This is a genomic window from Caballeronia sp. PC1 (assembly GCF_021353155.1).
Classification (GTDB): Bacteria; Pseudomonadota; Gammaproteobacteria; order Burkholderiales; family Burkholderiaceae; genus Caballeronia; species Caballeronia cordobensis.
Genome location: NZ_JAJUBH010000003.1, coordinates 1543709 through 1601098, shown reverse-complemented (window position 1 = coordinate 1601098; position 57390 = coordinate 1543709). Strand labels below are relative to the sequence as shown.

Here is a 57390-nt window from a genome sequence, read left to right as displayed (position 1 = left end):
ACCGACGAAATACACGCGCGCGCCGAACGTTTCCGTCATGAAGTCCGCGAGTTGCACGCCGTTCTGATTGGGCGACGCGCCGCTGTAGATGATGTTGTCCGAATACTCGAAGCCCTCGTACATCTGCGCATAGATCAGCAGACGGTTGTGCTTTTCGACGACGGGCAGCATCGCCTTGCGGCTCGTCGATGTGTAGCCGCCAAAAATCGTGTTGACGCCGTCCTTCACGATCAGCCGCTCGGCGAGTTCGCGGAACGCAGCCGGATCGGACTCTGGATCGTAGTGAATCGCGACGAGTTCGCGCCCGCCGATGCCGCCGCGCGCATTGATCTCCTCGACGGCGAGGCGCGCACCGCGCCATTGCGACTGCTCGAGTAGAGCGGTCGAGCCGCTCGTCGAACACAGCAGACCCACTCGGATGGGATCGGATAAAGCCATTTCGTGACACGCTCTCGAATGCGCGCGGAACGGCCGCCCCGCGCGTGATGCCAACTGCTCTGGATTCGTCTGACCGACGCGTTATTTGAGGTAGTGCTTGGCGACCATCGCGCCAACCGTGTATTTTGGATCGACAAAATTGCCCAGTCGAACCTTGCCGACCTGACTCAGCATCATGTACGCGTCCCACTTGTCGAAGCCGTATTCCGCGGCCATCCACAACACCAGCTCACGGTACGCGATGCGCGTCGCGTCTTCCAGCGGGCGCGCGCTGCCGATGCTCATCAGCGCATCTTCGTTTTCGAGCCGGGGCCAGTCGATCTGCCACTTCTTGATGAGATCGACGCGCACGGTCGTCGTGCTCTGATATTCGACGGCCGTGCCGCAGACTTCGCCGTCGCCCTGGCACGCGTGCGCATCGCCGATGAAGAGCCGCCCGCCCGGCGAGCGCACCGGCAAGTACGTGATGCTGCCCGGCCCCATGTCGGGCACGTCCATGTTGCCGCCGTGATTGTCGGGCGTGAGCGAATTGATGGAATCGATCTCGGGCGAAAGACTCAGCGTGCCGATATGCGGCTTGTAGGGCAGCGTGTTGCGTTTGCTCCAGTACACGTTCTCTTCGTCGATCTTGATCTTGCGCACCACTTCCGGCAGCGGCTCGTTCAAAAGCGCGGTGTAGTCCGTGCCCGTCAGTCCGCCGAAGTTCGGAATCATGCAGCAGAAGCCGTGCGGGTCGTCGCCGCGCGGCGCCATCTTTTCGATGTACACGGCGACCACGTCGCCCTTCTCCGCGCCTTCGATCATGATCGGCCCGTTCTGCGGATTGAGGAACGGCACCTGCAGCACTTCCGACGGCTTGTCCGTCTCCTCCTTGATCTTGCCTTCGAACGCATCGCGCGTTTCCACCACGACGCGATCGCCGGGCTTCACGTGCAGGACCGGTTGCGAGTACGGCCCGATCGTGTAGTGATAGGTCTTCTGCATTTCCTCGGTCAGGTGATGCTCCACCGGCTCACGATCGGCGCCCACGCCACGCTTCATCATGATCGAGTCTTCAAGCCATTTCATGCTTCGTCTCCGTCACAGTGCCAGATACTGGCGAATCAAGTCTTCCTCCGCGAGCTGCGCGGGGCTCAGCGTATCGACGATGCGGCCCTTGTCCATCACGCAGCAGCGCGTCGCGATGCGTTCGACCATCCCCATGTCCTGCTCGACCAGCACCACGCCGATGCCCGTTTCGCGCGCAATCTGCTGAAGCGTCTCGCCGATCAGATCGACGATCGATGGCTGAATGCCTTCGGACGGCTCATCGAGCAACACCACCTTCGGCGAGCTGATCAGCGCCCGCGCGATTGCAAGCTGCTGCTGTTCGCCGCCGCTCATGGTTCCCGCTTTCTGCTGATAGCGTTGCTTCAAGATCGGAAAGTAGCCGACCACCTTGTCCTTCATCTGCGCCGCCTGCGCGCGATTCGCCTGCGCGCCGACCTGCAGGTTTTCCGCAACCGTCAATGCGCCGAAGATCTCGCGGCCTTGCGGCACGTAGCCCATGCCCTTCTGCGCGCGAACATACGGCTTTTCGTGGCCGATGGATTCGCCATCGAGTTCGATGCTCCCCGCATCGAGACCGATCAGACCGATCAACGCGCGCATGAGCGTCGTCTTGCCGACGCCGTTGCGCCCGATCAGCGCCAGTACTTCTCCCTGCCCGACGCTCAGCGAAACGCCGTTAAGCACGCGTCCGCCGCCGTACCCCGCTTCCACGCCCGACACCTGAAGCAACGCGCTCATTTCTTCTTCCCCAGATAGACTTCCGCGACATCGTCGCGTGCGAGGATCTCGTCGAGCGGACCATCGGCGAGCAGGCTTCCTCCGTGCAACACCGTCACGCGCGACGCGATCTGCTTGACGAAGGTCATGTCGTGTTCGACCACCATCATCGTCAGACCCGCGGCCGACAGACGCTTGATGAGCTCGCCGGTCGCATGCGTTTCCTCCACGGACATGCCGGCGACGGGTTCATCGAGAAACAGCAGCTTCGGGCGCAGCGACACCGCCATCGCGATTTCGAGCCATTGCTTCTTGCCGTGCGAGAGATTGCGCGCGAGCACATGCTCCTCGTCTTCCAGCATGAAGCGCTGCAACAGTTCATCGAGGCTTTCGGGCCGGTCGTCCTTCGCGCGATGCAGCGACAACTGCAAATGCTGGCGCACGCTCAGATCCGGGAACACGCCGGGAATCTGGAACTTGATGCTCATGCCCATGCGGATGCGTTCGTGCGGCAGCACATGACTCATGTCCTGGCCGAGAAACATCACGCTGCCTTCCGACGGCCGATGTTCTCCCGTGATGAGCTTGAAGAACGTGCTCTTGCCCGCGCCGTTCGGCCCGATCACGCAGCGGATCTCGCCGGCATCGATGCTGAAATCGATGCCGTTGATGACGTGCGCGCCGCCGAAGTGCTTCTTGAGTCCGCGCGTTTCAAGCAGCGTGGTCATGACTTGCCCTCCTCGCGTTTGAGACATGCGCCGCCGCGATGCGCGCCCTGACCCGCGCGGCCCTGCAGGCGCCGCAATTGCCGCGTGACGAACGGCAGCAGACCTTCTGGCGCCGCCAGCACGACGATCAACAGGATCGCGCCGAGCAGGATAAGCGCGTACTGGCTGCCGTACACCGCGAGATTCTGCGAAAGCCACACGAGCAGCGCGGTGCCGAGGATGGTCCCGCCGATGCTCTTCCTGCCCGACGTCGCCACCCAGATGACGGGCATGGCGGCGGAGGTCAGGCCCATCGTCGAGGGCGTGATGTAGGAGCCCCAGATCGTGTACAGCGCGCCCGACAATCCGCCGAGCGTGCAACCGAGCACGAAGACGAGAAGCTGATGCCGCCGGATATCGACGCCCAGCATCTCGGCGCGTTGCGGATTCTCGCGAATGGCGATGAGCGTGAGGCCGAACGTGCCGTCGAGCAGCTTGCGCATCGCCGCATAGACGACGATCAAGAGGATCAGCACGAGGTAGTAGAAGCTCGCGTTCTCCAGCGTGAGCGGTCCGCCCGGCCAGGGAATCGTCAGCGGCGGCATGCCGCCCATGCCGTTGTAGCCGTTCAGGCGCGCTTCGCCGATCGCCCATTGCGGACCGGCCGTCTGCGACATGAACGTTTCGAGCACGAGCGTCACGGACAACGTGACGATGCCGATGAACACGCCCTTGATGCGGCCATAGAAGATCATGTAGCCGATCAGCGCCGCCGCGACGAGGCTCACCACCAGCCCCGCGCCGAGACCGAGCCAGGAATCGAACCAGGCATCGCCATAGTTGAGCGTGAAGATGCCATAGCTGTAGCCGGCCAGTCCGAAGAAGGCGGTCTGCCCGAAGGACAGGATGCCGCCGTAGCCCCACATCGCGGCGAGGCCAACGGCGCCGAACGCCCATAACAGGCAGTACGCGAGATTGCCGCTCGTGGTGGCGTCCACGACGAGCGGAAGCACGAGCGCCACGAGCCAGGGCACGTACTGCGCCGCGCGAGAGGTGACGCTCGCCGGAGAGTGCTGCGAAGGCGCTTTCGTTTGCTTCACGTTGGCCTCCTAGCGCGCACGGGAAAAGAGATTGCCGAGCCCTTGCGGCATCAGCCGGATCACGACGATGACCGTGACCAGCAAGCCGATCTGCCCGAACAACTGGCCGTACGACGCCGTGAGCGCAGTCTGGATGACGGCGAGCACCGCCGCAGCGGGCGTCGTTCCCGCGATGACGTTCGCGCCGCCGACGACCACCGACACGAACGCCTGCACGATGAAGTTGCTGCCCATCGTCGGCACGGCGGTCATGGTCGGCGCATAGAGCGCGCCGGTCAGCCCCGCGAGCCCCGCGCCGAGCGCGAAGGTCAGCGTGTAGAGCCGGTCCGTGCGCAGGCCGAGACATTGCGCGATGTTGGCGTTCTGGATCGTCGCGCGGGCGCAGACCCCGTAATTCGTCTTGAAGAACAGCAGATAAAGCGCGAACAGAATGGCCAGCGCGATGCCTGGCAGCACGGCGCGATACGTCGAAAACGAATAGTCGCCGAGCGAGAACGACCCGAACGGCGTGCCGATGCCTTCTATCGACGGTCCCGCGACGAGCAGCATGGTCTGTTGCACGATGAGGCTGATCGCCCACGTCGCCACGACGGAATCGAACAAGCGGTCGTACAGGTGACGAATGACGAGCCGTTCGATCACCACGCCCGCGAGCGCCGCCGCGAGCGCGCCGAGCAGCATGGCGAGAGGCAGCGGCAAGCCGCGCTTGGCCGCGATGATCGTCACGTATGCGCCGCACATGATGAACTCGCCGTGCGCGAGATTGATGACGCCCATCATGCCGAAGATCACCGCGAGACCGAGCGCCGCGAGGACCAGATAGGCGAAGCTGTCGCCGAACTGATAGACGAGCGAATAGAGAACCGAAAAGGTCGCCATGCATGCTCCACGTTCAAAAGGCTGACGCGCGCTCGCCCTGTCAGCGAGCGCGCGACGCCCGGATCAGGACTTCTTGGGCAGGTTCGACGGCGTGTACTGGCGATGATCCGGCTTGTTGGGCAGATCGCAGCCCACCTTGCCGAGCCAGTACGGCTGGACGTCGTCCCAGACCTTCGGAATATCGACCGAGTGATCGTCCTTCACATGCACGAGGTAAATGGTGTGGCTCGCGTGATGGCTCTTCGGATCGATACAGACCTTGCCTTGCGCGCCTTCCGTGCAGATGCCGGTTTCGAGCGCCTTGCGCACCGCATCCTGATTGGTCGTCTTGGCTTTTTCGACGGCGGCCTTGTAGAGATAGATGGCGTCGTACGCGTTCGCCGCTTCCTGATTGATGTACGGCTCGTTCGGGAACTTCGCGTGGAAGCGCTTCTTGAAGTCGTTGCTGGCAGGCGTGTCGACCTCTTCCACGTAGTTCGCCGTCACGTACATGTCCTTTAGCGCAGGCGGTTTGAAGCGCTTGTGTTCATACGCCTGACCGACGTTCACCGAACTCGCCATCGGCAGATTCAGATGGGCCGACGCCTGCTGCTCGTAGTACGACGCCTGGTTCGCGCCGACCAGCAGCGTCACCACGAAGTCGGGCTTGGCCTTCTGGATGTTCTGGATCGTCTGGCCGAACTGCGATACGGAGAGCGGAATGAACTCCTCGCCGACCATCGTGCCGCCGTTCTCCTTGACGATGTTGCGCACCCACTCGGCGGAGATCTGCCCGAAGTTGTAGTCAGCGGCGATGGTGTACACCTTCTTGCCGTATTTCTGCATCATCCACGGGATCAGCGTCGAGAATTGCTGCTCGGGGACGGCGCCCGTGACGAACGTGTTGGTGTCGCACACGCCGCCTTCGTACTGGTTGTCATACCAGTAAAGCTGATGCGCGCGATCCATGATCGGCCGTATCGCTTCGCGCGACGCGCTGGAGAATGCGCCGAAGATCACATCGGGCTTGTCGGTCTGGACGAGACGCCGCGCGAGTTCCTGGAACTTGGTGTTGTCGGATTGCGTGTCGTAGGCGATCAGCGAGACCGGCCGTCCGAGGATGCCGCCCTTGGCGTTGATCTCATCGACTGCAAGTTGAGTGGCGTGAATCTTCGGAATGGTCGCCAGTGCGAAGTTTCCCGAGGCATCTTCCAGCAGGCCTATTTTCACGGGATCGGCGGCACTCGATGCGAGCGAAGTCAGTGCAAGTCCTGCGGTAAGGGCGAGACGCATCCAGCCCGACGGCTTCAGCAACATGCGGATTCTCCAGAAATGAGGGCTGCAACGGGGAAAAACGCGGACAAAAAAAAGCCCCCTGACGAACCGCGGGTTCGTCAGGGGGCTTCTGTGCCGGGTCCTCGGGCGGACATCTTTGTCAGGCCGCGAGGTATGGAGCCAAGTCTAATGCGTCAAATTTTTGCTTGTCAACGGTCGTCAAAAATCGCCGGAGGGTCGAAATCGCACGATCGTCAGCGGCGTTGTTGAAGCGACGGGTCGATCGACATCGAGAACGCGTCGAGTCCGAGCTTCGCGGCCAGCTCATCCGGCGACCGCACGATCTGCGCTTCGGAAGGAAAGAGCGCGGCGGCTTCGTCATCGACGGGCCAGCCGATCACACGCATGTTCGCAGCGATGGCGCCGCCCGCGCCGGTCGGACTGTCTTCGACCGCAACGACCTCTTCGGGCGCGAGACGCAGGAGCCACGCCGCGCGTTCGTACGGCTCGGGGCTGGGCTTGCCGTGACGCACGTCGTTGACGCTGACCGTGATGAGCGAAGGCTCTTCGATGCCGAGGGCGCGCAGATTCGCTTCGAGCAGCATGCGCGACGCGTTCGATACGATTGCCTGCGTGATGCCCGCCGCCTTCGCCGCGCGATACACCTCGAGCGCGCCGTGACGCGGCGCGAGCCTCTGCGCGCCGTTCAGATAGGCCCGCGCGCGAAACGCCGACCATTCGCCGAAATCGACCGCAATCCCGAAACGTTCGCGAACGAGCGCATGCACTTCGCGCCCGGTCTTGCCGAAGACGAACGGATGCATTTCATCGCCCGCCTGCACCCCGTGATGCGCGAGCGCCTCGACGAGCGTGGCCAGATGCAGCGACTCGCTCTCGATGAGCGTGCCGTCCATGTCCCACAGAATTGCCTTTATCACAGCCTTGTTTGTCCTTGTGTGTGCGCGGGTATCTGTCGCTCGCGTGCGTGTCGACCGTGCGATTGCCGCGAGAAGAGTGCAGCCTATCACGCCGCACGCCACTTCCGCAGGGACGAGAATCGGCGGGCGATACAGCGGTTCGGAGATGCATCGCGCACGCTGACGGCTGCATAGAACCTATTCCGGATGGCCCCTGAATCCGCGGAAAGTCCGCTTCTATACTGGCACTCCATACCTTCACGAGGAGACACGCCGATGTTGATGGACGCCAAGGACTCGATCTACAGCCCGACACAGGACGATCTGATTTTTCCGCAAGAACCGACGTTCTCGAGTTCCGCCGAGGAACGCCGCTATCGCAAGGAGCATCTCGCGGCCGGGTGCCGGATATTCGCTCGTCACGGCTTCAGCTTTGGCTTCGGAGGCCATCTGACGGTGCGCGATCCCGAGCATCCGGAGCTTTTCTGGACCAATCCGATGTGCGTGCCGTGGTCGCGCACGAAGACATCGCAACTGGTGCTCGTCGATCATGCCGGCACGGTGATCGAAGGCAAGTACGCGGTGAATCGCGCAGGCTATGTGCTGCATTCGGCGATTCATGCGGAGAATCCCGACATCATCGGCTCGTGCCACGCGCATACCGTCGACGGCGACGCCTGGGCCGCGATGGGCAAGCCGCTCGATTACGTGACGCAGGACGCGTGCATGTTCTACGGCAGCCATACGGTCGTGCGCGACGGCGCGGGCAAGGTGCCGGTCGCGGATCAATCGGGCAATCCGATCGCGCGCGCCTTCAACGAGCACAAGGCCATCATTCACCAGAATCACGGGCTGCTGACCGCGAGCCGTCACAGTATCGACGATGCCGTGTGGACTTTCATCGCGCTGGATCATTGCTGCAAGATGCAGTTGCTGATGGACGCGACCGAATCGCGCCCGATCGAGATCGATCCGACGTTCGCGGAGTACTCGCATCGGCATCTGGGCAATTCGTTCATCAGCTGGCTGCATTTCCAGACCATGCTCTACGAAATCAACGAGCAGGAGCCCGACTACCTGGACTGACACATCGGCGTTTCGAGGTACGGCGGCGGCATGCGCGGTGTCGCAACGCGCCCGCGCATGCCGCATGAGAGCGCTCAAAAATATCTATATGGGAGACATGCATGGAAGCGCTATATGGTGAAGAAGCCGTCAGACAGACGGACATGAGCCGCACTTACTACCGGGCCTACTGGCGGCTGTTGCCGCTTTTGCTGATCTGTTATCTCGTCGCCTATCTCGATCGCGTCAACGTAGGCTTTGCGAAACTGCAGATGCTCGACGCGCTGCGTTTCGACGACGCGATCTACGGCCTCGGCTCGGGCATCTTTTTCGCGGGCTACTTCTTCTTCGAGGTGCCCAGCAATCTCATCATGCGCAGGGTCGGCGCGCGCAAGTGGATTGCTCGCATCATGCTGACGTGGGGTGTCATCTCGGCGGCGATGATCTTCGTGCAGACGCCGATGCAGTTCTACGTCGCGCGCTTTCTGCTCGGCGCGGCCGAAGCCGGTTTCGCGCCCGCGATCATGTATCTGCTGACGCTCTGGTTTCCGGCCCGCTATCGCGGCCGGGCGATGTCCATCTACGTGATGGGCGCGCCGCTCGCGTTCGTCGTTGGCGGCCCGATCTCCGGCTACATCCTGCATGCGTTCTCCGGCAACACGCATATGGCGGCGTGGCAATGGCTCTTTCTGATCGAAGCGATTCCGGCCGTCGTGCTCGCGTTCGTCGTGCTCGCCTTTCTCGACGACAATCCCGCGCACTCGCGATGGATCAGCGAAGACGAGCGCTCGAACGTGCTGGCCGAGATCCGCGCGGAGAACGCAGGCAAGATCGATCATCCGAGCGTGCGCGCGTTTCTCGCCAACCGCAAGCTGTGGTGGTTCTGCGCAATCTTTTTCTGCCTGATCATGGGGCTCTACGCGCTCGGCTTCTGGATGCCCTCGCTCATCAAACGCAGCGGCGTGATCGATCCGTTCTCCATCGGCCTGTATTCGGCGGTGCCCAACGTCGTGGCGGCGATCGCCCTGTTTGTGTCGAATCGCAGCGCCGACCGCACCGGCGGACGCCGTGCGCACTTCGCCCTCTTCATGCTGATCGGCGCCGTGGGACTTGCCACGAGCATGTGGCTTTCGGCAGGCCCGGTCATCACGACGGTATGTCTCTCGATCGCGGCGGCGGGCGTCTATTCGTGCGTCGCGCTCTTCTGGGCGCTGCCGACGAGCCTCTTCGTCGGCGCATCGGTCGCGGCGGCGCTCGCATTCATCAATTCCGTCGGGAATATCGCGGGCTTCATATCGCCCTATCTCGTCGGCATGCTCAATGTGATGATCGGCCACGCAGAAGTCGGCATGTACGTGATCTCCGCGTTTCTCGTGCTCGGCGCGGCGATGACCATGCTTCTGCCCAAGACGCTAGACGATCAGTGAAGAGACGGCTCAGGTGGCCCACGGCGGCCGCCTGAGCCTTTCCGTCACGTGATCGATGAAGGCCCGCACGCGCGGATGCAGCGACGAATCGCGCGGATACAGCGCATAGATTGCGGTTTCGTCGTTCGGCTGGAAGTCGGTCAGCAGCGGCACGAGCATGTTGCTGCGAATCGACGGAAGCACCATGTGCTCGGCCATGCGCGTAATACCGACGCCAGCCAGGCACATGTACACCGAACTCACGCCGCTGCTCGTCTGAAAGTTGCCGTTGATGAGCATGGACGTACGCTCGCCATCGACCACGAACGGCCAATGGTTCAGATGATCCATCGGCGGCTCCCACATCAGGCAATTGTGGTTGACGAGATCCGCCGGTACGGAGGGCACGCCGTGCCGCGCGATATACGAAGGCGACGCGGTCACGACGCGCTGCAGGTGACACAGCTTGCGGCTGACCAGATTCGAGTCCTGCAGGCTTCCCATGCGGATCGCGACATCGAATCCTTCGCCGATGACATCGGCAAGCGTGTCCGACAGCGACAGGCGCACACGCAGGCCGGGATAGCGCTCCAGAAAGCCCGGAATGAGCGGCACGATCTGATCCATGCCGAACGAAGTCGCCACGGTCACGCGGATACTGCCGGTCATGTGCTGACCCGCGCGCGCGAGTTGCGCTTCGCCGGCGTCGATGTCGTCGAGAATGCGCTTGCACAGCGCGAGATACTCATTGCCTTCCTGCGTGACCTGCAGACTGCGCGTCGAGCGTCTGAGCAGCGCGACCCCGAGGCGCTTTTCGAGAGCCGAGACCGCGCGGCTCACATACGGCTGCTGAAGGTTGAGCAAAAGCGCCGCAGCGGTGAAGCCACCCGTTTCCGCGACGGCCTTGAAAATCCTCATTTCGACGAGGCGTTCGTCCTTCATGTACGCAGTGCGGGGTAAGCGATGAATAACCCGGCATCTTAGCCAGCGGCTGCGCGCTTCTATATCGGGAGTTGCACGGGTATGGGGTTCCAGATCGTGGACGGGGGCGCGAGGACCTTGCCGCCGAATCGCGACCACGATCCCCTACACCGCCCTCTGCTACATCCCGAGATACGCACGCTGAACGCCCTCATCGCCCGCAAGCGCCCGTGCGTCGCCGTGCTGCACAACCGTGCCGCCCTCCAGCACGTAGGCGTAATCCGCGATGCGCAGCGCCACCTCCGCGTTCTGCTCGACCAGCAGCACATCGACGCCCGTGTCGCGAATCACATGAATCACCTGCGCGATTTTCTCGACCACGGCGGGCGCGAGTCCGATGGTGGGTTCGTCGAGCAGCAGCACGCGCGGTGCGGCCATCAGCGCGCGCGCGACCGCCACCATCTGCTGCTGGCCGCCGCTCAGCGTGCCCGCGGGCGCGCCGAGCTTCGCAACGAGATCGGGAAAGTAATCGAGACAACGTTCGAGATCGACGCTGATCGCCCGCGCGTCGTCGCGGCAATAGGCGCCCAGTTCCAGGTTCTCGCGCACCGTCATGCTGCCGAACAGACGCCGTCCTTCCGGCACCAGACACAGCCCGTGCCGAACCCGCGTATCCGCCGATGCCGTGTCCAGCGCCCGTCCGTTCAGCTTCACGCTGCCCGCCTGCGCCGTGACGAGTCCCGCCGCGTACTTCATCAGCGTCGACTTGCCCGCGCCGTTCGCGCCGATGAGGGTCACGATCTGTCCGCCGCGCACCTGAAAACTCGCGCCGCGCACGGCAGGCACCGCGCCGTAGTTGATCGACACGCCGGACACGTCCAGCACGATATCGTCCTTTCTCTTCTCAATGTGCATGCTCGGCTCCGAGATAGGCTTCGATCACGCGTGGATCGCGGCGAATGTCCTGTGGCGTGCCCGTCGCCAGCATGCGTCCGTGATGCAGCACGACGATGCGGTCGCAGACCTGCATCACCGCTTTCATGTTGTGCTCGACAAGCAGCACCGAACTGCCGTACTCGTCGCGGATGCGCTCGAACACGTCGAGCGTCGCGGCGACTTCCGTCTGATTCAGACCGGTGAGCGGTTCGTCGAGACACAAAATGCGCGGCCGCGCCGCGAATGCGATGGCAATGCTCACGAGCCGTTGCAGACCGTGCGGCAAGGTCCCGGCGATGTCGGCGAGCTTGCCCTGAAGCCCGAGCAGACGCGCGGTCTCGCGCACGCGCTCCACGCGCTCGGCGCGCGGCACCGCACCGATCGTGCCGATCAGAATGTTATCCGCCACGCTCATGCTTTTCATCAGGCTGCCATGCTGGAACGTGCGCACGAGGCCTTTCTTGCTGATGCGTTCCGGCGATGCGCCAGTCACATTCTCGCCGTCGATCGCAAGCGTGCCCCGCGTCGGCGCGATGAAGCCGCTGATCAGGTTGAAGGTCGTGCTCTTGCCCGCGCCGTTCGGTCCGATCAGCCCGAGCACTTCGCGCTCGCGAATCTCGAAGCTCAGGTCGCTGACCGCGAGCAATCCGCCGAAACGCCTTGCGATGTCCCGCGCTTCGAGCAGCGGCTTGGTTCGGGATGTCTGCATCACGCGCCTCCGTTCGAACGCACGAGCGTCGCGCGGCGCGACTTTATCCGCGCGATGCGCCCATGCACGAGTCCCATGATGCCGCCGGGAAGGAGCAGCATCGCCAGCACGATGGCCGCGCCGTAGAAGATATGCTCGCTCGCGCCGAAGCTGAGCGTCACGCTCCCGAGCAGCACGAGCAGCACCGCGCCCGCAACCGGCCCGAGCGGATGATGCTCGCCGCCGACCTTCAGATACGCAAGCGCCAGCGTCGAGAGCAGAAAGCCGAAATCCGGCGGGCTGATGACGTTGTTGGCGAACGCATGCAGCGAACCCGCGATGCCCGTCACGAAGCACGAGATGCAGAAGCACGCGATCTTCACGAGATGCACGCGGATGCCGACCGAGCGCACGACGTTCTCGTTGTCGCGCACGGCGATCAGCAGCTTGCCGAATTGCGACGTTTCGATCGCGAAGAGCGCGAGCAGCAACACGCCGCAGATCAGCACGACGAAGGCCGGAAAACCCGTGCCGAACGTGGCGGGCGGGAAGATGCCGACCATCCCCGAGTTGCCGCCGAGCCAGTCCGAGCGCGTGTAGACGATGCGCATCACTTCGGAGAATGCGAAGCCGATCAGCAGAAAATACGGGCCTTTCGTGCGCAGCGTGATGAAGCCGAACACCGCGCCGATCCCGCAGGCAAGCGCGCCGCTCAGCAGTAATGCCAGCGCGAAGGGAACATCCCACAAGGTCGTGCTGACGCCCGCGACATAGGCGCCGATGCCGAAGAACGCCGCGGTGGCGAAGTTCAGCTCGCCCATCAAGAGCACGAAGCGCAGGCTCGACGCATTCAATGCCGCGATGGCGCACCACACCACGAGCGTGGCCGCATAGCCGTTGCCGGCGAGAAGGCTCGCGGCGCTAATCGCCAGCACCGCGAGCGCGCAAAACGAGAAAGACTTGTCAGGCATGACCGAGCACTCCTTTGGGACGCACGAGCAGCACCAGCATGACGAGCACGAAGATCGCGAGATTCGCGCTCGACGGATCGAAGTAGAAGCCGCCGAAACTTTCGATGAGCGCGATGAACACGCTGCCCAGAATCGCGCCGGGCACCGATCCGAGCCCGCCGATCACCACGGCGATAAAGCCCTTCACGAGATAGCTTTCGCCAAATTCCGGCGACACGATCGACACCGGCGCGATCAGCGCGCCCGCGATCGCACCGAGCGCCGTCGCGACGACGAAGCCGCGAAACGCGATCGCGTTATAGGGAATGCCCTGAAGCATCGCGGCTTCGTGATCGATCGATACGGCGCGCATCGCACGGCCCATGCGCGTCGCGTTGAGCGACCACAGCAACGCGCCCGCCAGCGCCACGGCCACGCCGCAGAGAATCAGCCGCTGCGCCGCGAGCGTCGCGCCGAACATCTCGACATTGCCGCTCACGAGCGGCGGCACCGAGCGCACGGCGCCGCCGAAGACTTCGCGGAAGATGCCTTCGAACAGCAGCACGAAGCCCGCCGACAGGATGAACGAGCCGGCGAGATCGCGCTGGAAGCGGCGAAACGCGAAGCGGAACACGATCGCCCCGAGGCCCGACGCGAGCACGACGCCCGCGACGAAGGCCCCGAGATACGCGAGTTGCACCGGCACGCCGCGCGCGACGAGCCACGGAATCGCGACCGACACGATCAGCGCGGACAGCGTGAAGAACTGCCCATGCGCGAAGTTCACGATGCGCAGCACGCCGAAGATCAGCGTCAGCCCGAGGGCGAACAGCACGTACACCGAGCCGATCTGCAACGCGGTCAGCATGAGTTGGAAGAGTGTCTGCATGATATTCGCGATGACCTCATTGACCCGTGCGTTGCTTGAGCTCGTCCGGGCTGATGCGCGCCAGTTCGACGAGCTTCTGGCCCTGGATCTGCGTGACGATGACCGGCACGAGAATCTGCTGCGCGCTGCCATAAACGGCTTTCTCGCCGAACGCGGCCCGCCCGTAGAACGAATCGAAGGTGATGGCCGGCAAGGCGCTCGCCACCGCGGCCGGATCGGTGCTCTGCGCCTTTTCCATCGCGGCCTTGAGCGCCTTCACGGAGTCGTAGAAGCCGATCTGGATGGCGTTCAGCGATTCGCCCGTCACCGCGCGCGCGCCCTGGTTCAGCTCGCGCTGACGCGGCGTCACGGCCGGTCCGTCGAAGGTCATCGCCGCGCCGAGATACGCGCTGTTCGCCGCGCCTCCGCCCGTCGCGAGCAGGCCGTCCGCGCCGGTGCCGACTTCGACGACCTTCACGCCCTTCCAGCCCAGCGCGTCCAGTTCCTTGAAAACGAGGCCGCCATCGGCGGGCGGGCTCGAACACAGATCGACGACGTCCGGCTTGAGGCCCGCGACCTTGGCCGCGACAGGCTGGAACTCCGTCGTGCCGCGCTCGTACCAGTCGCTCGAAACGACCTTCACGCCCACCGCTTCCCATGCCTTGCGCGCGATCTTCTCGGTTTCCTGGCCCGTGGCGTCGTTGGGATTGAGCAACGCGACCGTCTGGATCTTCGGATTGACCTGCTTCACGTAGCGGACGAGCGGCGGGGCGATCTCGATCGGCGTGTTCATCTGCGTGAAGGTCAGCGGAAACTTCGGACCCTTGATGCTCGCCCCCCATGCCGTCGTGAACAGCAGGACACCCTCGCGTTCAGTGAGCGACTGCATGGCGCGCGCGGGCGCGGTGCCGAGACTGCCGCCGATGTACTTCACGCCGTCGCGGTTCAGCAGGGTCTGCGCGACCTTCGCGCCGTCCGCCGCGTTGTACTTGTTGTCGTACGCGACGCATTCGTAGTTGTAGACCTTGTTCGCTATCTTCACGCCGCCGGCTTTGCGGATTTCGTCGGCGGCCTGCTTGCACAGCCATTCACTGCCCTTGCCCCAGTTCGCGCCGGATCCCGAAAGCGGCACGGACAGTCCGAGTTTGATGACATTCGGCGTATCCGCGAAGGCGGCGGGCGCCGCGCTCAGTGCGGCAAGCCAAAGCAAGATCGCGCGTTTGATCGCTCTGCGCTTCATCTGTGTCTCCTGATGGTTTCGTTCTGGTGGGCTCATTTGACGAGCGCGGCGTGCGCGGGTCAATCAGGCCGCGCAAAGTGATCCGTACTTCGAAAATCGCCGCCAGAAAATGGCGGCGTGAGAACGGGAGCGCCGGCGCTCGTCCGGCGCTCAGAACTTATGACGGATGGCAATGCGCAGCGCGGTCTGGTGATCGGTCGTCGAGGCCGTCAACTGGTTGATGGACGCGACCGCCTCCCTGCCGGTCGAATCCGTCCCGCTCGCGTGCTGATACGTGCCCACGAAGTAGACGTCCGTGCGCTTCGAGAGGAAGTAGTCCACGCCGACCGATCCCTGGTTGTAGCGCGCGCTGCCTCTACCATCCGCGCCGTCGTTGTGGGTGTACACATACGCGGCGCCCACGAGCAGCGCCGGCGTGATCTGATACTTCGCGTTGACTTCGACGTTGTTGAACTTCGCCGTCCCGCTGATGCCACCGGCGGGCACGGGCCCGGAGGACGTATCGCCGAGATCCCGGAACTGCGTGTTCGAGTATGTGGCGCCGAGCGTGAACGCGCCAAACGTATAGGCCGCGCCGGTGCCGATCACCTGCAGCGTGCGTGCCGATGCATACCCGGCGATCACCGGAGACGAGCCGAAGTTGGAGCCTGGCACGCCGCCCACGGTCGGCGCGACGGTGCCGCCCGCGCCATAGAACGACGTATTCGGGTTGCGTACGTTGAGGTAGCCGACGCCCGCGTAAAGCGGACCTTGCGAATAGTTCGCACCGACCGACCAGACCTGATTGCGCCCCACGCTTCCCGGCACACCGCCCAGCGAATACAGGCCGCTCGCCGTCACGCCATGAAAAGTCGGGCTCGTGTACTTGATCGCGTTGTTGGTGCGGTTCGTGTTGTTGAAGTTGTCGTTGTCGGAAGGATGCGCGGCCATATAGCCGCCCCATTGATCGCCGACTTCCAGAATGCCGAGGTTATCGACGACGGAATCGTACTGACGGCCGAACGTGAAGGTGCCATACGGACTCGACACGCCCACATACGCCTGTCGTCCGAATTCGAGGCCGCCCTGACCCAGTTTGCCCGTGTTGATGTCGAAGCCGTTTTCGAGCACGAAGATCGCATTGAATCCGCCGCCGAGATCTTCCTGTCCGCGCAGTCCCCAGCGGCTTCCATTCAGCACGCCGCTCGCCATCGCGTATTGATGGCTGCCGCCCGCGTTGCTGTTGTAGTTCAAGCCTTCATCCAGAATGCCGTACAACCGCACGCTGCTCTGCGCATGCGCAACACCGGTTACGAACCCTGCCGCCGCGCAGAGCGCAATCGCTTTCTTCATCGAACGTCTCCATGATTGTTTTGAGTTTGTCTGCAGCTCTTTCAGCGTCCTGGACATTTTGGATTACTAATCGTTGACAACCCAATGCCAGGCGCTTCGCCATCGAACTGCCGGCCCATTTAATTGGCCGCAAAAAAGACCGTCAATGCAACCTGAGAATCCGATCCGTACTCTGAAACGAGACGCCCACTATCGCAGCCCCGCTTCCGCACGTGAGGCGAAGACGGGGTCCTGCGCGTCACGCCTGCCGAGCACCCATGCGGGATTCAGTCCGCCGTCGGGCGATCCGCCGAGTTCCGTGCGGATCGTATCGAACACCGTGCGCCGCCGCGCGACACGCCATTCGCCGTCGCGCTTCTCGAACCGGTCGACATAGCGCCCGACGACTTCGACCCGCATGTTCTCGCGACTGTCGGCATGCTGCGCGCCGAGCATGGCGCGCTGGCTGCCGGCGTCCGGTCCCATCTGCAACTTCGCCACGAAATAGGTCTCCACTGCGGCGACGTGATCCGATGCGAACTCGATCAGGCAGTTGCCGAGCAGATGCGTGGATTTGCAAAAGCTGCTCGCATCGTGCTTCTCCCGCACGAAGGCGACGAAATCGTCGCGCTTGCCGCTGAAATCAGCGTGATCGTCGTAGCCGTCTTCGAAGAAGGTCGCGCGGACCAGTTCCCAATCGCGTCGATCCACCCCGCGCGCATATCGCAGCATGATGTCGCGGATCTGGTCCTTGTCGAGCAGTCGCTGGAGGTCATCGGCCATGGTCTTGGGGTTCCCTTGAAGTCACGGCGGCACCGAAAACGATGCCGCGTCGCGTTTGAATAGCCTGAAGCCCTCGCTTCAGGAAAGATCGCTTCTGACGGAGGTGCCATTCTTTTCCGCGATATAACGCAGAATGGATGTGAAATCCTCCCTGCCTTGCCCTGCTTCGTAGGCCGCGTGCCAGACGTCCCGCGCTCGCCCGATCGTCGGCACGGCCATGTCCATGAGATTCGCTTCGGCAAGCCCGAGCGTCATATCCTTTTCGATGATGGACAGCGCCGCGCCGTAGTCATAGGTTCCGGCAACAGCGCGCGTCAGCATCTTCGAGCATGCGAAGCTCTGACCCGTGCCCGCATCGAGCAGCCGCATCATCATGTCGGGATCGAGGCCGGCCTTCGCGCCCATGGCGAGCCCCTCGGAACAGACCACCATGTTGGTCGCCATGATCATGTTGTTGACGATCTTCATGATCTGCGCCATGCCTGGGCGTTCTCCCATCACGAACACCTCCTTGCCGATGAGCGCGAGCAACGGAGACACCTGCTCGATGAGCCGCGGCGCGCCGGCCGCCAGCATGGCGAGGGTACCGGCGCGCGCCGCGGGCGCACCGCCGGAGATCGGCGCATCCACGATATCGATGCCCTTCGCGGCCAGCCCTGTGCCGATCTGCTCGATCGTGTCCTGACCGATGGTGGACATCTCCACGTACAGGCGAATCGCGGAACCGTGCACGACGCCATCGGGCCCGAGACCGACTGCAAGCGACACTTGCCTGCTGGGCAGGCACGCGAACACGATGGACGCCGCGTCGGCCACGGCGCGTGGCGAATCGTGCACGACGGCGTTACCGGCCGCGAAAGGCGCGAGCGCTGCGGGCGACGGGTCATGAACATGCAGCCGGAAGCCCTGTCCAAGCAGGCGCTCGGCCATCGGGCCACCCATCTGGCCCAGCCCAAGAAAACCGACGTCTTCTGCGAGTTTCATGCAAACCTCGATTCGTTGTTGATCGTTCGCTCAGGCGTTCATCGCCGAGCGAATCCAATGCGCGGCGCGCAGCAGCCCTTCCCTCGCTTTTGCACAGGCCAGGCCCATGCGAAAGAAGCCATGAATCAGCCCTTCGTAGCGCCACAGCGTGACCGGCACGCCGGCGTCGAGCAGACGGTGCGCATACGCTTCGCCCTCGTCGCGCAGCGGATCGAACTCCGCGGTGACCACCAGCGCGGGCGGCAAGCCGGTCAGCAACGACGCGAGCAACGGGCAGGCATGGACATGCGCCGAATCGCGCTCGTCCGCGAGATAGTCTCGCCAGAAACGGATCATCGCGGCGCGTGTGAGCGAGTAGCCGGACTGGTTGTCGATATAAGAGCGCGTGGGCGGCGTGTGATAGCCGGTCACCGGATACACCAGCACCTGCCCGCGCAGCCGCGGGCCGCCTTCGTCGCGAATGCGCAGTGCCGTGACGGCGGCGAGATTGCCGCCCGCGCTATCGCCCGCCACGATCATCCGAGCCGCGTCGAACGAGAGCGCATCGGCGTTTTGCGCGATCCACCGGACGGCATCCAGGCAGTCGTCGACGGCGGCCGGGAACGGATGCTCGGGCGCCAGCCGGTAGTCCAGGGCGATCACGGCGGCGCCGCTTCCCGCGCACAGATCTCGGCAGACGTGATCGTGCGTCTCGAGATTCCCGATGACGAACCCGCCGCCGTGAAAGAACACCGTCACGCCTTCGCCGTGCCGCTCCTGAGGACGGTATAGCCGGGCGGCGAGCACCCGTCCCGGCAGCGGCACCGCAAGGTCGATCACTTCGCCGACCGCCGTGCGCCGCTCGAGCGGCGGATACGCGAGACTCGCGCGCAACGCCGCGACGGACATGCCTTCCATGGGCGGCGCGGATTCGAGCGCCTTCAGAATGACCGCGACTTCAGGATCGAGCGGCATGGTGCCTTTCCTCACCGTTCATACCGCGCCGCCCATCAAGCCCGCCTCGGCGACATGGATGGCTTCGCTACTGCTCGCCTGCGACGCTTCACGGGCCGTTGCGCGCGAAAGGACGAAACCGGGGTAACCGGCTGCCGCGATTTCATCGCACTTGCGCCGATACGTGCCATGCCCGCCGAGATACGGCAGGAACACATGCGGCTTGCCCGGCACGTTCGCACCGATGTACCACGAGTTCGCCTTGAGATACAGCGTGTTGGACACGACGTCCTGCACATGCTGCATCCAGTCCTCCTCGGCCTGGGGAACCGCGTCGATCCGCTCGATCGCGTTGTTTCGCAGATACGTCATGCACGCGGCAATCCAGTCGATATGCTGCTCGATACTCATCGACATGTTCGCGAGCGGTCCGGGGCTGCCCGGACCGGTGACCGTGAACAGGTTAAGAAATCCGCTCGTCATCAGGCCGATATAGGTCTTCGCTCCGCTCGCCCATTTGTCCGTGAGCGTGCGGCCGTTCACGCCTTGCACGTCGATATGCGTCAGCGCGCCGGTGAGCGCGTCGTAGCCGGTCGCGTAGATCAGCACGTCGAGTTCGTGCAGGCCCTCGCTCGTCACGATGCCTTCGGGCACCACGCGTTCGATCGGCGTCTGCTTCAGGTCGACGAGCGTCACGTCGTCGCGGTTGTACACGCTGTAGTACGTATCGCCGAGGCAGGGACGTTTCGTGCCGAACGGAAAGCCGCGAGGCAGCAGTTTCTCGGCGACGTCCGGCTTCCTGACCGTGTCGCGAATCTTGCCGCGGATGAATTCGGCGACCGTCTCATTGGCCGCTTCGTTCGAAAGAATATCGCCGTAGCACATGCGAAAGCCCAGCAACTGACTGTTCTCCCAGGCATTCTCGTACTTCCGGCTGCGCTCCTCGGGCGTCGCGTCGAGTGCCGATTCGACCGGAAACGGCACGGCGATGCCGAAGCGCGTGAGGCGGCTGACCGCGCGCCGCTCGGGTAGGTCGCTCGCACGCGGGCACGCATCTCCGGCGTCAGCGGATGATTCTTCGCCGGCACGACATAGACCGCGGTGCGCTGGAATACGCTCAGGTGCCTGCATTGTCCGGCCAGCGCCTGAATCACCTGAATGCCCGACGAACCGGTGCCGATCACGCCGACGCGCTTGTTACTGAAGTCGACCTCATGGTGAGGCCATCGCCCCGTGTGGTAGCTCTCGCCCTTGAAGGAATCGAGTCCTGCTATCTCGGGCGGCTTGGGCACCGAGAGCACGCCGGTCGCCGGCACAAAGAAGCGCGCCCGCGTGACCTTGCCGTCCGAGGTCGTCACGACCCAGAGGTTCTCGCGTTCATCGAACACGGCCGTCTCGACTCTCGTGTTGAAGCGGATGTGCCGGCGCAGCTCGAAGCGATCGGCGACGTGATTGAGGTACTTCATCAGTTCGGACGAGGTCGGGTATCGCTCCGGCCAGTCCCACTCGTCCTGCAGTTCGGGCGAGAAAGAGTATGAATAATCCCAGCACTCGAGATCGACGCGCGCGCCGGGATAGCGATTCCAATACCATGTGCCGCCCACGCCATCGCCCGCTTCGAATGCCTGCACGGCGAACCCTGCGTCGGTCAGACGCTTGACCGCATACAGCCCACCAAATCCAGCGCCGACGACCACTGCGTCAAGAATCGCCGAGTCGTTTCTCACCTGAGTCATGTCCTTCGTCTCCTGAATGATGCTGCTTTCCTGTTCTTCTATTGAATGACTGGAGGCGGGATCGCAGCAATCGCGACGGCAACGGCCTGCCGTACTTTGGAATCGGCCGCAGCCGACAGGAAGCGGTTTGCCCGTCATGCGCCTATTCCAAAGTACGGGAGGCGACGCTCGGGCAAATTGACGAGGTGGGTCCGGCTTCTCCATCGTTGACGGTGCGATCCAACGGAGAAAAGCGAAGCAAGATGGCTCACGATCGAGCGCGGAAATGCGCAATGCGGCCTTCGACGCGGCCACGAACATAGTAGGATTAAAAAGAAATACAGCCGCAGCATGGAGACACGCATGTCATCCCCGAGGTCCCTGCCACCGCACGCCAGCGCGCGCTCGCGCAACGGTCCGCACGGCGTCGACACCGCCTGGCCGCGGCCGTCTCGCGTAGAGCGAGAGGAAAGCGATGTCCTCGTGACGCCGCTCGTGCGAGGCCTGTCGATATTGTCGGTATTCGGTCCCGACAAGGCGTGGCTCGGCAATCGCGAGATTGCGGTTGCGACCGGCCTTCCCGCCCCGACCGTGCTGCGCCTGCTGCGCTCGCTCGTCGCGCTCGGCTATCTGCATCACGACGACGAGAGCCGGAAATACGCGCTCGCGCCCGCTTCGCTGGCGCTGGGGTATGCGGCGATCGTCGATCCCGACATGCTGCGCCTCGCACGCAGGGAAATGGCCAAGTTCGCCGACGCAACCGACACCTATCTCCTGCTCGGCGCCCGTGACCGTCTCGACGTCATCATCCTGGATACGCAAGTGGGCAAGCGCGTGGTCCTCGATCTCCGGCTTTTTCCGGGCATGCGCATGCAGATGGCCTATTCGTTGATGGGCTGGACGTTGCTTGCCATCCTTCCGGAAGAAGAGCGCGCCTATTTGAAGGAAGAAATCGAACGGAGAACAGGCATCACCTTGCCTGCCTCGATCAGACGCCGGATGGCCGACAAGATCGCGGAGGTTCGCGAGCTGGGGTTCGGCACGCTGCATGGTGAATGGGAACCGGAGCTCGCGTGTGTCGCCGCCCCTGTTCCCATGCCCGACCGGCCGCCTTGGGTACTCGGTTGTGTCGGCCGCACCGCGCGCATGGCCCAGACGCGCATCGAACTGGAACTCGGACCACGGCTCGTGGCAACCGCGCAAGTGTTGCAGGCGCACGCGCTGCAACGCGCGTAAGCACCACGGCCGCCATCACAAACACGGAACCGACATGCCCTCCGCACCGCCCGTAACCCTGACGCTCGATCGCGGTCTGCAACTGCTCCGCGCCTTTCATGCCGATCGGGCGCCGCTCACGAACGGCGAACTGGCGAAGCGAACGGGGATGTCCCGCTCGGCGGTGTCGCGGCTGATCTCGACGCTCATTCATGTGGGATTCGTTCGCCGCGTCGCGGGCGGCCGCCAGTTCGAACTGGCGCCCGGCGCTTTCGGCGTCGGGCACGCCTATTTGTCCACCAACCCCATCACGGGGGCTGCGGAACCGCTCATGCAGCAACTCGCCGACCGGCTCGACGTCTCGGTGGCGCTCGCCGTGCCCGATCACCTCGACATGCTGTACATCGCATACCGATACACTGCGGGCGTTTCGACGCTGCAACTCGGCGTGGGATCGTTGCTGCCGATGGGGCTGACGGCGATCGGCCGGGCCTGGCTCTGGACGCAGCCTGAAACGTCGCGGAATCGCTACGTCGAGCAACTCGTGGCGGCGGCCGGTGCGAAGGCGGGCGAACTCCGGAAGTCCATCGACGCGTCTTTCCGCGATCTGGAAGCGAACGGCGTGTGCATGGCGGTCGGGGAATATCAACGCCATGCGTACGGCATTGCATTGCCGGTCGCGTTGGGGCGCCCGCAAACGCACATGGCGCTGAGTTGCGGAGCGGTCGCTGTCGCCCGCGACATCGCCTCGATCCGACAACGCGTCGTCCCCGCGCTCAAGGAGACCGCGCGCGAACTGGAGTCGCTGCTCGGCGACGCGAAAGCGGGCCCCTGATGTCGCGGCGCCAAAGTACGGAAGAGATGCGTCAGCGCCGTTGCCTTGTGCGTGAGATAGCGATTCAAATCCGGGATAGCCATCCGGGGCGGCGATCCTGCGTCGATCCCCATGACCTTCTGGAGACGCCATGTCGGACATCGCAGCGCTCAAAACCGAATTCGAACGGTTGCACGGCTTCTGGAGCGACGCGCTCCATATCGCATTGCAGGAGAGTCCGGACTTCTTCAACGACTATCTGGTCATGGCGAAAGTCGCGCTCGAATCGGGACACCTGGAGCGCAAGCTATGCGACTTCGTGATGCTCGCCGCGAGCGCGAGCGTGACACATCTGAATCGCGAGGCCGTTGCGCTGCACATCGAAGGCGCACTGCGGCACGGCGCCACGCGTGAAGAACTACTCGAAGTCCTGCAAATTTCCTCGGTACTCGGCATCCATGCCTACATGGTCGGCGTGCCGATTCTCTTCGACGAACTCACCGCTGCCGGAACATCACTCGACACCGTGTTTCCGCTCGATCAGGCGTACGAGCGCGTCAAGTCTCAATTCAGCGACCAGCGCGGCTACTGGAGCGACCAGTTGCAATCGATGGTACGCAGCTCACCCGCGTTCTTCGAAGGCTATACCGCCTTTTCTTCGACACCGTGGAAGTCCGGCCCGCTTGCGCCCGTTGTCAAGGAACTGCTGTACGTGGCGATCGATGTCTCGACGACGCACCTCTTCGAACCGGGCGTGAGAATCCACACGCGCAATGCGTTGCGTTATGGCGCGACGCCCGCGCAGATTCTGCAGGTGATGCAGCTTGTCAGTTGCCTCGGGATGCAGAGCTTTCTGATCGGCGCGCCGCACGTACGGCCGGCCGCGAACCGGGCGCGGTGGCACCGCGCGCAACACTGAAACCGAACCGTCGCGGAGACTGAATATCGTCGGCGCCACGCTGGCCTACGGCCCCGCACGATACGATGTGTATGGCGAGGCTTATCTCGACGACCCCGCCATTCGTGCGGTGGCCGATAAGGTACGCTTTGAGATCAACGAGGAAATCGAACAGAAGTATTATCCCAGGCAGTTCGCGACCGGCGTCACGATCCGGTTTGCAGACGGCAGCACGCGCTCTGAACGCCGGGTTTGCGATTGCAGCCATGACGCATGTTCAACTCGCGCCACCGGCGAAGCGAATACTCAACACTGGAGTCAAGGATGGTCCGTAACCACGACTTCGCGGCCGAACCGGTCACACGCGAAGAGATTCATCAACGGCAGATCGAGATGCGGGGCTATCGGCGCAGCGACGGTCTGTTCGAGGCAAGCGCAAACCTCGTGGATCGCAAGACGAGCGACTTCACGCCGCCCGGCGCGGCACGGCTGGTCAGCGCTCACGCACCCATTCACGATCTCGGCGTCACGCTGGTGTTCGACAGGGACATGATCGTTCGCGAGGTCCATACGTTCATCCGGTCTCATCCGTATGCGCCGTGCCCGGGCGGCGGCGACACGCTGCAGGCGCTGGTCGGCATGCATATCGGCGCGGGCTGGAACAGCGAGGTGCGCAAGCGTCTGCCCTCCGGCGATACTTGCACGCACCTCAAGGAATTGCTCGGGCCGCTCGCGAGCGCCGCGTTTCAGACCATGGTCACCGAGCGCCCGTCGGCACTGGAAGCGCGCGACGACCAGGGCAAGCCTCGCAAGATCGATAGCTGCCATGCGTACGGCGCGTCGCGCGATCTGGTCAAGACGCTATGGCCTGAATATCACGTGCTGAAGAAGACATAACCGGGCAGCGGCTCACGCGGCAATCGCCGGCACGCCGGCGATGACGAAGCCGCGATAGTCGTCGCGGACGACCTCCTCGCAAATCGCCCGGTACCGGTGATAGCCGCCCACGTACGGCATGAACACGCGCGGCTTGCCGGGCACGTTCGCGCCCGTGTACCACGACTCCGCCAGCGGATACAGCGTCGCGTCAGCCACCTCGTTGACATGCTCGACCCAGCGCGTTTCCGCTTGCGCATCCGCCTCGATCATGCGGCTTTTGCGCGCGTCGAGCATGGCGATGCAATCGGCGATCCAGTTCAGGTGCTGCTCGATGGCGCACACCATGTTCGCCTTCACGGACGGGCTGCCCGGCCCCGTCACGATGAACATGTTCGGGAACCCGGCCGTCATCAGGCCAAGATAGGTGCGCGGCCCGTGCGCCCATTTCTGCTTGAGCGACAGTGCATCGCGCCCGCGGATGTCGATATCCGCGAGGGCTCCGGTGATGGCATCGAAGCCCGTCGCGAACACGAGGGTGTCGAGTGCATAGGCGCCCGCGGTCGTCTTCACCCCCGTCTCCGTGATCTCGACGATCGGCGCCGACTTCGCATCGACGAGCGTGACCGTCGGCAGGTTGAACGTCTCGTAGTAGCCCGTATCGAGACACAAACGCCGCGCGCCGATCGGATAGTCCTTCGGCACGAGCAGTTCGGCGGTCGCGGGGTCTTTCACCGTGCTGCGAATCTTGCCGCGCACGAACTCGGCAGCCGTGTCGTTCGCCGCCTTGCTGGTCAGCAGGTCCTTGTACGCGTACAGGAAACTGACGCTGCCCCCGGCCTTCCACTTCGCTTCGAATCGGGCGAGACGATCTTCGGGCGTGTCGTCGAGCGCGTTTTTCGTCGGAGCCGGGTGCCCCGCGATGCCGAATGGCGTGTTTTGCGCCTCGGCTCGCCAGAACCCGTACCGCGTCTTGTGCTGGTCGAGTTCATCGCCGGACAGCGCGCGGTTGCGCGCCGGCAGCGTGAAGTTCGCCGTCCGCTGGAACACGAACAGCTCGCTCGCCTGTTTCGCGATGATCGGAATGACCTGGATGCCCGAGGAGCCCGTGCCGATCACGCCGACACGACGCCCCGTGAAATCGACCGGCTCGTCCGGCCAGAGACCCGTGTGATACCAGTCGCCCTTGAAGGTATCGAGGCCCGGGAACTCCGGCACGCGCGGCAGCGACAGATTGCCGGTCGCCATCACGCAGAAGCGCGCGGTGTACGCCTGCCCGTCGACGGTCGTAACGCGCCAGATGCCGTTGGGCTCGTCGAATGTCGCCGACTGCACGCGCGTATTGAGCTGGATATCGCGACGGAGGTCGAAGCGATCGGCGACGTGGTTGATGTATCGAAGGATGTCGCCCTGCGCGGAGAACCGTTCCGGCCAGTCCCATTCCATCTGGAGCGCGTCGGAAAACGAGTACGAGTACTCGACGCTGTCCACGTCGCATCGCGCGCCGGGATAGCGGTTCCAGAACCATGTGCCGCCGATGCCGCTGCCCGCTTCGAGCGCCCGTGCACGCAAGCCCAGCTTGCGGAACTTGTACAGCGCATAAACGCCCGCGAAGCCGGCCCCGACGATGACGACATCCAGATCCGGCGCAACGCCACCGCCGCCTCCGGCTCCATCGGCACCGCTCTTCGACACGGGTTCATCAAGGTAGCGCATGGTTTGTCTCCATCGAATCAATTGAACTGGCATCTATTGAAGACTCAGTGCGGGGTTGCAGCAATCCGCAGCGATAGGCCATCCCGTGCTTTGAAAGTGCGCGGGGCAGACAGCGGTATCCTCGGTGCAGTAGACTTTCAAGGCACGGGAGGTCCCGTCCTTCCTTAGGGCGCCCGCATCACCCCATTGGCGCGACGCAACGATGCAATCCGAACGATCTCTACCGCGACATGCCGCCAGACGGTCTCTCATCGGGCCGTACGGAATCGATGTCGCCTGGCCGAAGGCGCCGTCAAACGGTCAGGCCGAAAGCGATGTCGTCGTGACGCCGCTCGCACGCGGGTTGTCGATTCTGTCCGCCTTCACGCCGGACAAAGCGGCGCTGGGCAACCAGGAGATTGCCGAGGCGACCGGCATCCCGGCCCCGACCGTGTTGCGCCTTCTGCGTTCGCTGGTCACGCTCGGCTACCTTCACCGCGACAAGACCAGCAAGCTGTATTCGCTCGCGCCGGCGTCGCTGGCCCTGGGCTATGCCGCCATTGCCGACCCCGGGATGCTGCGGCTCGCCAGCATCGAACTGCGCGCATTCGCAAAAGCAACGGACACGTACGTGCTGCTCGGCACGCGCGACCGGCTCGACGTGATCCTGCTGGAGACGCAGGTCAGCCGCAGTTCATTGCTGGAGTTGCGGCTGTCGCCCGGCATGCATGTGCCCATCGCCTATTCGATGATGGGATGGGCGCTGCTGGCGGCGCTTCCGGAAGACGAGCGGCACTACCTGCAAGCGCAGGTCGAACGCCATGCCGGCGACACGTGGCCGGCCGCGATACGCCATCGAATGGGTCAGAAGATCGCACAGGTGCATGAACTCGGCTTCTGCATGCTGCACGGCGAGTGGGAGCAGGAGCTGACCTGCGTCGCCGCGCCCGTCGTGCTCGCGAATCGCCCGCCGCTCGTTCTGTGCTGCGTCGGACGCACGGCCCGGTTAGCCCAGGCCAGCGTCGAGCGGGAACTCGGCTCGCGGCTCGTCGCGTGCGCCCGCGCGCTGCAGGAGCGTCTGTCGGCAAGCCGCTGACGGCGTGCCAGCACGAAGCAGCCGTCAGACGATCGATCGTCCGGCCAGATGCCCTTCACGAATCGCGGGCTGAATGTCGCGGGCCGACAGCGCATCGCCCACCAGATGGAGCTGATCCACCCGCCCGCGCAAGGCCTCCCAGATCTCGTTCTGCGACTGCCGGTAGCCGACCAGCACCACCGTGTCGGCCGGCACGGTTTCCGCCGTGCTGCCGAACAGTGGCCTGACGTCGGCGCTCCCCTTGTCGATCGAAACCAGCGCCGCTTGCGTCACGATGCGCAAGCGGCCCGCACCGTGCATGCGGCGCAGCGCAGCCTGCGTGCGTCCCGTGGTCTCGACCGCCGGGGCGAACATCAGGTGACGCGTCACATAGGTCACCTCGACGCCGCGATTGATCAGCGCTTCGCAGCAGCCGATGGCGTCATAGTGCCCGACGTCGTCGAACACCAGCGCCGTGCGGCCCACCTCCTGCGGCGGCGCCGTGGCAAGATCCAGGGGCGTCAGCACCGTCGCATCGCGCGAAATCCGCAACTCCGCCGCGGGGTCGGCCGTCTGCCGGAACTCGCGTGCGTCCGTCGGTTGCGAACCCGTGGCCACGATCACGGCATCGGGCTGCTCGGCCAGCACGTCGTCCACATCGACATAGGTGGACAGGCGCACCTCCGCGCCCAGGCGATAGATCTCGCTCTCAAGCCAAATGGCGATGTCTCCGATCGCATGAAGTTTCGGCAAGTGCCGGGCGCAGTTCAGCAGGCCGCCCAGATCGGACATCGCCTCGACCAGGGTCACACGGTGCCCCGCGAGCAGCGCCGTGCGTGCCGCTTCCATGCCCGCGACGCCGCCGCCCACCACCAGCACCTTGCGCGGGACAGCCGCCCGCGCGATGCTCTCGTCGGACAGCGTGCGCTCGTATCCCACCGCCGGATTCACCGCGCAGCCCATGCGGCCGGCGAACGCGCCGCCCAGGCACCCCTGGTTGCAGCCGATACACGGGCGCACCTCGGTGCCGCGCCCCTCGCGGCTCTTCACGACCAGCATCGGATCGGCGATCATGCCGCGCACGATGTTGACCATGTCGGCCTGCCCTTCTTTCAACGCCTGCTCGGCGTCGTCCAGCGTGGCATAGCGGCCCACGATGATGCGCGGCACCGTCAGCCCCTGCGAGATGCGCTCCACGTGCGTCAACTGATAGCCCACCGGGGCGTCCATGCCCGCATAGCGGTCCACGTGAAAATAGTAGTCGCCGTGCGTGATGTTCACGAAGTCGATCAGGCCCTCGGACTGTGCGCGCAACGCGATGGCGTTCACGTCCTCGTCGGTGAGAATGCGCGGGTCCGAGCTTCCGCCGATGCGCACGCCCAGAGCGAAATCCGGCGAGGTCGCCGCGCGTATGGCGCGCAGCGTCGCCAGGAATGCCCGGATGCGGTTGTCGAAACTGCCGCCGTAGGCATCGGTGCGCTGGTTGAGTACCGGCGAGAAGAATTGCGAGAACAGATAACCCGCTCCAGCGAGCACCTCGACGCCGTCGAGACCCGCGGCCTCCATGCGCGCGGCGGCCCGGGCGTACGCGTCGATCACTTCTTCGATCTGGTCCGTGGTCATCGGGATGGGCGGCGCCACCGAATAGCGGCCCGCCAGCGCCGTCACCGCCCACGGAAGGCCACCGTCGGCGGCCGGGTCGGTGTAGCCCCCGTGCCAGAGCTGGGTAAAGAGCTTCATGCCGGTGGGCGCGATCGCATCCACCAGCTTGCGCATGGGCGCAATCGCTCCGTCGTCGGCCGCGCTCAGCGAAAAGGTCGATGACGGATGAACCGAGGTGCTTTCGAGAATCGACAGCCCCGCGCCACCCTTCGCGCGCGCCAGATGGTAGGCGATCAGGTCGTCGTTGACATAGCCGGTGGCGAGACGCGTTGCATGCGCCGTGCGCACGATACGATTGGGCACTTCCACCGCGCCGATCCGCATCGGCGAGAAAACATGCTTGTACATATTCAGGCTACCGAACGCTTGGAGGTGATGCCGCCATCGACCGTGACGATGGTGCCGCTGGTGTAGGCCGAGCGAGGCGACGCCAGATAGACGAACAGATCGGCGACCTCCTCCACCGTCGCAGCGCGCCCCAGCGGATAGCCCGCCATCAGCTCGGCGGAACGCGCTTCGTCGCCCAGCAGCCGCGACGCATGGTTTCTCAGCACCTTGGCGATCCGCTCGGTGCCCACCGGGCCGGGATTGACGCCCACCACACGGATACCGTCCTCCAGACTTCGGCCGCCCAGCGCGCAGGTGAAGGCCATGAGCGCCGCATTGCCGGTCGAGCCCGCGATGTAATTGAAGTCGAAGTTCTGGCCGCCATTGCCGATGTTGTTGAGGATCACGCCGCCGCCCCGTTCCTTCATTCGTGTGTAGATCGCGCGCGTGAGGTTGATGTAGCCGAACACCTTCAGCTCCCAGCCCTTGCGCCACGCGTCTTCATCGACGTCCCAGAGGGTGCCGCCCGGAATCGCGCCCGCGTTGTTGACCAGCACGTCGACGTCTCCGGCGAACGCGACGACCTCCGCGATCGCGCCGGGTTGGGTCATGTCGAGCGCGAGCACCTCCACCCGCACGTCATGCGCGGCGCGCAGGCCGGCCGCCAGCGACTCCAGTTTGTCCGCGGAACGTGCCGTCAGTGCGAGGTGGCAGCCCTCGGCGGCGAACGCCTTCGCGAGACCCTCGCCGATCCCCTGTGATGCGCCGGTGATCAGGACTCGCCGGCTTGCAAGTTTCATGTCCATGTGGGTTTTCCGTACCGTTACGCGCTCAGATTCCGACCACCGGAAACTCCAGTGCGACCAGCGGCGCGATCTCGGTGGTGAAGTTGGGAACGTCGGCCATCAGCTCGTTGGCCTCCGCGCTGCCATACGACGCAATCAGATCCTCTTCCGAGTCGAACCATAGTTCCGAGAAACCGTCCCATCCGAACTGCGGGAAGCGCGTGCGATCGACGAAGTTGACCGCATAGCGGCGCAGCTTCGGCAACTTGCGACCGAGCTCGGCATGCACGTTGAGCCAGTGATCGAGAAATTCCTGATCGCTCATGCCCGCTTTGCGACGCAGCAGGCCGATTCGCTTCACATAGGTTGCTTTCATGCGGGTTCCTCGGGTTTCAGTCCTTGAGCGCGCCAGGCCTCTGCGGCACTCCGGGCTCGTTCCATGTATGGTCGAGCGCGCGGCGGCGGTCGTCAAACCAACGAAGCGCTTCCTTCCGTACTTTGAAAGACGGCGTATGCGGCGTCCTTGGCGCTATAACGGCTTCCCGGTTCGCGCCGCGATCTCGCCGACCATGCCGCGACGGAAAGTGAGCACGCATACGATGAAGACCAGCCCCTGCGCGACACTCACCCATTGGCCGAGCGGCGCGAAAAAATACTGCATCGCCACCAGCGCGAACGCGCCGACGATCGGGCCGAGCACGGTGCCCAGTCCGCCCACCAGCACCATGAGCACGACCTCGCCCGACATCGACCAGTGCACGTCGGTCAAGGTCGCGAACTGGAACGCGATGGCCTTGGTCGCGCCGCCGAGCCCGGCCACGGCGGCCGACAGGATAAAGGCGAGAAGCTTGTAACGATCTGTCTTGTAGCCGAGCGAGATCGCGCGCAACTCGTTCTCCCGGATCGCCTTCAGCATGTCGCCGAAAGGCGAGTGAATGACGCGCTGCACGAACAGCAGCGTTGCCATGAAGATAACCAGCACGACGTAGTACATGGTCATCTGGTCGTTCAGATCGATCAAACCGAACAGCTTGCCGCGAGGAACGGCCTGGATGCCGTCGTCTCCGCCGGTGAACGCCGGGAACTGCACGCAGACGAAGTAGACCAGTTGGGAGAGGGCCAGCGTCGTCATCGCGAAGTAAATGCCCTTGCGGCGAATCGCGATCAGGCCTGCCGCCAGCCCGAGCAGCGCCGACGCCGCCACACCGGCGACGATCGCGGCCTCCGGCGGGAAGCCCCAGACCTTGGCGGCATGCGCGGCGACGTAGCCGGATCCGCCGAGAAACATCGCATGCCCGAACGACAGCAGCCCCGTGTAGCCGACCAGCAGATTGAGCGCGATGGCGTACAGCGCCAGACACAGCCCTTTCATCAGGAACTGCGGATAGAGCAGCAACGGTGCGAGCACGAGCAGCACCGCCAGCCCGAACGTCGCCAGCCTCAGGGCGAAGCCGCCCGCGATCACGGGACCGCCCGACGAAGCTTCCATCGCGCTTCCCGGCGCCGCCGGCTTGCCGAACAGACCTTGCGGACGCACCAGCAACACGAGGATCATCACGACGAACACCACCGTGGTCGATGCCTGCGGATAGAAGAACTTCGTCAGCCCTTCGACCACGCCGAGCCCGAAACCGGTGACGACGGAGCCCATGATCGACCCCATCCCGCCGATCACGACGACCGCGAACACGACGATCAGGATCTCGTCGCCCATCATCGGCGCGGGCTGATAAAGCGGGGCGGCGAGCACGCCTGCCAGCGCCGCGAGCGCCGCACCGCTCGCGTAGGTGAACGTGATCATGCGCGGCACGTTGATGCCGAAGGCGCGCACCAGCGCCGCGTTCTCGGTCGCCGCCCGCAGGTAGCTTCCGAGCTTCGTGCGTTCAATGACGTACCACGTCGCGAGACATGCGGCGAGCGAGAAGGCGATGACCCACGCCCGGTAGTAAGGCAGATACATGAACGGCAGGCGCAAGCCGCCGCTCAGCAGCGCCGGCATCTCGTAGCCTTGCCCCGTCGTGCCGTACTCGACGCGAAACAGGGACTGGATGATCACGGCCAGCCCGAAGGTCAACAGCAAGCCGTAGGAATGATCGAGGTGATAAATGCGCCTGAGCAGCGTGCGCTCGATGATCACACTGAACACGCCGACCAGCAGCGGCGCGAGCAGCAGCGACCACCAATAGCCGATGCCCATATAAGTCAGCAGCAGCCAGGACACGAACGCGCCCATCATGTACTGCGCGCCGTGCGCAAAGTTGACGATGTTGAGCATGCCGAAGATGACGGCAAGCCCCAGACTCAGCAACGCATAGAACGAGCCGTTGATCAGTCCGAGCAGCAATTGACCGGATAGCGCGTGCACCGGGATTCCAAGCAATTCAAACATGGCGGATCGCGTCCTCAAACGCCCAGATAGGCATGCAGTTTTTCCACATTGGCGGGGAGCTCGTCGATGCCGAAGCCATCGACGATGCGCCCGTGCTCCATCACGTAGAACCGGTCGGCGACCGTGGCGGCAAACCGGAAGTTCTGCTCGACGAGGAGCAACGTGAAGCCGAGCTCCTTGAGCCTCCGGATCGTGTGACCGATCTGTTCGATGATCAGCGGCGCGAGGCCCTCGGTCAGTTCGTCCAGCAGGAGCAGGTCGGCACCGGTACGCAGGATGCGGCCGAGCGCGAGCATCTGTTGCTCGCCTCCCGAAAGCTTCGTGCCCTGCGTCGTATCCATGCGTTCCCGCAAGTTCGGGAAAAGCTCCAGGATCGATTCGATGTCGAGGCCGCCGCCGCGCAGCACCGGCGGCAGCATCAGATTCTCGCGAACCGAGAGGCTCGCAAAGATGCCTCGCTCTTCGGGGCACAGCGCGACGCCTGCATGCGCGATGCGCTCCGGCAGCAGGCCGATGGTTTCGATGCCGTCCTTGTGGATCGAGCCGCGACGCCTGGCGACCAGCCCCATGATCGACTTGAGCGTCGTGCTCTTGCCCGCGCCGTTGCGGCCGAGCAGGGTAATCACCTCGCCCTTCCGGACGTCCATGTTCACGCCATGCAGGATGTGGCTCTCGCCATACCATGCGTGGAGGTCCCGCAGTTCGAGCATCGCCCGGCCGTGCGTTGGTTCAGCCATGACCGCCCCCGAGATAAGCTTGTTGCACCTCCGGATTCGACGCCACCGTGTCGTAGTCGCCTTCGGTGAGCACCTGACCGCGCGTGAGCACCGTAATCCGGTCGCACAATGACGACACCACCGACAGATTGTGTTCGACCATCAGCACGGTTCGGCCGCTGCTGACGCGGCGCACGAGTTCCACGATGCGCTCGATTTCCTCGTGCCCCATCCCCGCGGTGGGCTCGTCGAGCAGCATCATGTCGGGGTTCAGCGCCAGCGTCGTCGCGATCTCGAGCGCGCGCTTGCGGCCGTACGACAGCGACACCGCGGCGATGTTCGCGTGCGAGGTCAGACCGACGTCCGCGAGCAATTCCATCGCACGGTCGTTGAAGACGTTCAGCACGTTCCTGGATCGGAAGAAATCGAACGATCCGCCACGTGCGCGCTGCAACGCCACGCGCACGTTGTCGCGTACCGACAGATGAGGAAACACGGCGGAGATCTGAAACGAGCGCACCAGCCCGAGACGCGAGACATCGGATGGCGCCATCGGCGTGATGTCTCGCTCGTTGAAAAGGATCTGCCCGGTCGTGGGAACCAGAAACTTGGTCAGCAGATTGAAGAGCGTCGTCTTACCGGCGCCATTGGGTCCGATCAATGCATGGATCGAGCCGCGACGCACCTTCAGATCGACACCGTTGACCGCGCGAAAGCCGCTGAAGGCTTTCGCGAGGTTACGGCATTCCAGAATCGTATCGTTCATGAAAGCGCCCGCTCACTTGTTCTGGCTGAGCAGCGGACATTCGCTTTTGGAAAGCGGACGGAAGGCCTGATCGCCCGGCACGACGCGAACCAGTTGGAGCAGGTCCCACGGATTGCTCGACTCGGACGGCTTTTTCACCTGCACGAGATACATGTCGTGCACCATGCGGCCGTCCTCGCGCAACTTGCCGTTTCTGGCGAACATGTCGTTGACCGGCATGTCGCGCATCCTGGCCATCACCGTCTTCGCGTCTTTCGAGTTCGCGGCCTGCACGGCCTTCAGGTAATGCAGCACCGCGGAATAGACGCCTGCCTGACTGTCGTTCGGCATCGCGCCGTTGTTGCGCGCCTGGAACCGCTTGGACCATGCGAGCGCTTCGGGACTCTGGTTCGGGAAGAAACCGGTTGAATACGTGAGGCCCTGGGCGTCCTCCAGCCCCATCGCCTTCAGGTCGGTCAGGAACACGACGAGCCCCACGAGCTTCTGTCCGCCGTCGGTAACGCCGAACTCGCGCGCCTGATGCACGAGCTTGACGGTATCGGTGCCGGCGCCCGCCATCGCGATGTATTGCGCCTTCGACGCCTGCGCCTTCAGCAGGAACGACGACATGTCGGCTGCATTCGACGGGAACCGCACGGTCCCCACCACCTTGCCCTGCGCCGCCTGAATGAACGATTCGGCGGACTTTTGCAACAACGTGCCGCCCACCGAGTCCACCGTCAGGAAGAACCAGGTCGATCCCGGCTTCACCTCCGATGTCAGGACCCGTCCGGACGAGTAGTTGTCGTAGGTCCACATCGCACCGGTCGGCGAGCACTCCTTGTTCGTCGCCACGTCGGCCGATCCGGACGAGATGATGGAAATGCGGCCGAGGTTCTTCGCGATATTCTGGACGGCAAGGGCGATGCCCGAATTCGGCAGATCGACGATGACGTCGACGCCCTGGCGCTCGTACCATTCACGCGCGAGCGACGCGGCGACATCCGCCTTTTGCTGATGGTCTCCGGACACCAGTTCGATCGGGTTGCCGAGCACCTTCGAGCCGAAATCCTCGACGGCCATCTTCGCGGCAAGCACCGATCCCTTGCCTGACAAGTCGGCGTAGGTACTGGACATGTCGGTAAGAACGCCGACCTTGACTGTCTTGTCGGATGTCTGAGCGGCGGCGTTCGTTAGTATGCCGAATAATAGACAAGCAGCGATTGCAACGACTGGTTTCAACATTTCTCCGTCTCCTGATCTAGTTTGAATTTCGAGTCAATCTATGTTGGCGGTTCGTCCGCCGCAACATCGGTTCCTGGTGCGTTCCGTACTTGGAAAGTGTGAATACCCGCCGTGCATCAACTGGCCAGTTGGTGCGCTTTCCTGACGCCGGCGCCCGCCGCCAGGAATCCGCCATCGACCGCCAGACATTGCCCGGTGATGTAGCGGGACTTTTCAGATGCGAGATACGCAACCGCATCGGCGACTTCATCAGGCTCGGCCATGCGATTAAAGGGGATATCGTCGAGGTACTCGGCGAAGTCTTCCTTCGAAAGCTGCTCGCGTAACATGGCGCTCTCGACCGGGCCGGGCGCGACCGCGTTGCAGCGCACCCCCAAAGGCGCGTATTCCAGCGCCGTCTGGCGCGTCAACTGGATGATGCCGGCCTTCGAAGCGCCATAGGCGACCCGCCCGAACCCGGCGCGAATCCCCGCTATCGACGCGATGTTGACGATCGCGCCGCGACCGCTGCGCGCGAGGAGACCGGTCGCCAGTTGAGTCAGGACTAGCGGCGCGGTCAGGTTGAGTTTCAGCACTTCATCCCAGTGCGCGAGCGAGATCTCGCGCACCGGTGAAAGCCTGGCCATCCCGGCATTGTTGACCAGCACCGACAGTTCCGTCAGCGCGGAAAAATAGGCGCGGCAGGCATCGAAGTCGGTCACGTCCAGCGCATCTGCCCGAATGCCTTCGGGCGGTGCGAAGTCCGCGAGCGACTCCGGCCGGTCGAGGATGACGACGTTCCAGCCGTCGTCCCTGAGACCGCGAGAAATCGCCAGACCGAGTGTGCCGGCGCCTCCTGTAACGATTGCGGTTCCCTTGCTCATCGAATGTCCTTTTATAAGCATCGCGAGACGCCCGTCCCCTGCGCTGCGCCCTTGCCTGCCGGAACGCGAAATCCGGTCAATAGATCGTGACGCCGCTGTCCACGGGAATCGTCTGTCCCGTCGTGCGACGCGACTCGTCCGAAGCCAGATAGACCGCCACATGCGCCATGTCGGCAGGCTCGCAGGGCCCCAAGAGACACTGGTCCGCCAGCTTGCGCAGTTCCTCGCGCTCGCCTACCAGATGCCGCACGCGTTCGGAAAGCGTCAGGCCGGGCGCGATCGCGTTCACACGAATGCGGGACGCGGCATATTCCAGCGCCATCGAACGCGTCAGTGCATGGACGCCGCCCTTCGCGGCCGTGTAGCAGTCGCGGTCGCTCAGCGCCATCAGCGCAACCATCGAGGAAAAATTGATGATCGAGCCGCCGCCCGCTTGCTGCAGATACGGGATGCCGTATTTGCACACGAGGAACGTGCCGAACAGATCGAGCTTGATGGCCCGCCAGAACTCGTCTTCCGGCGCATCGGTCACGCGGGCGTCATCCGGCGTGGAGCCGCCCGCGGCATTGCAAAGGATGTCGATGTGTCCGAATGCCTGCGCCGCTCGTGCGAGGCCGTCGCACACATTCTGTTTGTCGGTCACGTCGAGCCTGACCGGAATGATCTTGTCCCCGCCTCCGCTGGCGTCGGCCGCTGCTTCCGCGAGATTCAGGTGAACATCGCCCGCCAGCACCCGTGCGCCCTCGGCGATGAAGTTCTTGCAGATTTCAGTTCCGATGCCGCCCCCAGCGCCGGTCACGAACGCGACCTTGCCGTCCAACCTTCCCATTTCAAGTCTCCCTAAAAAACCCGATGTCGATCGTTCCGCAACGCGCATCACCACGCCGCATCCAGCACGGCCATCACTTCGTCGGCCGAGCGGATCGGCCTGGGATTGGTTGCCACGATCGGGTCCCGCAATGCGGCGCGTGCGACAAAAGGCAGATCCTCACGGGCGACGCTCAAGTCGCGTAACCGGGACGGCAACCCGAGTTCATCGGCGATCAGCCCACGCAGCGCATCCTCGAACGCGCCGGCTTCGAAGGGCTGTTCCAGCATGGCTTCGAGACGGCGGCACAGCAGCGCGCGGCGCTCAGCGGTGGCCTCGGCGTTGAAGCGAACGACCTGCGGCAACAGCACGCAGGACGTATGGCCATGCGCGACCTTGCAGCGGCCACCCAGTTGATGCCCCAAGCCATGACTAAGACCCAGGCTGACATTCGCCAGCCCGGACACCGAAAGCCAGGCGGCGATCTGACAGTGCATGCGCGCCTCCAGGTCTTCGGGATTGCGGCGGGTAACGGGCAACCAGCGCATGAGCGCGGCCAGCCCTTCGATGGCCAGCGCATCGACCATCGGTTGCGCGGTGATCGAGAACCACGCCTCGACACAATGATCGACAGCCTTGATGCCGGAGGACAGCCATAGCCATTCAGGCGTGTTCAGCGTCAGTTCCGGGTCGAGAAGAACGGCGCGCGCACCGAGTTTGCGGTCCCGATACAGGTCTTTCTCGCCTTGAGCCGTATTCGACAAGCCGGCGATATCGGTGAACTCGCCCGCCGAAAGCGTCGTGGGTACCGCGTAGATCGGCAGGGCCACGCCTTGCATCGGCGGCACGATGCGGGTCGATGGATAGTCGAAGCGGATCGCGCACGGTTCGAAATCCGCGGCTGCACGCAGGTCATCTGCGAGCGCCCACACCGCGCCCTTGGCCGTGTCGCTCTGCGTGCTGCCGCCGAAACTGATCACCGCGTCGGCTGCCTTCTCGCGCAGGCATTCGGCGGCTGCGATGGCGGTTTCGCGCGGCACATGCGGCTGCGTCTCGCAGAACACCCCGGCGCAACGCCCGCCCGTGGCCGATATCACGGCATCGAGCAGCGCGGGCGTGTTCGCAAGCGTCTTTCCGGTGACGACGACTGCCCGGCGAATGCCATCGCGTTCCAGCAGTTGCGCCAACTGGTCGATGCATCCCGCGCCGAACCGGACTTCATCGACTGCGGGCCGGATGAACTGGCCATGCGTTCCCGTTCGTGCAAGTTCCATCGATATTCCGTCTCCTCGACGCAGCCTCAGGGACCGGGGGTGAAACCTACCCGGCGGAACGAGCGATTCGTTCCCTGCATTCCTGTCTTCGTGCTGCCGATGATCGAGCGCACACATCGCACCGTCAATCGGGCCTGAGATCCTCTACCGTACTTTGAAACCGCGTGTCGTTCGCGAGCCTGCGCGAGACGGCGCGCCAAAGGAAGTTTCGACGCGCGGAACAACGCCCGGCCGCGCGTTGACGCGTTCACGGCCAGCGCACAGGATCGCTTAACGTTGCAACTGAATTCTTCTACGCATGAACCACACTGAATCCGCGATCAATGTCCATCGCCCCGGCGACTGCCGGGAACTCTGCGCACTCATTCGTCCAGGCGATACCGTGATGTGGGGTCAGTCGCATGCAGAGCCGGTGACGCTCATGCGCGCGCTCGTCGCTCAACGGGAGCATCTGAAGCGGGTCCGCCTCTTTCTGGGTATCGGTCTTGCCGACGTACTCAGCCCCGAACATGCCGACGCCTTCGATTTCCTCGCCTATTGCGGCAGCGGCACCAATCGCAAGCTCGCGCGCGCGGGCGTGCTCGACATTCTTCCGGTGCACTACTCCCAGCTTCCGGAACTGATTCGCAGCGGCCGCCTGCGGATCGACGTCGTGATGCTGCAGGTATCGCCTCCGGATGAACATGGCCGATACAGCCTCGGGCTCGCACGCGAGTATCTGGTCGAAGCGGTCAAACACGCACGCGCGATCGTCGCGGAAGTCCATCCCGACGTGCCGTGGACCTACGGCGGCCCGTATCTCCAGCAAGCCGACATCGATCTGCTGATGGCGTCGGACGCGTCGTTCCCCGACACTCCGGCGGCTGAGGCCGGACCCGTGGAGCAGATGATCGGACGGCATGTCGCTTCGCTGGTGGAAGACGGCGCGACGCTGCAGACGGGGATCGGCTCGATTCCGGACGCGGTGATGGCGCAACTGCGAGACAGACGCGATCTCGGCGTGCACACCGGCAGTATCGGCGATGGTGTCGCAGCGTTGTGCGAGGCGGGCGTCGTGACGAATGCGCTAAAGACGATCGATACCGGCATCACCATCGGCGGGGTCATCATGGGCTCAGCGCGCACGCGCCGTTTCGCGCACCGCAATCCTTCGATCCAGTTGCGCGGCACGGAATACACGCACGATCCCGACGTGCTGCGCCGGATCGATCGCTTCGTCGCGATCAATTCGGCGGTGGAGGTGGACCTCACGGGCCAGGTCAACGCCGAAGCGATCGGCGACACGTATGTCGGTGCGGTGGGCGGCGTCGGCGATTTTCTGCGTGCGGCGCAGGCTAGTCGGGGGGGCGTGCCCGTGGTTGCGTTACCGTCGACCGCCGGCCGGCACAGCCGTATCGTCACGCGCGTATCGGGGCCCGTAACGGTGCCGCGAAGCGACGCATGCGTGATCGTCACCGAATACGGGATTGCCGATCTGCGCGGCCTGTCGATCGCCGAGCGCATTCCGAAGATCATTGCCGTCGCGCATCCGGACCACCGCGAACGGCTGGAGCGCGAGTGTCATACGGGCCGTTGAGGTCAAGGCTCGCAGTCGATGTCGTTCAGCACACTGGACAGCGTCAGCGCCGCGGCCTTCAATGCGGGCGCCACGCGCCGGCGGATGGCCGTCATGTCTGGCTCCAGTTCCACCGCGCCGCAGTTGAGCGCCATCAGCGTGCGGGTTCGGCCGACCACGATCGGCAATGCAATGCCAAACGCGTTGCGCTGATACTCGCCTACCGACATGCATACGCCCGATTCCTTCAGATCGCCGAATGCGGCATCGAGATTCGCGCGTACCGTTCCCGCATCGTCTCCGGCCGCTTCGAGCAACTCGGCAATCAACGGTTCGCGCTCCGCGTCCGGCAGCGCATACAGATAGGCGCGTCCCACCGCTGTCGATGCCATCGGCAGAAGCGAACCGACGCCGAGGCGCAGCGTGGCGATGGTCGCACTCGCCCGCCACGCGATATACACCATGTCGAGCCGATGCGGCACCGCCAGCGCAACCGACAGGTTCAGCTTGTCGGCAAGCTGCTGCATGACGGGCGCGACCAGCCGCGTGACAGGATTGGCCTCCAGGTAGGCGTGCCCCATGCTCAGTGCGCCCGCGCTGAGTTCGAACTGGCGTCCGCCGCCCACCCTGCGCAGATAGCCGATCGAGATCAGGGTCGTCGTCAGCCGGGATACCGTGGCCTTCGGCAGACCCGTGCGGCGCACGAGTTCCGCGTTCGATAACGGGGCGCGGGTCGCACGAAACGCATGGAGCACTTCGAGTCCGCGTTCGACGGTCAGCGTTACACCTTTGTGCATGTCGGTCTTGTCCATGTTCGTTTCAGTCGATGACGCCCGCCTGCTCCTGCAAGCGCTGCGCGGCCGCAACCAGCCGCGGCCCGAGTTCCCGTTCGACCCGTGCACGCCCGAGCCGGGCACTGCGCCCGATGCACGAGAGTACGAGCGGCGTCTGGTCCTGCACCACCAGCGGCACGGAGATAATCGTCAGGTCCGGCTCCCATTCGCCGATCGACATGCAATAGCCGACGTTATGCACCTGCGAGATGCCCTGGCAGATACGGCGGCGCAGCCCGGGCCAGTCGCGTCCCGCCTTGCGCTCGATATTGCCGAGCAGATAGAAGCGTTCGAGCTCCGGCAATGCCGCGAGCAAGGCCCAGCCCATCGGCGACGATGCGATGCGCAGGCGCGTGCCCGCATACAGCTTGAGATCGACCGATGCGGGTTTGCTCACACACGTTCCGAGCACGATCACGTCGAGACGGTCCCGCGAGCCGAGCATCACGTAGGTTTCGCTTCCGGTCGCGAACGCCTGCATTTCGAGTCGTGCGAGCAGTTGCACGTTGGAATGGGCCGTCGCCGCATAACCGAGCGACAGCACGGGTGCGGCGAGCCGATACTTGCGGCGCTCCGGTGAATAATGCAGATACCCGAGTGCGACGAGCGAGCGCGCGATCCGCGAAACCGTCGGTGCCGGGATGCCCGTTCCGATCATGAGCTCCTGGTTGCCGAGCCAGGCCTCGTGCGGTGGAAACGCCGCCAGTATCGCCAGACTTCGCGCCAGCGGAGCGACCATGCCCGGCGACGCGTGCGCGCCCTCGGCAGGCTCGCTGTCTCCGATCTCTACGATCGACGCGTCGTACCGGCTCGCGTCTTGATGCGCTGACGAACGCAGCGCTGTCTGATTTGCCTGCAGCGACATCGATAGCTCCATTGTCTCGTCCCTCCGATGCCTTGCATTACACGAGCGAGGCGCAAACGAGTCAAATCAAAGCGTAGCCGCGTTCCGTACTCTGGAATCGCGACCGGGCCGGCAATGGCAGCTCGGTCGGAAAACTCGGGGTTTTCCCGGCGAATTCGCTTTCGAGGCGCGCGTGTCGGGCTGGTCGAAGTACGGAACAGTAGCGCGCCGACGTCAGTCGCGATGATGAAAGAGCGGCGCGTGATCCATCCAGTCGTAGTGGCCAGCGCCGCTTGTCCAAGCCCAGTTGAGGTTATCGCGCCGTGCACCGCTCGAATCCGCTCCGACCGCCGATGGTCCGGCGCCGATCGTCTGTTCATCCACGGCACGCTGTTCATTACAGCGTTTGCTGGAGTCCGTCATTGCATCCTCTCTCTCGGCGTTATTGAGCATCGCGAATCATGGCGCGGGCGATCACCAGTTGCTGAATCTGCGTCGTGCCTTCATAGATGCGGAACAGCCGCACATCGCGGTAGAAGCGCTCGATGCCATACTCGGCCATGTAGCCCGCGCCGCCGAAAATCTGCACGGCGCGGTCCGCCACGCGGCCGCACATTTCGGACGCGAACAGCTTGGCGCAGGACGCCTCGGTGCTCACCGGCAGCTTGTCGTCGCGGCGGCGCGCGGCGTCCACCACCATGCAGCGGGCCGCATAGATTTCGGACTTGCTGTCGGCCAGCATGGCTTGCACGAGCTGGAAATCGGCGATCGGCTTGCCGAACTGCGTGCGCTCCACCGCGTACGACAAGGCCATCGACAACATGCGTTCGGCCACGGCCACACACACCGCGGCGATATGGATGCGGCCCTTGTCCAGGACCTTCATCGCGGTCTTGAAGCCTTGCCCTTCCTTCCCGCCGATCAGGTTGGCAGCCGGCACGCGCACGTTGTCGAAGATCACGTCGCAGGTATGCGCGCCCTTCTGCCCCATCTTCTTGTCGCGCTTGCCGAAGCTTAAGCCCGGCGTCTTCGCGTCGACGATGAATGCCGAAATGCCGCCCGAGCCTTTGTCTTCTGGATTGGTCCGGGCCATGAGCGTGAAGATGCCCGCGTGGGGCGCATTCGTGATGAAGCGCTTGGTGCCGTTGACCACGTAGTCGTCGCCGTCCCTGATCGCCGTCGTGCGAAGCGAGGCCGCATCGGAGCCGGCTTCCGGCTCGGTCAGCGCAAAGGAGGCGATCAGCTCGCCGGTGGCTAAGCGTGGCAGGTATTTCTCCTGTTGCTCGGGCGTACCGTCGAACAGGATGCCCTGCGAACCGATGCCCACAGTGGTCCCCAGCAGCGAACGGAAGACCGGCGAAGCGCGGCACAGCTCGAACACCGCGAGCACTTCCTCTTCCATCGTCAGTTCGAGGCCGCCGAAGCGCTCGGGAATGGTGAGACCGAAGAGGCCCATCGCCTTCATGTCGGCGACGATATCGTCCGGAATCTCGTCGGTTTCGGCCACCAGGTCCTCGTTGGGCACGAGGCGCTCGCGCACGAATCGGGCGATGGAGTCGAGCAGGCCGTTGAGCGTTTCTTGATCGCGAATCATGTCGGTACGCTTGAAAGATTGAAGAACACGACAGGATGCTGCGCCGGGCCGCCCATCCGGAACAACCTCATTGGCGAAAACGTTCCGGAAGATGGAATCGTCCCCGCAAGACGGGCACGGGCGCCGACTTCCGGGACTGGCAGGGCGTCTACCAAGGTACGGAACAATGGTCGCGCTTCCGTTGACCGGCGGGCGGTGCGGACCCATCGTACGAACTCGAATCAAACGATGCCACGTTCGCCATGCCGCTCCGCGCCGATTACTTGTTGAACCGTCCGTTTCCCTCCATCGAGCAGGCTTACTCGCTGCGCGATAGCCAGGTCTATGCCCTCGGTCTCGGCCTCGGCGCCGATCCGCTCGACGCAGGGCAATTGCGTTATGTCTACGAAGGCAGTGACGGTCAGTCGCTGCGCGCGTTGCCGACGATGGCGAACGTGCTCGCCTACCCCGGTTTCTGGGCGCGCGAAGCGGACACGGGCATCACCTGGCAAAAGATCCTGCACGCCGAGCAGGAAATCAGGATCCACGCACCGTTGCCGGCCAGCGGACGCATCAACGGCACGACGCGCATCACCGGGCTGTGGGACAAGGGCCCCGGCAAGGGCGCGTTCCTGCAGCAGACGCGCGAGATCGCCGACGCGCAAACGGGCCGCCCGCTGGCGACTGTCGTGCAACTGAGCCTGTTGCGCGGCGACGGCGGCTTCGGTGCAGGCGGCAGCACGGGTGCGCCGCCCGCGCCCCACGCGATGCCCGACGGCGCGCCCGATCACGTGTGCGATCTCGCGACACCCGAGCAGCTTGCGCTGATCTACCGCCTGAGCGGCGACCTGAATCCGCTGCATGCCGACCCCGCCGTGGCCGCCGCGGCGGGCTTTGCGCGCCCCATTCTGCACGGCATGGCCCTGATGGGCGTAGCCGCCCATGCGGTGCTGCGCACCGTGCTCGATTACGACGACGCGCGCTTCGCGGGCATGCGCGTGCGCTTCACGGCGCCCGCTTGGCCCGGAGACACGCTGCGTACCGAGATGTGGATGCGCGGCAGCACGGTGTCGCTGCGCGTGACCGCCGTCGAACGCAATGCAGTGGTTCTGAACAATGCGCGGGTCGATCTGCGCTGATCAATATTTTCTCAGGAGAGACACATGGATCTGGGTTTGACCGGCAAGGTCGCGATCGTCACCGGTTCGGCGCGCGGGCTAGGCGCCGCCACGGCGCGGCGTCTCGCGCAGGAAGGCGCGAAGGTCGTCATCACCGACATCAACGCCGAACTGGCGCAAGCCACCGCGAAGGCGCTGCGGGACGAAGGACTGGCCGCGCACTGCGTCGTGGGCGACATCACGCGCGAAGCCGACGTCCAGCGCCTCGTGGATGACACGGTCGCCCATTTCGGCGGCGTGCACGTTCTGGTCAACAACGCCGGTGCGCCGCGCGACAAGTACCTCGTGAAGATGAGCGCGGACGACTGGGATTTCGTGATGAACGTCATGCTCAAGGGCGCCTTTCTGGCCGCCCGGGCCGTCATGCCGCATTTCATCGAACAGGGCTGGGGACGGCTCATCAACATCAGCTCGCGCGCGTATCTCGGCAACCCCACGCAGGCGAACTATTCGGCTGCCAAGGCGGGGCTGATCGGCATGGCAAAGGCGCTGTCCATGGAGGAAGGCCGCTACGGCATCACCTCGAACTGCGTCGCGCCCGGCTTCATGGAAACGGAAATGGTGCAGGCGCTGCCGACCTACGAAACGATCAGGGAGCGCGCCGTGGCCGCCCAGCCGATCAAGCGCGTCGGACGCCCGGACGACATCGCGGACGCGGTGGCCTTCCTCGCCAGCGAGCGCGCGGGCTTTATCAGCGGCGAAGTGCTGCACGTCACGGGCGGACGCTACGGCTGATCGCGCCACGATAGAACAGGAACGATAGCCGCCAGCGCGCGACAGGCGAGCGCTGGCGGTGCAGGATTGATGACATTGAAGAGGCATTCGAAATGAAACGAGCAGCCATCGTCTCCCCGCTGCGCTCCCCCGTGGGCGCGTTCGGCGGAGCGTTGAAGGGCGTACCCGTCGAGGAACTCGGCGCCACGGTCGCGCGCGCCGTCGTGGAGCGTACCGATCTGGATCCCGCGCGCATCGATGACGTCGTCTTCGCGCAGAGCTATGCCAGCGGCGAGACGCCGTGCACCGGGCGCTGGGTCGCGCTGCAGGCGGGCTTTCCCATCGAAGTGGCGGGCATGCAGCTCGACCGGCGCTGCGGTGGCGGCGTGCAGGCGCTGGCCACGGCGGCGATGATGGTGCAGACCGGCGCGGCCGACGTCGTGATGGCCGGCGGCGTCGAGAGCATGAGCAACGTCGAGTTCTATACGACCGACATGCGCTGGGGCAAGCGCGCAGGTTCGGTCACGATGCACGACCGGCTCGACCGCGGCCGCGAGCGCTCGCAGCCGGAAAGCCGCTTCGGCCGCATCAGCGGCATGATCGAGACGGCGGAGACGCTGGCGCGCGAGTACGACATCACGCGCGAGGCATCCGACCGCTTCGCCGCGCGCAGCCATCGGCGCGCCGCCGCCGCGCAGCAAGCCGGGCATTTCGATGCCGAGATCGTTGCCGTCCCCGTGCCGCAGCGCAAGGGCGATGCACTGATCGTGAAGCAGGACGAAGGCGTGCGTGGCGAGACGACGCCCGAAAGTCTCGCCAAACTGCGCAGCATCATGAAGGAAGGTGTCGTCACCGCGGGCAACGCCTGCCAGCAGAACGACGCCGCGGCTGCCTGCCTGATCGTGGCCGAGGACAAGCTCGACGAGCTGGGTCTCACCCCGATGGGCTGGCTGGTCGGCTGGGCTGCCGCGGGCTGCGATCCGGCGCGCATGGGCATCGGCCCCGTGCCCGCCGTGCGGAAGGTGCTGGCGCGCACCGGGCTGACGTTCGACCAGATGGACCTGATCGAGCTCAACGAGGCCTTCGCGTGTCAGGCGCTGGCCTGCGTCAAGGGCTGGGGCAGTACCATGGACGCGCTGGAAGACAGGCTCAACGTGAACGGCTCGGGCATCTCGCTGGGCCATCCCGTGGGGGCGACGGGCGTGCGCATCATGAGCACGCTGCTGCACGAAATGCAGCGCCGCGAGGCCCGCTATGGCCTGGAGACGATGTGCATCGGCGGCGGCCAGGGCATCGCGATGATTTTCGAACGCGCCTGAAGGCAGGAGACCGATCATGAGCAACCTGGAATCTGGTCACGCGTCCGGTCACATCTGGCAGCCGGGCGAGCGCGAACTGCAGAACGCCGGCATCGTCAAGCTGATGCGCGCGCTCGACGTGCGTTCGTATGACGAACTGATGCGCGTGTCGATCGCGGAGCCGGAGCGCTACTGGCAAACCGTGATGCGCGAATGCGCGATCGCGTGGGATGTGCCGCCCACCGGCTACGCGGACCTCTCGCGCGGCCCGCAGTTTCCGAGCTGGTTCCCCGGCGGCCGGCTCAACTGGGTCAACACGATCTATGCGTGGGCGCGTCGTCCCGCCACGGCACAGCAAAAGGCGGTGGTGGCCGAACGCGAGGACGGCAGCGTGAGCGCGCTGACCTATGCGGAACTGGAGCAGCGCGTGCGCGATTTCGCGGCGGGCCTCGCGAGCCACGGTGTCAAAGAAGGCGACCGCATCGGCCTGCTGATGGAAAACGGCGTCGAGGCGACCATCTCGCTTCTGGCCATCGTGCATCTGGGCGCGCTGGTCGTGCCGCTCTTCAGCGGCTTCGGCGTCGATGCGATCGTCGCGCGCCTGTCGGCCGCCGAGGCGCGTTTCGTGATCGCGTCCACGGGCTTCGCGCGCCGCACCAAGCGCGTGAACGTGGAAGGCGCGCTGCGCGACGCATGGCGCCAGTTGCCGCTGCTCGAACATGTGGTCTGGAAGCGCGCCGAGGGCGAAACGGCGCAGGACGAACGCGACCTGGACTGGCAGGAAACCTCGGTCGCCGCGCGGGGCCGAGGCACGGACGCCGTCACCGTCACGCCCGACACGGCCTTCATGGTGATCTACACCTCCGGCACCACGGGCAAGCCCAAAGGCGTGGTGCACACGCACGGCAGTTTCCCGATCAAGGTCGCGCACGACTCACTGGTTCATTTCGACGTGCATCCCGGCGATGTCTACTGCTGGCCGGCCGACATGGGCTGGATCGCGGGCACGCTGGTGCTCGGCTGCGCGCTGCTGCGCGGCGCGACGCTCGTGTGCTACGACGGCGCGCCCGATTATCCCGACTGGTCGCGCATGTCGCGCGTGGTCGAACGGCACCGGATCACGCATTTCGGTTCGGCGCCCACGCTGATTCGCGGCATGGCGAGCCACGAAGCGCTGGCGCTGGCGGGCGACCGCTCGACAGTGCGCTTGCTGATCACGGCGGGCGAAGGCATCGCGCCGGAGCACTTCAACTGGTTCCTGCAGCGCTTCGGCGACGGCACGGCGCCCGTCATCAACTACACGGGCGGCACGGAGGCTTCCGGCGCGTTGCTCGCCAGCGTGCCGATCCGTCCGATTCCGCCGAGCGGCTTCAACACGGTCTCGCCCGGCGTCGCGGCGGACGTGGTGAATGCCGAGGGCGAAAGCGTGACGGGCGTTGTGGGCGAACTGGCCATGCGAGCGCCCTTCGTCGGCATGACGCACTCGTTCTGGCGGGACGACGAGCGCTATCTGGAAACATACTGGCAGACCATTCCCGGAATCTGGGTGCATGGCGACCTGGCGCTGCGCACGCCCGAGGGCAACTACTTCATGATGGGACGCTCCGACGACACGCTCAAGGTCGCCGGCAAGCGCCTGGGACCGGCCGAAGTGGAGGAAGTCGTGCTGGAACTGGCCGACGTATCCGAAGCGGCTGCCATCGGCGTGGCGGATGCCGACAAGGGGCAGAAGCTCGTCGTCTTCGTCGTGCCGAAGCCCGACGCGAGCGTCGTGGCCGCGGAGTTGACGTCGATCGTCTCGGCTCATGTCGACAAGCGCCTCGGGCGGCCGTTCCGGCCGGGCTGCGTGCATGTCGTCGCGCAACTGCCGAAGACGCGCAGTTTCAAGATCATGCGGCGCGTGATCCGCAGCGTGTATTGCGGCTTGCCGCCCGGCGATCTGTCGTCGCTCGACAATCCCGCCGCGCTCGACGAAGTGCGCTCGGCTGCGAGCTCCGGTTGACTCACCGTCCGGACATCCAACGATGTGTGCGCGTGCGAGGCGCAATCGGAACTGCTACCTGATCGACAACGTGAACAAGACATGAAAGTACTCGAAGGCATCAAGGTCCTCGATTTCGGACGCTTCATCGCCGGGCCGTTCTGTTCGGCGCTGCTGGCCGACTATGGCGCCGACGTCATCCGCATCGACCGCGTCGGCGGCGGCGAAGACCGCTTCATCGTGCCCGTGACCGAACAGGGCGAAGGCGCGCTGTTCCTGCAGGTCAACCGCAACAAGCGCTCGATGACGCTCGACCTCGATAGTCCCGAGGGGCGCGACATCGTGCGCAAGCTGGTGGCCGATGCCGATGTGGTGATCGCCAACATGCCGCCCCGCACGCTCAAGAGCCTGGGGCTGGATTACGAAAGCCTTTGCGAGATCAAAAGCGACATCATCCTCGTCGCCTCCAACGCGTTCGGCAACAGCGAGGCCGTGCGCGACCGCGTGGGCTTCGACGGCGTCGGCCAGGCCCTGAGCGGCGCGGTCTACATCGCGGGCACGCCCGACCGGCCGCAAAAGGCCATGGTGCCCGTGGTGGACTTCGCCACGGCGTTTTCCTGCGCGCTCGGGGTCATGCTGGCGCTCTACGAACGTCAGCGCAGCGGCATGGGTCAGGAAGTCACCGCCTCGCTGCTGTGCACGGGCCTGAACATGGCAAGCGGCGCGCTGATCGAGGAAGCCTTGCTCGGCCTGGACCGCCAGGCCACGCTGAATCGCGCGTCGGGTTATGCGCCGTCCGACATCTTCAAGGCGAAGGACGGATGGTTCATCACCCAGGTCATCGGACGGCCGATGTTCAAGCGCTGGACTCAACTGATCGGCCAGCCGGAACTGCTCGACGATCCGCGTTTTGCCGACGACACGCTACGTGGCGAGAATGGCGAGATCCTGAGCGACCTCATGAGCCGATGGTGTGCGGACAAGACGCAGGCCGAGGCGCTCAGCGCACTGGAAACGGCCCGCATTCCGGCGAGCCCTGTCAACTCGCCGCGCCAGGTGCTGGAGGACGACACCATCAAGGCCGCCGATGTGATTCGCTGGATGGACTATCCCGGCGCGCCGAAGAAGGTGCCGATCTTCGCCACGCCCGTCTCGCTGTCACGCACGCCGCCGGAAATCCATACCCGGCCGCCGCTGACGGGCGAGCACACCGAGGAGATTCTGGCCGGGCTCGGACTCGATGCCCAGATGGTCGCCGATTTGCGGTCGCGCAAGATCGTGTGACGGGGTTCATGCGCCAGGCGGCATCAACGGCGTGGTGCTGAAGCGTTCGAACGCACCGAAACTTCGGAGTGCATTGGAAGATGCAATCTGACTGGATCAAGCGTCCCGGCATCTCCCTTCCGTACATACATCAAAAACCCCCTCCTCCACACAGGGCGCCGCGACGCCCACTCTCTTGCCAACCGGAAGCCGGCTGGCGCGTGCCGGACAGATTCGTCACCGTCGAATCGAGACTTCGGAAACGCTCAATTGGCTTGCCGTGGACATGCTCTTACTCTAGTCGTGACGAATCGGATTCGCTTCGAATTCCCCGTACAGGCAGTAGCCGGGAACGACGACAGATTCGTCCGCGAGTGCAAGAGTTTGCGTGGCTGTAATCGACACACTTCAAAGAGCCGGGCCCAGCCCGTCGACGAGCAACAGCGGAATCGCGAGCAGGTTCGTCGCGCCCGTCGCATCTCCCGACGATCTGCCCGGCTATAAGACCTGCACAACAAAGGTAAGGAGACAACGTGAGTCAAGCAACGCCGCCGGTCCGCAGCAGTCTATTCGTTATCCTTCTCTGTTTTCTGACCCTCGTGGCCGACGGCTACGATCTGATCGTGTACGGGACGACCGTTCCGCATCTGCTGAATGAACCCGGCTGGCATCTCAGCCCCGCCGGCGCGGGCATGATCGGAAGCTGGACGCTGGTCGGCCTGATGGTCGGGCTGGCCGCGGCAGGCCCGCTGACCGACAGCATCGGACGGCGCCGCCTGCTCATGGCGGGTGTCCTCTGGTTCTCCGTGGGTTCGATCGTCTGCGCGCTCGCGACCTCGCCGACGTTCCTGGGCGCAGCGCGCTTCATCACCGGAATCGGCATGGGCGGCGTCGTGCCTTCGGCGGTCGCGCTGTCGGTCGAGTACGCGCCCAAGTCCCGGCGCCAGCTCTACAACGCGCTGACCCTGACCGGCTATTCGGTGGGCGGCATCGTGTCCGCATTGCTCGCCATCGCATTGCTTCACGAGCATGGGTGGCGCCTCTTGTACGCGCTCGGCGCGTTCTATGCACTGATCCTTCCGGTGATGTACTTCTTCCTTCCCGAGTCCGTGGACTTTCTCGTCGATCGTGGCCGGCTCGACGAGGCACGCAAGCTCGCAACCCGGTATTCGCTCGATTTCGACCAGATCCTGCGCGACAAGCACGCGCAGCGCGCGCCGCTCGACGGCGTGCGAGCGAAAAGCGGATATCAACTGGTGCTCTCTCGCGAATTTCGCGCGACCGCGCTGCTGCTCGCGTTCATGACGTTCTGTGTTCAGCTCATCATCTACGGGCTCAATGCGTGGCTGCCCCAGTTGATGCGCTCGGCCGGCTATCCGCTCGGTTCGTCGCTGCAGTTCCTGCTGGTGATGCAGCTGGGCGCCGTCGTGGGCATGCTAGGCGGCGCGTGGCTGGCGGACCGCCTCGGATCGAGACATGTGATGCTTCCGTTTCTCGTCATCGGCGGACTGTCGCTGATCGCGCTGAGTCAGAAGCTCGATTTCGCATGGCTGATGCTCGCCGTGTTCGGCGCCGGGCTCGGTTCGATCGGCACCAGCAGCCTGATCTACGGCTACATCGCCGCGCACTTCCCGGCAGCGTGCAGAGGGTCCGCGCTTGGCGGCGCGCAGGCCATCGGGCGCTTCGGCTCGATTCTGGGACCGATGATCGGCGGCTGGATCGTCGGATCCAACCTCGGGCTGCACTGGAACTTCTATGCGTTCGCGATCCCCGCCGTCATTGCGGCGACGATCGTGCCGTTGATTCCGAAGACGCAATAAGAGCCGCTTCGATGGAAATCTACGACTACATCGTGGTGGGCGCGGGCTCGTCGGGCTGTGTGGTGGCGAGCCGCCTGTCCGAAGATCCCGCCGCTCGCGTGCTGCTCGTCGAAGCCGGTCCGGACATGAACAACTTCTGGGTGCGCACGCCTGCGGGCGGCGGCAAGCTGTTCATGGACAGGCGGTTCAACTGGGCGTTCGATACCGAGCCCGTTCCGACGCTCGGCGGGCGCACCGTGTACTGGCCGCGCGGCAAGGGACTCGGCGGCAGCAGCTCGATCAACGGAATGATCTACATGCGCGGCCAGCCGGGCGACTTCGACCACTGGGCCGCGCTCGGCAACCCTGGCTGGAGCTGGACCGAGGTGCTGCCCTACTTTGTCCGATCGGAGACGAATCAGCGCGGCGCGAACGACTATCACGGCGCCCGGGGTCCGCTGCACGTGAGCGACGCCGCGATCACGCACCCGACCGCCGACGACTTCATCGCCGCCGCGCAGCAGATCGGCATTCGCCGCAGCGAGGATCTCAACGGACCGCCGCACGAAGGCGTCGCGTATCGCCAATACACGATTCGCAACGGCCGCCGCCACACCTCGTATAACGCGTTCATCGAGCCCGTGCGCCATCGTGGCAACCTGACCGTGCGCACGGGCGTGCGCGTGACGCGCGTGGCGCTGGAAGCCGGCGAGGCGACCGGCATCGAGGTGCTCGAACGCGGCGAGCGGCGCATGATTGCCGCCACGCGAGAGGTGATCCTGTCGGGCGGCGCCCTCGCCTCGCCCCACCTGCTGATGCTGTCGGGCATCGGCGATGCGGCGGAACTGCGCCGGCACGGCATCGCCGCGACCGTCGACGCTCCCGGCGTGGGCCGCAACCTGCAGGATCACTGGTTCGGCTCGTTCGCGTGGCGCGTCTCGCCGGGAAGCTCGTACAACCACCGTCTGCGCGGGCTGCGGAAGTATCTGGAGGGCGTGCGCTATCTGCTCACGCGCGGCGGTTATCTCGCGATCGGCGCGGCCCCCGTGACGGCCTATGCGCGCAGCGAGCCCGGACGCCCCGAAGCGGACCTGCAACTCACGGTGAGTCCGATGACCTTCAAGTTCGACGCGTCGGGCGCGCCGGTCGTCGATGATTTTCCGGCCATCGGCGGATCGATGGTTCTGCTGACACCCGACTCGCGCGGCCATATGGCGCTCAAGTCGTCCGACCCGCTGCAAGCGCCCGCGTTTCATCCGAACTACCTGAGCGACGCGGGAGACATTCGCCGTTCGATTGCGGGCCTGCGGATGATGCGGCGCATTGCCGAAGCCGCACCGCTCGCGTCGCGGATCGTTCACGAACTCGTGCCGGGCGCACCAGCCACGACCGACGAGCAACTGCTGGCGCATCTCAAGACGAACGGCAACAGCGGCTGGCATCAGGTCGGCACGTGCCGGATGGGCGTCGACGAAACGGCCGTCGTCGATCCCCGGCTGCGCGTGCACGGCGTCGGCAGGCTGCGTGTCGTCGATGCGTCCATCATGCCGCGGATCGTGGCCGGCAACACCAACGCGGCCTGCATCATGATCGGCGAAAAGGGCGCCGACATGATCCGCGCGGACGCCGCCCCGCCCCGCGCGGTGTCTATCTGACTCCTCATCCAGGAAAGGCTTTTCATGCAAGCAACCGACCGAACAATTCCGCTGAAGCATCCCGACGCCTTCTACATCGATGGCCAGTGGACGCCCGCGCCCTCCTCCGACACCTTCGAGGTGCTCGACTGCAGCACGGAACGCGTCGCGGCGCACGTCGCACGAGCCGATGCGGGCATCGCGTCGCGCGCAATCGACGCCGCGCGCCGCGCCTTCGACCATGGGCCATGGCCGCGCATGACGCCCGGCGAGCGCTCGGTCTATCTGGAAAAGATCGCGCAACGCCTGGAAGCGGCGAACGACGCGTTCGCGCGCGGCTGGAGCATCGAATCGGGCATCCTTCAACGGATCGCCAAACCGCGCATCGGCCAGTTTCTCGGCGCGGCGTTTCGCCAGTACGCCGCGATGGCCGAGACGTATCCGTTCGTCGAACCGCGCCGCTCAGCCACCGGACATCAGGCTTACGCGGTGAAGGAACCGGCCGGCGTGGTACTCGCGATCGTTCCCTGGAACGGGCCTGCCGCGCTGCTCGCCTACAAGGTCGCGCCGGCGCTGCTCGCGGGTTGCACGGTCGTCGTCAAGCCGTCGCCGGAAGCGCCGACGTCGGCGTATCTGTTCGCGCAGATCTGTGACGAGATCGGATTGCCGCCCGGTGTCGTCAACGTCCTGACGGCCGACCGCGACGTTTCCGAAACGATGGTCCGCAATCCGGCAGTCGACAAGATCACCTTTACCGGCTCGACATCGGCTGGCCGCAGCATCAGCGAGGCGGCGGCCGGCCGGATCGCGCGCGTCACGCTGGAACTGGGCGGCAAATCGGCGGCGCTCGTTCTCGACGATTACGACATCGACGCGGCGGCCCAGGCGCTCGGCCAACCGTACTTCAGCTATCTGACCGGGCAGGTGTGCCACAGCCTGACGCGCATCATCGTTCCGCGCGCGAAGCACGACACCATGGTGGAAGCGTTGAGCGCGGCCGCGCGGGCGATGGTGCCCGGCGATCCCTTCGACGACAGCACGACGGTCGGTCCGCTTGCGACCGCACGCCAGCGCGACACCGTCGAGCGCTACGTGGCCAAGGGCATCGCCGAAGGTGCGACGCTCGCGGCCGGCGGTGCGCGTCCGCGCCACCTGTCGCGCGGCTTCTTTTTCGAGCCGACGGTATTCGGGAATGTCGACAACCGGGCGGCCATCGCGCAGGAAGAGATCTTCGGACCGGTGCTGTCGGTGATCGCCGCGGACAGCGAAGCGCATGCGATCGAACTCGCCAACGATTCCATCTTCGGGCTGAACGCCGTGGTGTTTACGTCCGACGCCGGGCGTGCACTGCATGTGGCACGGCGGCTGCGCACCGGCAGCGTCGGCCATAACGCGTCGCGCACCGACTTCTCGATCGGCTTCGGCGGATTCAAGCAATCCGGTATTGGGCGCGAAGGCGGCGTCGAAGGGCTGAATGCGTTCGTCGAATCGAAGACCATCGTGCTCGACCAGCCGCTGGCATAACACACGCCAAAAGCGCGCGGGCCGAGGCGACGCGATCGGCCCGCAGCATGCCATGCCGTCCACCCGCCCCTCCCTCACGCGGCCTGCGTGTCTCCCGGCTGATCGAGCAGTTGCTCGATCAACGCGCGCGCAATCGGGTTCAACTCGCGACCGCGTGCCGTCGCGATCTGAACGCGCCGGACGGCCCACGGCTCCGCCAGGTCCAGCACAGCCACACGGCTGAACAGCTCATGGCTCACCATGCACTCCGGCTGAACCGACACGCCGAGCCCGGCCTGCACCAGGCTGACGGCCACGCCTGCGCTCCTGACGCCGTATCGCGGCTCGAACTCTCTGCCGAGCCGGCGCGCGGCCGCCTGGATCGCGCCGAGCATCGCGCCGACCACGATCAGATTTTCCGACAGCAGATCCTGAATGGTGACGCTCGCGCGCCCGGCGAACGGGTGTCCCTGCGGAACGACGGCAATCAGCCGATCCTCCCGGTACGGCGTCACGTCGACACCGCCGAGATCGAGCTTGTGCGCCGCCGCGAACACGCCGACGTCGGCCTCGCCGCGCGCGACCGCCTGCACGACCTCGGCATTCTCCAGCTCGCTGATGACGAGATCGACGAGCGGATATTCGCTCTGGAAGTCGCCTATTTCACGCGCGAGAAACGGAACGATGATCGATCGCGCCGACGCGATCGTCAGCTCGCCGCGCATGCCGTCGGTGAACGACGCGATCTCCGCGCGCATGTCGTCGAGATTGTCGAAGATCCGGCGAATATAGCGGACGAGGACTGCGCCCGCGGGACTCGGCACGACCCCCTTCGGGCCGCGTTCGAGCAGTTTGATTCCCGCAACGTCCTCGAGCTCCTGAATGCGCTTGGTCGCCGTCGATGCGGCCACATTTTCGCGAATCGCCGCCAGGCCAATCTGCTGTTCCTCGACCGCCGACAGGAACAGCTTCAACGTGAGCAGATCGACCTGCCGGATCAGATGCAGGCGATTGAAAGTACTCATGTCTCCCCTCATGCACGCCTTGATGACGTTGTCGGAACCCGTGACCGATGTCCAACACTGGAGTTCGGAAGCCATCGTACATCATCGTCAGCGGCCCGTATTGAGCAGCGTGTCGAGCGACGGATTGTCCGCGCCGATGTCCCGAGCCGCGTGTAAAGGCGGCGCGCGCTTGCCGTCGAACGACAGCGGCAGCCCGACCAGCCCGATCTCGTCGTCCGACGGCGTTTCGATGATGCCGAGCGCATGCGTCTGCGCATGCGCGAGCACTTCCGCCGTCGTCTGGATCGGCGCCACGGGCACGCCGGCGGCCTGCAGTTTCGCCTGCCAGGCGGCGCGGGAATCGGTCGCCATGCGCTCGCCGATCAGGCGATCGATCTCCGTGCGGTTCTTGAGCCGCCCCGCATTGGTCGCGAACCGGTCGTCGAGCGCCCACTCGGGACGGCCGAGCGCCGCGCACAGCTTCGCGAACAGCGCGTCGTTCGCGGCGCTGACGATCAGGTGGCCGTCGGTCGCCGAATAGGCGCGATGCGGCACGATGAACGCGACGCCCGAGCCGTGCCGGCCGCCGGTATCGCCATCGGCGCTGTAGTTCGCAACGTTGACCGTCATCCATGCCAGCGCCGTTTCCAGCAGCGATCCGTTGACGGTCGCGCCGCAATGCTTGACCTGACGGCGATACAGCGCCGCCAGAATCCCGACCGCCGCCCACAACCCCGAACCGAAATCGACGATCGACACGCCCGCGCGAACCGGCGCCTGCCCGTCCTCGCCGGTAATGCTCATGATCCCCGAGAACGCCTGCATCAGCGGATCGTAGCCGGGCAGCGTGTTCATCGGTCCGAGATGGCCGAATGCGCCGATTTCGCAATAGACCAGCTCCGGCTTGGTCACGCGCAGGCTGTCGGCGTCGAGTCCGTACTGCGCGCTCGAACCCGGTCGCAGGTTGTGCAGGAACACGTCCGCGTGTTCCGCGATCAGCCGGTGCAGCGTCGCGAGCTGCTCGCGATCCTTGATGTCGATGCAGATCGCGCGCTTGCCGCGATTGAGCCCGTGATACGCAGCGCCGCTGCCCTTCCATTCGCTCGGCCCCCAGCCGCGTGCCGAGTCGCCCGTGGGGCGCTCGACTTTCCACACCTCGGCACCCAGCGCCGCCAGGATCCTTCCGGCGAACGGCGCCGACGCGCTGTCGCTCAGTTCGACTACAACGACACCCGACAGCGGCAGATCGCGCAACATGTCAATTCTCCTGATTCAGTACTTTCTCGGTTTGCGGCTTGGCATCGGTATCGGCATCGGTATCGGGCGCGTAGATGCCGCCGGAACGCAGCATCGCGTCGATTTCGGCACGGCCAAAGCCATACTCCGTCAGCAGCGCCACCGAATGTTCGCCAAGCCGTGGCGCCGGATGGCGCAGTTCCGGCACGCTTTCGCTCCACTGCTGCGCAATGCCGAGCGTGCGGATCCGCCCTTCGGACGGATGATCCTGCTCCGCGAAAAATTCGACCGCCCTCATGTGCGGATCGTCGATGAGCGTTTCGGGCGTATTCATCCCGATCGCCGGGATATCGGCTTCGGTCAGCGCGCTCACCCATTCGGCCGTGGTCCGCGTCTCGAACACGCGCGCGAGAAAGGCGTACAGATGCGCGATGTGCTCGGTGCGTCCGCCGATGTTGTTGAAGCGCGGATCGTCGGCCATCTCCGCATGCCCGGTCAGCAGGAAGAAGCGCTTCCAGTGATGGTCCGCGTATACGTTCACGCCGATATAGCCATCGCGCGTGCGATACGGACGCCGATCCGGATTCATCATGCGCGCGTAGCCCCAGTCGCCGAGCGGCGGCACGAACGTGTGCCCGTACAGGTGATCGCCAAGCACGAAATGCGCGAAGGTTTCCATCATCGGCACGAATACCTGCTGGCCGACGCCGGTCTTCTCGCGCCGGT

General features: G+C 64.7%; 54 protein-coding genes (2 of these 54 only partly in view). 16 read left to right on the top strand and 38 right to left on the bottom strand.

Annotation, left to right across the window (positions count from 1 at the left end; genetic code table 11):
• The 8 genes from LY284_RS31880 to LY284_RS31845 form a co-directional block, all read right to left on the bottom strand.
• A protein-coding gene (locus LY284_RS31880) for a transporter substrate-binding domain-containing protein (RefSeq protein ID WP_053571330.1) crosses the window boundary here: on the bottom strand, window positions 1–438 show its 5' end (the start). Its footprint begins 717 nt before the window's first position; 438 of the gene's 1155 nt are visible here — the first part of the coding sequence; the start codon lies at window positions 436–438; its stop codon lies beyond the left edge, outside the window.
• 81 nt (window positions 439–519) lie between these two features.
• Window positions 520–1506 carry an acetamidase/formamidase family protein gene (locus tag LY284_RS31875; RefSeq protein WP_014252311.1) on the bottom strand — a complete coding sequence of 329 codons (987 nt, stop codon included), beginning with the start codon at window positions 1504–1506 and terminating at the stop codon, window positions 520–522.
• A gap of 12 nt (window positions 1507–1518) precedes the next feature.
• Window positions 1519–2226 carry an ABC transporter ATP-binding protein gene (locus LY284_RS31870; protein WP_045460614.1) on the bottom strand — a complete coding sequence of 236 codons (708 nt, stop codon included), beginning with the start codon at window positions 2224–2226 and terminating at the stop codon, window positions 1519–1521.
• Window positions 2223–2933 (bottom strand): ABC transporter ATP-binding protein, encoded by a 711-nt coding sequence (locus LY284_RS31865; protein ID WP_045460616.1) that lies wholly within the window; start codon window positions 2931–2933, stop codon window positions 2223–2225. Before LY284_RS31865 ends, LY284_RS31870 begins: the two co-directional genes overlap by 4 nt.
• Entirely contained in the window at window positions 2930–4012 is a 1083-nt protein-coding gene (locus tag LY284_RS31860; RefSeq protein WP_233390306.1) for an ABC transporter permease, read from the bottom strand. The genes LY284_RS31865 and LY284_RS31860 overlap by 4 nt, the downstream gene beginning before the upstream one ends.
• Before the next feature lie 9 nt (window positions 4013–4021).
• Window positions 4022–4891 carry a branched-chain amino acid ABC transporter permease gene (locus LY284_RS31855; RefSeq protein ID WP_014252315.1) on the bottom strand — a complete coding sequence of 290 codons (870 nt, stop codon included), beginning with the start codon at window positions 4889–4891 and terminating at the stop codon, window positions 4022–4024.
• Between the two features lie 63 nt (window positions 4892–4954).
• Entirely contained in the window at window positions 4955–6187 is a 1233-nt protein-coding gene (locus tag LY284_RS31850; protein ID WP_014252316.1) for an urea ABC transporter substrate-binding protein, read from the bottom strand.
• Window positions 6188–6399: 212 nt separating this feature from the next.
• Window positions 6400–7083 carry an HAD family phosphatase gene (locus LY284_RS31845; protein ID WP_233390304.1) on the bottom strand — a complete coding sequence of 228 codons (684 nt, stop codon included), beginning with the start codon at window positions 7081–7083 and terminating at the stop codon, window positions 6400–6402.
• Window positions 7084–7338: 255 nt separating this feature from the next.
• On the opposite strand from LY284_RS31845, the gene LY284_RS31840 reads away from it, so the two are divergent.
• Together LY284_RS31840 and LY284_RS31835 are read left to right on the top strand one after the other, a co-directional pair.
• On the top strand, window positions 7339–8148 hold the full coding sequence (locus LY284_RS31840) for a class II aldolase/adducin family protein (RefSeq protein WP_233390302.1): 810 nt from the start codon (window positions 7339–7341) through the stop codon (window positions 8146–8148).
• Between the two features lie 101 nt (window positions 8149–8249).
• Window positions 8250–9554 (top strand): MFS transporter, encoded by a 1305-nt coding sequence (locus LY284_RS31835; protein WP_233390300.1) that lies wholly within the window; start codon window positions 8250–8252, stop codon window positions 9552–9554.
• A gap of 9 nt (window positions 9555–9563) precedes the next feature.
• On the opposite strand, the gene LY284_RS31830 is transcribed toward LY284_RS31835, so the two are convergent.
• From LY284_RS31830 to LY284_RS39125, 12 genes are all read right to left on the bottom strand, one after another.
• Window positions 9564–10475 carry a LysR family transcriptional regulator gene (locus tag LY284_RS31830; RefSeq protein ID WP_233390298.1) on the bottom strand — a complete coding sequence of 304 codons (912 nt, stop codon included), beginning with the start codon at window positions 10473–10475 and terminating at the stop codon, window positions 9564–9566.
• A gap of 159 nt (window positions 10476–10634) precedes the next feature.
• A complete protein-coding gene (locus LY284_RS31825; RefSeq protein ID WP_233390296.1) occupies window positions 10635–11369 on the bottom strand; it encodes an ABC transporter ATP-binding protein in 735 nt (244 codons plus the stop codon).
• Window positions 11359–12099 (bottom strand): ABC transporter ATP-binding protein, encoded by a 741-nt coding sequence (locus tag LY284_RS31820; protein ID WP_233390294.1) that lies wholly within the window; start codon window positions 12097–12099, stop codon window positions 11359–11361. Before LY284_RS31820 ends, LY284_RS31825 begins: the two co-directional genes overlap by 11 nt.
• A complete protein-coding gene (locus LY284_RS31815; protein WP_233390292.1) occupies window positions 12099–13049 on the bottom strand; it encodes a branched-chain amino acid ABC transporter permease in 951 nt (316 codons plus the stop codon). The genes LY284_RS31820 and LY284_RS31815 overlap by 1 nt, the downstream gene beginning before the upstream one ends.
• Window positions 13042–13917, bottom strand: coding sequence for a branched-chain amino acid ABC transporter permease (locus LY284_RS31810; protein WP_233390290.1), 876 nt, complete (start codon window positions 13915–13917; stop codon window positions 13042–13044). Before LY284_RS31810 ends, LY284_RS31815 begins: the two co-directional genes overlap by 8 nt.
• Before the next feature lie 16 nt (window positions 13918–13933).
• Entirely contained in the window at window positions 13934–15136 is a 1203-nt protein-coding gene (locus LY284_RS31805) for an ABC transporter substrate-binding protein (RefSeq protein ID WP_233390288.1), read from the bottom strand.
• 150 nt (window positions 15137–15286) lie between these two features.
• The gene (locus LY284_RS31800) at window positions 15287–16468 is read right to left on the bottom strand and encodes a porin (protein WP_233390286.1); all 1182 of its coding nucleotides are present in this window, start codon (window positions 16466–16468) and stop codon (window positions 15287–15289) included.
• Window positions 16469–16657: 189 nt separating this feature from the next.
• Window positions 16658–17230, bottom strand: a complete 573-nt coding sequence (locus tag LY284_RS31795) for a nuclear transport factor 2 family protein (RefSeq protein ID WP_233390284.1) — start codon at window positions 17228–17230, stop codon at window positions 16658–16660.
• A 78-nt stretch (window positions 17231–17308) separates the two neighbouring features.
• Window positions 17309–18214, bottom strand: a complete 906-nt coding sequence (locus LY284_RS31790) for an NAD(P)-dependent oxidoreductase (RefSeq protein ID WP_233390282.1) — start codon at window positions 18212–18214, stop codon at window positions 17309–17311.
• 30 nt (window positions 18215–18244) lie between these two features.
• The gene (locus LY284_RS31785) at window positions 18245–19168 is read right to left on the bottom strand and encodes an alpha/beta hydrolase (RefSeq protein WP_233390280.1); all 924 of its coding nucleotides are present in this window, start codon (window positions 19166–19168) and stop codon (window positions 18245–18247) included.
• Between the two features lie 18 nt (window positions 19169–19186).
• Entirely contained in the window at window positions 19187–19861 is a 675-nt protein-coding gene (locus tag LY284_RS39130; protein WP_309243225.1) for a hypothetical protein, read from the bottom strand.
• On the bottom strand, window positions 19840–20883 hold the full coding sequence (locus tag LY284_RS39125) for an NAD(P)/FAD-dependent oxidoreductase (RefSeq protein WP_309243233.1): 1044 nt from the start codon (window positions 20881–20883) through the stop codon (window positions 19840–19842). The genes LY284_RS39130 and LY284_RS39125 overlap by 22 nt, the downstream gene beginning before the upstream one ends.
• A 342-nt stretch (window positions 20884–21225) precedes the next feature.
• Between LY284_RS39125 and LY284_RS31775 the strand changes: the two genes are divergently transcribed.
• The 4 genes from LY284_RS31775 to LY284_RS31760 all read left to right on the top strand — a co-directional run bounded on the left by LY284_RS31775 (window position 21226) and on the right by LY284_RS31760 (window position 24686).
• Window positions 21226–22098, top strand: a complete 873-nt coding sequence (locus tag LY284_RS31775; protein ID WP_014252331.1) for an IclR family transcriptional regulator — start codon at window positions 21226–21228, stop codon at window positions 22096–22098.
• A 34-nt stretch (window positions 22099–22132) separates the two neighbouring features.
• Entirely contained in the window at window positions 22133–22912 is a 780-nt protein-coding gene (locus LY284_RS31770; RefSeq protein WP_233390279.1) for an IclR family transcriptional regulator, read from the top strand.
• A 130-nt stretch (window positions 22913–23042) separates the two neighbouring features.
• Entirely contained in the window at window positions 23043–23810 is a 768-nt protein-coding gene (locus tag LY284_RS31765) for a carboxymuconolactone decarboxylase family protein (RefSeq protein WP_233390276.1), read from the top strand.
• 303 nt (window positions 23811–24113) lie between these two features.
• The gene (locus LY284_RS31760; RefSeq protein ID WP_233390275.1) at window positions 24114–24686 is read left to right on the top strand and encodes a DUF2889 domain-containing protein; all 573 of its coding nucleotides are present in this window, start codon (window positions 24114–24116) and stop codon (window positions 24684–24686) included.
• A gap of 12 nt (window positions 24687–24698) precedes the next feature.
• Here LY284_RS31760 and LY284_RS31755 read toward each other — a convergent pair whose 3' ends face one another.
• The gene (locus LY284_RS31755) at window positions 24699–26381 is read right to left on the bottom strand and encodes an NAD(P)/FAD-dependent oxidoreductase (RefSeq protein ID WP_233390273.1); all 1683 of its coding nucleotides are present in this window, start codon (window positions 26379–26381) and stop codon (window positions 24699–24701) included.
• Window positions 26382–26703: 322 nt separating this feature from the next.
• On the opposite strand from LY284_RS31755, the gene LY284_RS31750 reads away from it, so the two are divergent.
• Window positions 26704–27456 carry an IclR family transcriptional regulator gene (locus tag LY284_RS31750; RefSeq protein WP_231927952.1) on the top strand — a complete coding sequence of 251 codons (753 nt, stop codon included), beginning with the start codon at window positions 26704–26706 and terminating at the stop codon, window positions 27454–27456.
• A 24-nt stretch (window positions 27457–27480) separates the two neighbouring features.
• Here LY284_RS31750 and LY284_RS31745 read toward each other — a convergent pair whose 3' ends face one another.
• The 10 genes from LY284_RS31745 to LY284_RS31700 all read right to left on the bottom strand — a co-directional run bounded on the left by LY284_RS31745 (window position 27481) and on the right by LY284_RS31700 (window position 38249).
• Complete coding sequence (locus LY284_RS31745) at window positions 27481–29445, bottom strand: FAD-dependent oxidoreductase (protein WP_233390271.1); 1965 nt, start codon at window positions 29443–29445, stop codon at window positions 27481–27483.
• Window positions 29446–29447: 2 nt separating this feature from the next.
• Window positions 29448–30230, bottom strand: a complete 783-nt coding sequence (locus LY284_RS31740; protein ID WP_233390268.1) for an SDR family oxidoreductase — start codon at window positions 30228–30230, stop codon at window positions 29448–29450.
• A 25-nt stretch (window positions 30231–30255) separates the two neighbouring features.
• Window positions 30256–30585 carry an EthD family reductase gene (locus tag LY284_RS31735; RefSeq protein ID WP_053571350.1) on the bottom strand — a complete coding sequence of 110 codons (330 nt, stop codon included), beginning with the start codon at window positions 30583–30585 and terminating at the stop codon, window positions 30256–30258.
• 153 nt (window positions 30586–30738) lie between these two features.
• Window positions 30739–32598 carry an ABC transporter permease gene (locus LY284_RS31730; RefSeq protein ID WP_233390266.1) on the bottom strand — a complete coding sequence of 620 codons (1860 nt, stop codon included), beginning with the start codon at window positions 32596–32598 and terminating at the stop codon, window positions 30739–30741.
• A gap of 14 nt (window positions 32599–32612) precedes the next feature.
• On the bottom strand, window positions 32613–33308 hold the full coding sequence (locus LY284_RS31725) for an ABC transporter ATP-binding protein (protein WP_233390264.1): 696 nt from the start codon (window positions 33306–33308) through the stop codon (window positions 32613–32615).
• Between the two features lie 19 nt (window positions 33309–33327).
• Window positions 33328–34080: an ABC transporter ATP-binding protein gene (locus tag LY284_RS31720; protein ID WP_045460667.1), complete on the bottom strand. Its 753-nt coding sequence runs from the start codon at window positions 34078–34080 to the stop codon at window positions 33328–33330.
• Window positions 34081–34092: 12 nt separating this feature from the next.
• Window positions 34093–35304, bottom strand: a complete 1212-nt coding sequence (locus tag LY284_RS31715; RefSeq protein WP_233390262.1) for an ABC transporter substrate-binding protein — start codon at window positions 35302–35304, stop codon at window positions 34093–34095.
• A 116-nt stretch (window positions 35305–35420) separates the two neighbouring features.
• Window positions 35421–36167: an SDR family NAD(P)-dependent oxidoreductase gene (locus LY284_RS31710; RefSeq protein WP_233390260.1), complete on the bottom strand. Its 747-nt coding sequence runs from the start codon at window positions 36165–36167 to the stop codon at window positions 35421–35423.
• A gap of 76 nt (window positions 36168–36243) precedes the next feature.
• Window positions 36244–36996 carry an SDR family NAD(P)-dependent oxidoreductase gene (locus tag LY284_RS31705; protein ID WP_233390258.1) on the bottom strand — a complete coding sequence of 251 codons (753 nt, stop codon included), beginning with the start codon at window positions 36994–36996 and terminating at the stop codon, window positions 36244–36246.
• Between the two features lie 47 nt (window positions 36997–37043).
• Entirely contained in the window at window positions 37044–38249 is a 1206-nt protein-coding gene (locus tag LY284_RS31700) for an iron-containing alcohol dehydrogenase (RefSeq protein WP_233390257.1), read from the bottom strand.
• A gap of 298 nt (window positions 38250–38547) precedes the next feature.
• Between LY284_RS31700 and LY284_RS31695 the strand changes: the two genes are divergently transcribed.
• Window positions 38548–39825: an acetyl-CoA hydrolase/transferase family protein gene (locus LY284_RS31695; RefSeq protein WP_233390255.1), complete on the top strand. Its 1278-nt coding sequence runs from the start codon at window positions 38548–38550 to the stop codon at window positions 39823–39825.
• A 2-nt stretch (window positions 39826–39827) separates the two neighbouring features.
• Here the strand turns inward: LY284_RS31695 and LY284_RS31690 are convergent, their stop codons facing one another.
• The 4 genes from LY284_RS31690 to LY284_RS31675 all read right to left on the bottom strand — a co-directional run bounded on the left by LY284_RS31690 (window position 39828) and on the right by LY284_RS31675 (window position 43075).
• Window positions 39828–40616 carry an IclR family transcriptional regulator gene (locus tag LY284_RS31690; protein ID WP_233390253.1) on the bottom strand — a complete coding sequence of 263 codons (789 nt, stop codon included), beginning with the start codon at window positions 40614–40616 and terminating at the stop codon, window positions 39828–39830.
• Window positions 40617–40623: 7 nt separating this feature from the next.
• Window positions 40624–41502 carry an IclR family transcriptional regulator gene (locus tag LY284_RS31685; RefSeq protein ID WP_233390252.1) on the bottom strand — a complete coding sequence of 293 codons (879 nt, stop codon included), beginning with the start codon at window positions 41500–41502 and terminating at the stop codon, window positions 40624–40626.
• A 213-nt stretch (window positions 41503–41715) separates the two neighbouring features.
• Window positions 41716–41934, bottom strand: coding sequence for a hypothetical protein (locus LY284_RS31680; protein ID WP_233390250.1), 219 nt, complete (start codon window positions 41932–41934; stop codon window positions 41716–41718).
• Window positions 41924–43075, bottom strand: coding sequence for an acyl-CoA dehydrogenase family protein (locus tag LY284_RS31675; protein ID WP_014252351.1), 1152 nt, complete (start codon window positions 43073–43075; stop codon window positions 41924–41926). Before LY284_RS31675 ends, LY284_RS31680 begins: the two co-directional genes overlap by 11 nt.
• Window positions 43076–43317: 242 nt before the next feature.
• Between LY284_RS31675 and LY284_RS31670 the strand changes: the two genes are divergently transcribed.
• From LY284_RS31670 to LY284_RS31635, 8 genes are all read left to right on the top strand, one after another.
• On the top strand, window positions 43318–44193 hold the full coding sequence (locus tag LY284_RS31670) for a MaoC family dehydratase (protein WP_233390248.1): 876 nt from the start codon (window positions 43318–43320) through the stop codon (window positions 44191–44193).
• Window positions 44194–44217: 24 nt separating this feature from the next.
• A complete protein-coding gene (locus LY284_RS31665) occupies window positions 44218–44967 on the top strand; it encodes an SDR family NAD(P)-dependent oxidoreductase (protein ID WP_233390246.1) in 750 nt (249 codons plus the stop codon).
• A gap of 92 nt (window positions 44968–45059) precedes the next feature.
• On the top strand, window positions 45060–46265 hold the full coding sequence (locus LY284_RS31660) for an acetyl-CoA C-acetyltransferase (protein WP_233390244.1): 1206 nt from the start codon (window positions 45060–45062) through the stop codon (window positions 46263–46265).
• 16 nt (window positions 46266–46281) lie between these two features.
• Window positions 46282–48246: an AMP-binding protein gene (locus tag LY284_RS31655; protein WP_375294308.1), complete on the top strand. Its 1965-nt coding sequence runs from the start codon at window positions 46282–46284 to the stop codon at window positions 48244–48246.
• 81 nt (window positions 48247–48327) lie between these two features.
• Entirely contained in the window at window positions 48328–49509 is a 1182-nt protein-coding gene (locus tag LY284_RS31650; RefSeq protein WP_233390242.1) for a CaiB/BaiF CoA-transferase family protein, read from the top strand.
• Window positions 49510–50021: 512 nt separating this feature from the next.
• Window positions 50022–51308, top strand: a complete 1287-nt coding sequence (locus LY284_RS31645) for an aromatic acid/H+ symport family MFS transporter (protein ID WP_233390240.1) — start codon at window positions 50022–50024, stop codon at window positions 51306–51308.
• A gap of 11 nt (window positions 51309–51319) precedes the next feature.
• Complete coding sequence (locus tag LY284_RS31640) at window positions 51320–52942, top strand: GMC family oxidoreductase (RefSeq protein WP_233390238.1); 1623 nt, start codon at window positions 51320–51322, stop codon at window positions 52940–52942.
• Between the two features lie 24 nt (window positions 52943–52966).
• Window positions 52967–54445 (top strand): aldehyde dehydrogenase, encoded by a 1479-nt coding sequence (locus tag LY284_RS31635; protein WP_233390235.1) that lies wholly within the window; start codon window positions 52967–52969, stop codon window positions 54443–54445.
• Between the two features lie 74 nt (window positions 54446–54519).
• On the opposite strand, the gene LY284_RS31630 is transcribed toward LY284_RS31635, so the two are convergent.
• The 3 genes from LY284_RS31630 to LY284_RS31620 form a co-directional block, all read right to left on the bottom strand.
• A complete protein-coding gene (locus tag LY284_RS31630; protein WP_233390233.1) occupies window positions 54520–55449 on the bottom strand; it encodes a LysR family transcriptional regulator in 930 nt (309 codons plus the stop codon).
• An 87-nt stretch (window positions 55450–55536) separates the two neighbouring features.
• Entirely contained in the window at window positions 55537–56685 is a 1149-nt protein-coding gene (locus tag LY284_RS31625) for a CaiB/BaiF CoA-transferase family protein (RefSeq protein WP_233390231.1), read from the bottom strand.
• 1 nt (window position 56686) lies between these two features.
• Window positions 56687–57390, bottom strand: the 3' portion of a protein-coding gene (locus tag LY284_RS31620) for a CaiB/BaiF CoA-transferase family protein (RefSeq protein ID WP_233390228.1). It continues 550 nt past the right edge of the window; 704 of the gene's 1254 nt are visible here — the last part of the coding sequence; the start codon falls outside the window, past its right edge; it ends in the stop codon at window positions 56687–56689.

Bases quoted from the DNA above. Each gene is read 5' to 3' on its own strand.
- LY284_RS31875 (WP_014252311.1), bottom strand. From the start codon at position 1,506: ATGAAATGGCTTGAAGACTCGATCATGATGAAGCGTGGCGTGGGCGCC.
- LY284_RS31870 (WP_045460614.1), bottom strand. From the start codon at position 2,226: ATGAGCGCGTTGCTTCAGGTGTCGGGCGTGGAAGCGGGGTACGGCGGC.
- LY284_RS31865 (WP_045460616.1), bottom strand. From the start codon at position 2,933: ATGACCACGCTGCTTGAAACGCGCGGACTCAAGAAGCACTTCGGCGGC.
- LY284_RS31855 (WP_014252315.1), bottom strand. From the start codon at position 4,891: ATGGCGACCTTTTCGGTTCTCTATTCGCTCGTCTATCAGTTCGGCGAC.
- LY284_RS31850 (WP_014252316.1), bottom strand. From the start codon at position 6,187: ATGTTGCTGAAGCCGTCGGGCTGGATGCGTCTCGCCCTTACCGCAGGA.
- LY284_RS31840 (WP_233390302.1), top strand. From the start codon at position 7,339: ATGTTGATGGACGCCAAGGACTCGATCTACAGCCCGACACAGGACGAT.
- LY284_RS31835 (WP_233390300.1), top strand. From the start codon at position 8,250: ATGGAAGCGCTATATGGTGAAGAAGCCGTCAGACAGACGGACATGAGC.
- LY284_RS31830 (WP_233390298.1), bottom strand. From the start codon at position 10,475: ATGAAGGACGAACGCCTCGTCGAAATGAGGATTTTCAAGGCCGTCGCG.
- LY284_RS31825 (WP_233390296.1), bottom strand. From the start codon at position 11,369: ATGCACATTGAGAAGAGAAAGGACGATATCGTGCTGGACGTGTCCGGC.
- LY284_RS31820 (WP_233390294.1), bottom strand. From the start codon at position 12,099: ATGCAGACATCCCGAACCAAGCCGCTGCTCGAAGCGCGGGACATCGCA.
- LY284_RS31815 (WP_233390292.1), bottom strand. From the start codon at position 13,049: ATGCCTGACAAGTCTTTCTCGTTTTGCGCGCTCGCGGTGCTGGCGATT.
- LY284_RS31810 (WP_233390290.1), bottom strand. From the start codon at position 13,917: ATGCAGACACTCTTCCAACTCATGCTGACCGCGTTGCAGATCGGCTCG.
- LY284_RS31805 (WP_233390288.1), bottom strand. From the start codon at position 15,136: ATGAAGCGCAGAGCGATCAAACGCGCGATCTTGCTTTGGCTTGCCGCA.
- LY284_RS31800 (WP_233390286.1), bottom strand. From the start codon at position 16,468: ATGAAGAAAGCGATTGCGCTCTGCGCGGCGGCAGGGTTCGTAACCGGT.
- LY284_RS31795 (WP_233390284.1), bottom strand. From the start codon at position 17,230: ATGGCCGATGACCTCCAGCGACTGCTCGACAAGGACCAGATCCGCGAC.
- LY284_RS31790 (WP_233390282.1), bottom strand. From the start codon at position 18,214: ATGAAACTCGCAGAAGACGTCGGTTTTCTTGGGCTGGGCCAGATGGGT.
- LY284_RS31785 (WP_233390280.1), bottom strand. From the start codon at position 19,168: ATGCCGCTCGATCCTGAAGTCGCGGTCATTCTGAAGGCGCTCGAATCC.
- LY284_RS39125 (WP_309243233.1), bottom strand. From the start codon at position 20,883: ATGACTCAGGTGAGAAACGACTCGGCGATTCTTGACGCAGTGGTCGTC.
- LY284_RS31775 (WP_014252331.1), top strand. From the start codon at position 21,226: ATGTCATCCCCGAGGTCCCTGCCACCGCACGCCAGCGCGCGCTCGCGC.
- LY284_RS31770 (WP_233390279.1), top strand. From the start codon at position 22,133: ATGCCCTCCGCACCGCCCGTAACCCTGACGCTCGATCGCGGTCTGCAA.
- LY284_RS31765 (WP_233390276.1), top strand. From the start codon at position 23,043: ATGTCGGACATCGCAGCGCTCAAAACCGAATTCGAACGGTTGCACGGC.
- LY284_RS31760 (WP_233390275.1), top strand. From the start codon at position 24,114: ATGGTCCGTAACCACGACTTCGCGGCCGAACCGGTCACACGCGAAGAG.
- LY284_RS31755 (WP_233390273.1), bottom strand. From the start codon at position 26,381: ATGCGCTACCTTGATGAACCCGTGTCGAAGAGCGGTGCCGATGGAGCC.
- LY284_RS31745 (WP_233390271.1), bottom strand. From the start codon at position 29,445: ATGTACAAGCATGTTTTCTCGCCGATGCGGATCGGCGCGGTGGAAGTG.
- LY284_RS31740 (WP_233390268.1), bottom strand. From the start codon at position 30,230: ATGGACATGAAACTTGCAAGCCGGCGAGTCCTGATCACCGGCGCATCA.
- LY284_RS31735 (WP_053571350.1), bottom strand. From the start codon at position 30,585: ATGAAAGCAACCTATGTGAAGCGAATCGGCCTGCTGCGTCGCAAAGCG.
- LY284_RS31730 (WP_233390266.1), bottom strand. From the start codon at position 32,598: ATGTTTGAATTGCTTGGAATCCCGGTGCACGCGCTATCCGGTCAATTG.
- LY284_RS31725 (WP_233390264.1), bottom strand. From the start codon at position 33,308: ATGCTCGAACTGCGGGACCTCCACGCATGGTATGGCGAGAGCCACATC.
- LY284_RS31720 (WP_045460667.1), bottom strand. From the start codon at position 34,080: ATGAACGATACGATTCTGGAATGCCGTAACCTCGCGAAAGCCTTCAGC.
- LY284_RS31715 (WP_233390262.1), bottom strand. From the start codon at position 35,304: ATGTTGAAACCAGTCGTTGCAATCGCTGCTTGTCTATTATTCGGCATA.
- LY284_RS31710 (WP_233390260.1), bottom strand. From the start codon at position 36,167: ATGAGCAAGGGAACCGCAATCGTTACAGGAGGCGCCGGCACACTCGGT.
- LY284_RS31705 (WP_233390258.1), bottom strand. From the start codon at position 36,996: ATGGGAAGGTTGGACGGCAAGGTCGCGTTCGTGACCGGCGCTGGGGGC.
- LY284_RS31700 (WP_233390257.1), bottom strand. From the start codon at position 38,249: ATGGAACTTGCACGAACGGGAACGCATGGCCAGTTCATCCGGCCCGCA.
- LY284_RS31695 (WP_233390255.1), top strand. From the start codon at position 38,548: ATGAACCACACTGAATCCGCGATCAATGTCCATCGCCCCGGCGACTGC.
- LY284_RS31690 (WP_233390253.1), bottom strand. From the start codon at position 40,616: ATGGACAAGACCGACATGCACAAAGGTGTAACGCTGACCGTCGAACGC.
- LY284_RS31685 (WP_233390252.1), bottom strand. From the start codon at position 41,502: ATGTCGCTGCAGGCAAATCAGACAGCGCTGCGTTCGTCAGCGCATCAA.
- LY284_RS31680 (WP_233390250.1), bottom strand. From the start codon at position 41,934: ATGCTCAATAACGCCGAGAGAGAGGATGCAATGACGGACTCCAGCAAA.
- LY284_RS31675 (WP_014252351.1), bottom strand. From the start codon at position 43,075: ATGATTCGCGATCAAGAAACGCTCAACGGCCTGCTCGACTCCATCGCC.
- LY284_RS31670 (WP_233390248.1), top strand. From the start codon at position 43,318: ATGCCGCTCCGCGCCGATTACTTGTTGAACCGTCCGTTTCCCTCCATC.
- LY284_RS31665 (WP_233390246.1), top strand. From the start codon at position 44,218: ATGGATCTGGGTTTGACCGGCAAGGTCGCGATCGTCACCGGTTCGGCG.
- LY284_RS31660 (WP_233390244.1), top strand. From the start codon at position 45,060: ATGAAACGAGCAGCCATCGTCTCCCCGCTGCGCTCCCCCGTGGGCGCG.
- LY284_RS31655 (WP_375294308.1), top strand. From the start codon at position 46,282: ATGAGCAACCTGGAATCTGGTCACGCGTCCGGTCACATCTGGCAGCCG.
- LY284_RS31650 (WP_233390242.1), top strand. From the start codon at position 48,328: ATGAAAGTACTCGAAGGCATCAAGGTCCTCGATTTCGGACGCTTCATC.
- LY284_RS31640 (WP_233390238.1), top strand. From the start codon at position 51,320: ATGGAAATCTACGACTACATCGTGGTGGGCGCGGGCTCGTCGGGCTGT.
- LY284_RS31635 (WP_233390235.1), top strand. From the start codon at position 52,967: ATGCAAGCAACCGACCGAACAATTCCGCTGAAGCATCCCGACGCCTTC.
- LY284_RS31630 (WP_233390233.1), bottom strand. From the start codon at position 55,449: ATGAGTACTTTCAATCGCCTGCATCTGATCCGGCAGGTCGATCTGCTC.
- LY284_RS31625 (WP_233390231.1), bottom strand. From the start codon at position 56,685: ATGTTGCGCGATCTGCCGCTGTCGGGTGTCGTTGTAGTCGAACTGAGC.